Origin of the sequence: Streptomyces humi, assembly GCF_001005085.2 — a bacterium.
GTDB lineage: Bacteria > Actinomycetota > Actinomycetes > Streptomycetales > Streptomycetaceae > Streptomyces > Streptomyces humi.
Window position 1 is genome coordinate 112,595 of sequence record NZ_LBMU02000027.1, and the last position, 57,301, is coordinate 169,895.

General features: G+C 72.1%; 48 protein-coding genes (2 of these 48 cut by a window edge). 19 read left to right on the top strand and 29 right to left on the bottom strand.

The annotated features are described in order from the left end of the window. Positions 1-766 carry the 3' portion of a citrate synthase 2 gene (locus tag AAW13_RS12700; protein ID WP_046734039.1) on the top strand. It extends 335 nt beyond the left edge of the window, so the window shows 766 of its 1,101 coding nt (coding positions 336-1,101); its start codon lies beyond the left edge, outside the window; it ends in the stop codon at positions 764-766. Positions 767-832: 66 nt separating this feature from the next. On the opposite strand, the gene AAW13_RS12705 is transcribed toward AAW13_RS12700, so the two are convergent. From AAW13_RS12705 to AAW13_RS12740, 8 genes are all read right to left on the bottom strand, one after another. Further along, on the bottom strand, positions 833-1,468 hold the full coding sequence (locus tag AAW13_RS12705; protein WP_071659524.1) for a TetR/AcrR family transcriptional regulator: 636 nt from the start codon (positions 1,466-1,468) through the stop codon (positions 833-835). Continuing rightward, positions 1,456-2,190 (bottom strand): enoyl-CoA hydratase family protein, encoded by a 735-nt coding sequence (locus tag AAW13_RS12710; RefSeq protein ID WP_046734041.1) that lies wholly within the window; start codon positions 2,188-2,190, stop codon positions 1,456-1,458. Before AAW13_RS12710 ends, AAW13_RS12705 begins: the two co-directional genes overlap by 13 nt. After that, positions 2,187-3,782, bottom strand: a complete 1,596-nt coding sequence (locus AAW13_RS12715; RefSeq protein ID WP_046734042.1) for a 4-coumarate--CoA ligase family protein — start codon at positions 3,780-3,782, stop codon at positions 2,187-2,189. Before AAW13_RS12715 ends, AAW13_RS12710 begins: the two co-directional genes overlap by 4 nt. A 58-nt stretch (positions 3,783-3,840) precedes the next feature. Then, complete coding sequence (locus AAW13_RS12720) at positions 3,841-5,007, bottom strand: acyl-CoA dehydrogenase family protein (protein ID WP_046734043.1); 1,167 nt, start codon at positions 5,005-5,007, stop codon at positions 3,841-3,843. Positions 5,008-5,087: 80 nt separating this feature from the next. Then, positions 5,088-6,932, bottom strand: coding sequence for an acetyl/propionyl/methylcrotonyl-CoA carboxylase subunit alpha (locus AAW13_RS12725; RefSeq protein WP_046734044.1), 1,845 nt, complete (start codon positions 6,930-6,932; stop codon positions 5,088-5,090). 8 nt (positions 6,933-6,940) lie between these two features. Then, the gene (locus AAW13_RS12730) at positions 6,941-8,539 is read right to left on the bottom strand and encodes an acyl-CoA carboxylase subunit beta (protein WP_046734045.1); all 1,599 of its coding nucleotides are present in this window, start codon (positions 8,537-8,539) and stop codon (positions 6,941-6,943) included. After that, positions 8,536-10,224, bottom strand: coding sequence for an acyclic terpene utilization AtuA family protein (locus AAW13_RS12735; RefSeq protein WP_071659525.1), 1,689 nt, complete (start codon positions 10,222-10,224; stop codon positions 8,536-8,538). Before AAW13_RS12735 ends, AAW13_RS12730 begins: the two co-directional genes overlap by 4 nt. Then, positions 10,221-11,057, bottom strand: a complete 837-nt coding sequence (locus AAW13_RS12740) for a TIGR03084 family metal-binding protein (RefSeq protein WP_046734085.1) — start codon at positions 11,055-11,057, stop codon at positions 10,221-10,223. Before AAW13_RS12740 ends, AAW13_RS12735 begins: the two co-directional genes overlap by 4 nt. Before the next feature lie 152 nt (positions 11,058-11,209). Between AAW13_RS12740 and AAW13_RS12745 the strand changes: the two genes are divergently transcribed. Next, the gene (locus AAW13_RS12745) at positions 11,210-12,430 is read left to right on the top strand and encodes a permease (protein WP_079178792.1); all 1,221 of its coding nucleotides are present in this window, start codon (positions 11,210-11,212) and stop codon (positions 12,428-12,430) included. Next, positions 12,427-13,233 (top strand): TIGR03943 family putative permease subunit, encoded by an 807-nt coding sequence (locus AAW13_RS12750; protein WP_046734047.1) that lies wholly within the window; start codon positions 12,427-12,429, stop codon positions 13,231-13,233. The genes AAW13_RS12745 and AAW13_RS12750 overlap by 4 nt, the downstream gene beginning before the upstream one ends. Here AAW13_RS12750 and AAW13_RS12755 read toward each other — a convergent pair. The 5 genes from AAW13_RS12755 to AAW13_RS12770 form a co-directional block, all read right to left on the bottom strand. Continuing rightward, positions 13,203-14,288, bottom strand: coding sequence for an EamA family transporter (locus AAW13_RS12755; protein ID WP_420855456.1), 1,086 nt, complete (start codon positions 14,286-14,288; stop codon positions 13,203-13,205). The two genes, AAW13_RS12750 and AAW13_RS12755, sit on opposite strands and share 31 nt — an antisense overlap. Before the next feature lie 144 nt (positions 14,289-14,432). Then, complete coding sequence (locus AAW13_RS12760) at positions 14,433-16,679, bottom strand: ABC transporter ATP-binding protein (protein WP_240528608.1); 2,247 nt, start codon at positions 16,677-16,679, stop codon at positions 14,433-14,435. A gap of 94 nt (positions 16,680-16,773) precedes the next feature. Then, positions 16,774-16,905 (bottom strand): hypothetical protein, encoded by a 132-nt coding sequence (locus AAW13_RS47405; protein ID WP_276207590.1) that lies wholly within the window; start codon positions 16,903-16,905, stop codon positions 16,774-16,776. Positions 16,906-17,155: 250 nt separating this feature from the next. Further along, on the bottom strand, positions 17,156-18,322 hold the full coding sequence (locus AAW13_RS12765; RefSeq protein ID WP_046734048.1) for a lipid II:glycine glycyltransferase FemX: 1,167 nt from the start codon (positions 18,320-18,322) through the stop codon (positions 17,156-17,158). Positions 18,323-18,654: 332 nt separating this feature from the next. Continuing rightward, positions 18,655-21,711 carry an FAD-binding and (Fe-S)-binding domain-containing protein gene (locus AAW13_RS12770; RefSeq protein ID WP_046734049.1) on the bottom strand — a complete coding sequence of 1,019 codons (3,057 nt, stop codon included), beginning with the start codon at positions 21,709-21,711 and terminating at the stop codon, positions 18,655-18,657. 156 nt (positions 21,712-21,867) lie between these two features. Here AAW13_RS12770 and serC point away from each other — a divergent pair, with 156 nt between their 5' ends. Next, positions 21,868-22,986, top strand: a complete 1,119-nt coding sequence (gene serC, locus AAW13_RS12775) for a phosphoserine transaminase (protein ID WP_046734050.1) — start codon at positions 21,868-21,870, stop codon at positions 22,984-22,986. Positions 22,987-23,157: 171 nt separating this feature from the next. Further along, positions 23,158-23,640, top strand: coding sequence for a hypothetical protein (locus AAW13_RS12780; RefSeq protein WP_046734051.1), 483 nt, complete (start codon positions 23,158-23,160; stop codon positions 23,638-23,640). Between the two features lie 58 nt (positions 23,641-23,698). Here AAW13_RS12780 and gcvH read toward each other — a convergent pair whose 3' ends face one another. The 3 genes from gcvH to AAW13_RS12795 form a co-directional block, all read right to left on the bottom strand. Next, on the bottom strand, positions 23,699-24,082 hold the full coding sequence (gcvH, locus tag AAW13_RS12785) for a glycine cleavage system protein GcvH (RefSeq protein WP_046734052.1): 384 nt from the start codon (positions 24,080-24,082) through the stop codon (positions 23,699-23,701). 134 nt (positions 24,083-24,216) lie between these two features. Beyond that, positions 24,217-25,734, bottom strand: a complete 1,518-nt coding sequence (locus AAW13_RS12790; RefSeq protein ID WP_046734053.1) for a cellulase family glycosylhydrolase — start codon at positions 25,732-25,734, stop codon at positions 24,217-24,219. Positions 25,735-26,264: 530 nt separating this feature from the next. After that, the gene (locus tag AAW13_RS12795; protein ID WP_046734054.1) at positions 26,265-27,257 is read right to left on the bottom strand and encodes a TolB-like translocation protein; all 993 of its coding nucleotides are present in this window, start codon (positions 27,255-27,257) and stop codon (positions 26,265-26,267) included. A gap of 133 nt (positions 27,258-27,390) precedes the next feature. Here AAW13_RS12795 and AAW13_RS12800 point away from each other — a divergent pair, with 133 nt between their 5' ends. The 3 genes from AAW13_RS12800 (at position 27,391) to AAW13_RS12810 (ending at position 29,914) form a co-directional block, all read left to right on the top strand. Continuing rightward, on the top strand, positions 27,391-28,074 hold the full coding sequence (locus AAW13_RS12800) for a GDSL-type esterase/lipase family protein (RefSeq protein ID WP_046734055.1): 684 nt from the start codon (positions 27,391-27,393) through the stop codon (positions 28,072-28,074). Positions 28,075-28,162: 88 nt separating this feature from the next. Next, positions 28,163-28,750, top strand: a complete 588-nt coding sequence (locus AAW13_RS12805; protein WP_046734056.1) for a Uma2 family endonuclease — start codon at positions 28,163-28,165, stop codon at positions 28,748-28,750. Between the two features lie 171 nt (positions 28,751-28,921). Then, the gene (locus tag AAW13_RS12810; RefSeq protein ID WP_046734088.1) at positions 28,922-29,914 is read left to right on the top strand and encodes an aldo/keto reductase; all 993 of its coding nucleotides are present in this window, start codon (positions 28,922-28,924) and stop codon (positions 29,912-29,914) included. 202 nt (positions 29,915-30,116) lie between these two features. Here AAW13_RS12810 and thpR read toward each other — a convergent pair whose 3' ends face one another. Beyond that, a complete protein-coding gene (thpR, locus tag AAW13_RS12815) occupies positions 30,117-30,689 on the bottom strand; it encodes an RNA 2',3'-cyclic phosphodiesterase (RefSeq protein ID WP_046734057.1) in 573 nt (190 codons plus the stop codon). Between the two features lie 26 nt (positions 30,690-30,715). Here thpR and AAW13_RS12820 point away from each other — a divergent pair, with 26 nt between their 5' ends. After that, positions 30,716-31,234, top strand: coding sequence for a GNAT family N-acetyltransferase (locus AAW13_RS12820; RefSeq protein WP_046734058.1), 519 nt, complete (start codon positions 30,716-30,718; stop codon positions 31,232-31,234). 227 nt (positions 31,235-31,461) lie between these two features. Here AAW13_RS12820 and AAW13_RS12825 read toward each other — a convergent pair whose 3' ends face one another. Both AAW13_RS12825 and AAW13_RS12830 read right to left on the bottom strand, forming a co-directional pair. Further along, positions 31,462-32,826, bottom strand: a complete 1,365-nt coding sequence (locus AAW13_RS12825; protein WP_071659526.1) for an MFS transporter — start codon at positions 32,824-32,826, stop codon at positions 31,462-31,464. Positions 32,827-32,913: 87 nt separating this feature from the next. Next, complete coding sequence (locus AAW13_RS12830; RefSeq protein ID WP_046734060.1) at positions 32,914-33,351, bottom strand: MarR family winged helix-turn-helix transcriptional regulator; 438 nt, start codon at positions 33,349-33,351, stop codon at positions 32,914-32,916. A gap of 154 nt (positions 33,352-33,505) precedes the next feature. Between AAW13_RS12830 and AAW13_RS12835 the strand changes: the two genes are divergently transcribed. Beyond that, complete coding sequence (locus AAW13_RS12835; RefSeq protein ID WP_046734061.1) at positions 33,506-33,688, top strand: ribbon-helix-helix protein, CopG family; 183 nt, start codon at positions 33,506-33,508, stop codon at positions 33,686-33,688. A 10-nt stretch (positions 33,689-33,698) separates the two neighbouring features. On the opposite strand, the gene AAW13_RS12840 is transcribed toward AAW13_RS12835, so the two are convergent. Continuing rightward, positions 33,699-35,150 carry an NCS2 family permease gene (locus AAW13_RS12840; RefSeq protein ID WP_046734062.1) on the bottom strand — a complete coding sequence of 484 codons (1,452 nt, stop codon included), beginning with the start codon at positions 35,148-35,150 and terminating at the stop codon, positions 33,699-33,701. 112 nt (positions 35,151-35,262) lie between these two features. On the opposite strand from AAW13_RS12840, the gene AAW13_RS12845 reads away from it, so the two are divergent. Beyond that, positions 35,263-35,520 (top strand): DUF2530 domain-containing protein, encoded by a 258-nt coding sequence (locus tag AAW13_RS12845; RefSeq protein ID WP_046734063.1) that lies wholly within the window; start codon positions 35,263-35,265, stop codon positions 35,518-35,520. Between the two features lie 109 nt (positions 35,521-35,629). Further along, the gene (locus tag AAW13_RS12850) at positions 35,630-38,029 is read left to right on the top strand and encodes an HAD-IC family P-type ATPase (protein ID WP_046734064.1); all 2,400 of its coding nucleotides are present in this window, start codon (positions 35,630-35,632) and stop codon (positions 38,027-38,029) included. A gap of 87 nt (positions 38,030-38,116) precedes the next feature. On the opposite strand, the gene AAW13_RS12855 is transcribed toward AAW13_RS12850, so the two are convergent. The 4 genes from AAW13_RS12855 to AAW13_RS12870 form a co-directional block, all read right to left on the bottom strand. Continuing rightward, the gene (locus AAW13_RS12855; RefSeq protein ID WP_046734065.1) at positions 38,117-38,899 is read right to left on the bottom strand and encodes a hypothetical protein; all 783 of its coding nucleotides are present in this window, start codon (positions 38,897-38,899) and stop codon (positions 38,117-38,119) included. Positions 38,900-39,081: 182 nt separating this feature from the next. Further along, entirely contained in the window at positions 39,082-40,017 is a 936-nt protein-coding gene (locus AAW13_RS12860; protein ID WP_046734066.1) for a hypothetical protein, read from the bottom strand. 210 nt (positions 40,018-40,227) lie between these two features. Then, positions 40,228-43,404: a sacsin N-terminal ATP-binding-like domain-containing protein gene (locus tag AAW13_RS12865; protein ID WP_206306202.1), complete on the bottom strand. Its 3,177-nt coding sequence runs from the start codon at positions 43,402-43,404 to the stop codon at positions 40,228-40,230. A gap of 477 nt (positions 43,405-43,881) precedes the next feature. Then, positions 43,882-44,808 (bottom strand): DUF3027 domain-containing protein, encoded by a 927-nt coding sequence (locus AAW13_RS12870; protein WP_046734068.1) that lies wholly within the window; start codon positions 44,806-44,808, stop codon positions 43,882-43,884. 358 nt (positions 44,809-45,166) lie between these two features. Between AAW13_RS12870 and AAW13_RS12875 the strand changes: the two genes are divergently transcribed. The 4 genes from AAW13_RS12875 (at position 45,167) to AAW13_RS12890 (ending at position 48,723) form a co-directional block, all read left to right on the top strand. After that, positions 45,167-46,624, top strand: coding sequence for an MFS transporter (locus AAW13_RS12875; RefSeq protein WP_046734089.1), 1,458 nt, complete (start codon positions 45,167-45,169; stop codon positions 46,622-46,624). Positions 46,625-46,686: 62 nt separating this feature from the next. Then, entirely contained in the window at positions 46,687-47,160 is a 474-nt protein-coding gene (locus AAW13_RS12880) for a hypothetical protein (protein ID WP_046734069.1), read from the top strand. Beyond that, positions 47,130-47,882 carry a futalosine hydrolase gene (locus tag AAW13_RS12885; RefSeq protein ID WP_206306203.1) on the top strand — a complete coding sequence of 251 codons (753 nt, stop codon included), beginning with the start codon at positions 47,130-47,132 and terminating at the stop codon, positions 47,880-47,882. The genes AAW13_RS12880 and AAW13_RS12885 overlap by 31 nt, the downstream gene beginning before the upstream one ends. Next, positions 47,869-48,723 carry a 1,4-dihydroxy-6-naphtoate synthase gene (locus tag AAW13_RS12890; protein ID WP_046734070.1) on the top strand — a complete coding sequence of 285 codons (855 nt, stop codon included), beginning with the start codon at positions 47,869-47,871 and terminating at the stop codon, positions 48,721-48,723. The genes AAW13_RS12885 and AAW13_RS12890 overlap by 14 nt, the downstream gene beginning before the upstream one ends. A gap of 5 nt (positions 48,724-48,728) precedes the next feature. On the opposite strand, the gene AAW13_RS47410 is transcribed toward AAW13_RS12890, so the two are convergent. Continuing rightward, on the bottom strand, positions 48,729-49,112 hold the full coding sequence (locus AAW13_RS47410) for a cold-shock protein (RefSeq protein WP_046734071.1): 384 nt from the start codon (positions 49,110-49,112) through the stop codon (positions 48,729-48,731). Between the two features lie 188 nt (positions 49,113-49,300). Here AAW13_RS47410 and AAW13_RS12900 point away from each other — a divergent pair, with 188 nt between their 5' ends. Then, the gene (locus AAW13_RS12900; RefSeq protein ID WP_046734072.1) at positions 49,301-49,555 is read left to right on the top strand and encodes a hypothetical protein; all 255 of its coding nucleotides are present in this window, start codon (positions 49,301-49,303) and stop codon (positions 49,553-49,555) included. Here AAW13_RS12900 and AAW13_RS12905 read toward each other — a convergent pair. Next, positions 49,528-50,181, bottom strand: coding sequence for an HAD family hydrolase (locus AAW13_RS12905; protein ID WP_046734073.1), 654 nt, complete (start codon positions 50,179-50,181; stop codon positions 49,528-49,530). The genes AAW13_RS12900 and AAW13_RS12905 overlap by 28 nt on opposite strands. A gap of 430 nt (positions 50,182-50,611) precedes the next feature. Next, positions 50,612-51,607, bottom strand: coding sequence for a hypothetical protein (locus AAW13_RS12910; RefSeq protein ID WP_046734074.1), 996 nt, complete (start codon positions 51,605-51,607; stop codon positions 50,612-50,614). Positions 51,608-51,774: 167 nt separating this feature from the next. Here AAW13_RS12910 and AAW13_RS12915 point away from each other — a divergent pair, with 167 nt between their 5' ends. After that, positions 51,775-54,339, top strand: a complete 2,565-nt coding sequence (locus AAW13_RS12915; protein WP_046734075.1) for a helicase-associated domain-containing protein — start codon at positions 51,775-51,777, stop codon at positions 54,337-54,339. Between the two features lie 79 nt (positions 54,340-54,418). On the opposite strand, the gene AAW13_RS12920 is transcribed toward AAW13_RS12915, so the two are convergent. Continuing rightward, a complete protein-coding gene (locus tag AAW13_RS12920) occupies positions 54,419-54,958 on the bottom strand; it encodes a hypothetical protein (protein ID WP_046734076.1) in 540 nt (179 codons plus the stop codon). 237 nt (positions 54,959-55,195) lie between these two features. Here AAW13_RS12920 and AAW13_RS12925 point away from each other — a divergent pair, with 237 nt between their 5' ends. Beyond that, positions 55,196-56,839 (top strand): DNA repair helicase XPB, encoded by a 1,644-nt coding sequence (locus AAW13_RS12925; protein ID WP_046734077.1) that lies wholly within the window; start codon positions 55,196-55,198, stop codon positions 56,837-56,839. Here AAW13_RS12925 and AAW13_RS12930 read toward each other — a convergent pair. Next, a protein-coding gene (locus AAW13_RS12930; RefSeq protein ID WP_079178806.1) for a glycosyltransferase 87 family protein crosses the window boundary here: on the bottom strand, positions 56,797-57,301 show its 3' end. The gene runs 581 nt beyond the window's last position; the window shows 505 of its 1,086 coding nt (coding positions 582-1,086); its start codon lies beyond the right edge, outside the window — the gene reads right to left on this strand; it ends in the stop codon at positions 56,797-56,799. The genes AAW13_RS12925 and AAW13_RS12930 overlap by 43 nt on opposite strands.

Here is a 57,301-nt window from a genome sequence, read left to right on the forward strand (position 1 = left end):
CATGGCCCTGTCGTACGTCGCGCAGTCGGCGCGCGGGCAGGGGCTGCCGATGGTGCCGCAGCGGGAGATCGACAAGGCGCACTCGGTGGTCGAGCGGTTCATGATCCGGTGGCGGGGGGAGCCGGACCCGAAGCATGTCGCGGCCGTCGACGCGTACTGGACCTCCGCCGCCGAGCACGGCATGAACGCTTCGACGTTCACGGCCCGGGTGATCGCCTCGACCGGTGCGGATGTCGCCGCGGCACTGTCCGGTGCGGTGGGCGCCATGTCGGGGCCGCTGCACGGTGGTGCGCCGTCCCGGGTGCTCGGGATGATCGAGGAGATCGAGCGGACCGGGGACGCGGAGGCCTACGTCAAGCAGGCCCTGGACCGTGGTGAGCGGTTGATGGGGTTCGGGCACCGGGTGTACCGGGCGGAGGATCCGCGGGCGCGGGTGCTGCGGCGGACCGCGCGGGAGCTGGGGGCGCCGCGGTTCGAGATCGCGGAGGCGCTGGAGAAGGCGGCGCTGGAGGAACTCCACAACCGTCGGCCGGATCGTGTGCTGGCCACGAACGTGGAGTTCTGGGCGGCGATCATGCTGGACTTCGCGGAGGTGCCGGCGCACATGTTCACGTCGATGTTCACGTGTGCCCGTACCGCCGGGTGGTCGGCGCACATTCTTGAGCAGAAGCGGACGGGGCGGCTGGTGCGGCCGTCGGCGGAGTACGTGGGGCCGGGGGTTCGGAGGCCTCAGGACATCGAAGGGTTCGCGGACATCGCCCACTAGAGGGGGTGCGACGGTGCGTGGGCGGCTGCGGGTTGTGCGTGGCTGAGCGCGCAGTTCCCCGCACCCCTATGGGGCGCTGTCCAGCACCTCGTCGAGCAGTGCCGCCCATTGGGCCACCACCCGCTCCCGTCTCGCCCTGTCGTCCGTCAGGAGGTTTGCCAGGCCCAGGCCTCTCGCCATGTCCAGGAGGCCCTGGACCGTCTCGCGGGCGCCCGGGCGGGTCTCGTCGGCGTTGAGGAGGTCCACGGCGATGCGGTGGGTCTCGCGGCCGACCCGGGCTTCCAGTTCGGTGACCCGGGAGCGCAGCTGGTCCTCGTTGGAGGCGGCGACCCACAGGTGGAGGGCGGCGCGGAAGAGGGGGCCGGTGTAGAGGTCGACCAGGGCCGAGACGACGGCTCCGCGGTCGCCGGCCGTGCCCTGCGGGAACAGGGCGCGCAGGGCCGTGGAGCGTTCCTCGGCGACGTATTCGACGGCCGCCGTGAAAAGGTCCTCGCGGGTCGGGAAGTGGTGCTGGGCGGCGCCCCGGGAGACGCCGGCGCGTTCGGCGACGACGGCGACCGTGGAGCCCGCCCAGCCGTGTTCGGCGAGGCAGGCCACGGCGGCTTCCAGGAGCCGCTGCCGGGTGGCCCGGCTGCGGTCCTGTTTGGGGGCACGGTCCGGTTGGGGCCCGCGTGCGCGTTCCGTCGTACTCACACCACCCACGCCGCATCCCGTCGTTCGAGGAAGGCCGTCATCCCCTCGCGCGCGTCGTCGGAGGAGAACAGCCGGGCCGAGAGGGCGGTCAGGTGGGCCGCGTCCCGGTCGAATGTCTCCAGCACCCTAGCTGTGAGCAGCTGTTTCGTCTCGGCCAGGGCCTGGGGTGCGGAGCGGCGGATGCCGTCGAGGACGGGTTCGAGGGCGGTGTCCACGTCGTCGGCCGTGGTGGTGAGCAGGCCGAGGCGGACTGCTTCGGCGGGGGTGAAGCGTTCGCCGGTGAGGTAGTAGCGGGCGAGGGTCCTGGGGTCGGTGCGGGGCAGCAGGGGCAGGGAGATGACGGCGGGGGCGACTCCGATCCGCACCTCCGTGAAGGCGAAGGTGGACCCGGTGGAGGCGGCCGCGATGTCGCAGGCCGCGAGCAGGCCGATGCCACCCGCGCGGACGTGGCCGGTGACGCGGGCGACGACCGGCTTGGGCAGTTCGACGAGCCGGCGGAGGAGGCCGACCAGGGCGTCGGGGTGGGGTGGGTCGCGCAGGTCGGCGCCGGCGCTGAACGTCGTACCGGTGTGGGTGAGGACGACCGCGCGGACGTCGGGGTCCTTCGCGCAGTCGGTGAGGGCTTCGGCGAGTTCGGCGACGAGGGCGGCGGACAGGGCGTTGCGGGTGGTGGTGGAGTCGAGGCTGAGAGTGGTGACGGCGCGTGTGCGGGTCTGTCCGATCAACGTCACGGGCGCTCCTCGGGTTCCCGGGTCCTGGCGAGGTCGCGCAGTTCGCGGCGGAGGATCTTCCCGGAGGCCGCGCGGGGCACGCTGGTGATGAAGGTGACCTTGCGGACGCGTTTGTAGGGCGCGACGCGTTCGGCGACGTACAGCATGGTCTCGTTCTCGGTGAGGTCGCCGGCGGTGGGCTGGCGGACGACGAAGGCGTGCGGGATCTCGTTGCCGTCCTCGTTGTAGGCGCCGATGACGGCGGCGTCGGCGATGCCGGGGTGGGTGAGCAGGAGTGCCTCCAGTTCGGCGGGGGCCACCTGGAAGCCCTTGTACTTGATGAGTTCCTTGACCCGGTCGACGACGAACAGCCAGCCGTCGGTGTCGGCGTGGCCGACGTCCCCGGTGTGCAGCCAGCCGTCGCTGTCGATCATCGCGGCGGTGTCGTCGGGGCGGCCGAGGTAGCCCTTCATGACCTGCGGGCCGCGGATGAGGATCTCGCCGGGTTCGCCGGTGGCGACGTCCTTGTGCGGGTCGTCCAGGGACACGATCCGCATCTCGGTGCCGGCGATGAGCTTGCCGACCGTGCCGGGGGGTGCCTGGTGCATGGCGTCGAGGGGGACGACGTGGGTGCCGGGCGACAGCTCGGTCATGCCGTACGCCTGTCCGACCGGCGGCAGTCGGAGCCGTTTCGCGCAGGCCGCGGCGAGCTGCGCGTCCAGGGGCGCGGCGGCGCTCATGACGTACTTCAGGGACGACAGGTCGTACCGCTCGACCAGGGGGTGCTTGGCGAGGGCGAGGACGATCGGCGGGGCGACGTACAGGCCGGTGATGCGGTGGTTCTGGATGGCCGCGAGGAAGGTCTCCAGGTCGAAGCGGGGCAGGACGACGACCGTGGCGCCGTTGCGCAGGGGCGCGTTCATGAGCGCGGTGAGGCCGTAGATGTGGAAGAGCGGCAGGACGGCGAGGATGCGGTCGCCGGGGCCGGCCGGTACGGAGACGTCGAGCTGGGCGAGGTTGGTGGCGATCTGCCGGTGGGTGAGCATCACGCCCTTGGGGACGCCGGTGGTGCCGGAGGAGTACGGCAGTGCGGCGACGTCCTCGACGGGGTCGATGTCGACCTGCGGCTCGGGTGCGTCACCGGCGAGCATGTCGATCAGTGAGCGGTGGCCGGTGGCGCTGTCGCAGACGAATATCTCCTCGACGCCGCCCGCGAGTTCGGCTGCCCGGCGGGCGGTCTCCAGCAGTGGTGAGACGGTGACGATCCAGCGGGCCGCGCAGTCTGTGAGCTGTTTCGCGAACTCCTCGGGCGTGGCGAGCGGGTGCACGGTGGTGACGGCGGCACCCGCGCGCGTGGCCGCGTAGAACGCCGTCGGGAAGGCCACCGTGTTCGGGCTGTGCAGGGCGAGCACATCGCCCTTGCGGACGCCCGCGTCGGCGAACGCGGCGGCGATCCGCCGGTGGAACCGGTCCAGTTGTTCGTAGGTGAGGGTGGTGCCGTCGGTGCCGTCGATCAGGGCGGGCGCGGCGCCGAACTCGGCGGCCCGGCCCAGCACGGCCTCGTGGATGGGGAGTTCTACGGGCGGAACGTCTGCGTACTCGCTGCGGAACACGGTTCCTCCAAGGCGGCCTTGGGCCTCAGGGCGACGTCGGTGCGGCCTGGGTGCGACCTCAGTACGACTTGGGCAGGCCGAGGGTCTGGTGGGAGACGTAGTTGAGAATCATCTCCCTGCTCACCGGAGCAATACGAGCCACGCGCGCGGCCGTTATCAACGAGGCGAGCCCGAATTCCCGGGTCAGTCCGTTGCCGCCGAGGGTGTGCACGGCCTGGTCGACGGCCCGTACGCAGGCCTCTCCTGCCGCGTACTTCGCCATGTTGGCGGCCTCACCTGCGCCGACGTCGTCCCCGGCGTCGTAGAGGTGGGCGGCCTTCTGCATCATCAGGCGGGCGAGTTCGAGGTCGATGTGCGCCTGGGCGAGGGGGTGGGCGATGGCCTGGTGGGCGCCGATGGGGGCCTTCCAGACGGTGCGGTCGCGCGCGTACTCGATCGCCTTGGACAGCGCGTAGCGGCCCATGCCGATCGCGAACGCGGCCGTCATGACGCGTTCCGGGTTGAGGCCGGCGAAGAGCTGGAGGAGTCCGGCGTCCTCGTCGCCGACGAGCGCGTCCGCGGGCAGCCGTACGTCGTCCAGGGTGAGTTCGAACTGTTTTTCGGCCGCGTTGAGTTCCATGTCGATGGGGCGCTTCCGGAAGCCTTCGGCGTCCGTCGGGACGATGAACAGGCAGGGCTTGAGGCGTCCGGTGCGGGCGTCCTCGGTGCGGCCGACGATCAGGACGGCGTCGGCCAGGTCGACGCCGGAGATGAAGACCTTGCGGCCGGTGAGCAGCCAGTCGCCGCTCGCCGGGTCGCGGCGGGCGGTGGTGGTGATGCGGTGGGAGTTGGAGCCGGCGTCGGGTTCGGTGATGCCGAAGGCCATGAGGCGCGTGCCGTCGGAGAGTCCGGGGAGCCAGGCGCGCTTCTGCTCCTCGGTGCCGAAGCGGGAGATGACCGTGCCGCAGATGGCCGGTGAGACGACGAGCATGAGGAGCGGGGAGCCCGCCGCGCCGAGTTCTTCGAGGACGATGGAGAGTTCGGTGATGCCGCCGCCTCCGCCGCCGTGTTCCTCCGGGAGGTTGACGCCGAGGTAGCCCAGTTTTCCGGCCTCCTGCCAGAGTTCGGTCGGGGGGCGGCCTTCGGCGATCGTGCGGGTGATGTAGGTGCGGCCGTACTTGGCACCGAGGGCGGCCACCGCCGCGCGGAGTGCCTTGTGTTCGTCGGATTCGATCTGGGGGGTCACGGTGCTCCTTCGGGGGCGGGTCGTGTGTGGTCGCTCGCGCTCACGCGGCGGTAGCCGCATATCGATACAGCCCCGCGCCCCTAGAGGGGCGCTCGTACCACCGCCAGTAGGGAGCCTGGCTCGACCTGTTGGCCCACGGTCACCCTCAGCTCGCTCAGTGTCCCTGTCACCGGTGCCGTGATCTGGTGCTGCATCTTCATCGCCTCCAGCCAGAGGAGGGGCTGGCCGGCCTCCACCGTCGAGCCGGCCTCCAGGCCCTCCGCCACCCGTACGACCGTTCCGGGCATCGGCGCCAGGAGGGAGCCCGGGGCCAGCTGGGCCTTCGGGTCGGGGAAGCGGGGCAGGGCGGTGAGGGCCGTGTTGTTGACGTGGACCTGGTCGCCGTACCGGGCCACCCGGAACTTCCGGTGGACGCCGTCGATGTCGAGTACGACGAGATCCGCGCCGGCGTGCACGACGCGTACGCCGTCCGCCGTGCAGCCCTCGCGGGTGTGCCGGTAGCGGACCTCGTGCTCCTCGTCGGCCATCAGGTAGCGCTTGACCTGCGGTTGGGAGGGCACGTTGCGCCAGCCGCCGAGGCGTGAGCGGCCGTGGGCGTCGGCCAGGGCTGCGGCGAGGGGGGCGTGCGGGTCGGGGGCGGGCGCCGTCAGCTCGGCGAGATGGCGGTCGTAGAAGCCGGTGTCCATGCGGGCGGTCGTGAACTCCTGGTGGCGCAGGGAGCGGACCAGGAGGTCCCGGTTGGTGGTGGGGCCGTGCAGCGTGGTGCGGTCGAGCGCGTGCGCCAGCTTGCGCAGCGCCTCGGCGCGGGTGGGGGCGTGCGCGACGACTTTCGCGAGCATCGGGTCGTAGTGGACGCCGATCTCGTCGCCGTCGGTGTAGCCGGTGTCCAGGCGGACGCCGGCGGGCACGGCGAGACGGTGCAGGGTGCCGGTCTGGGGCGCCCAGTCGTGGGCGGGGTCCTCGGCGTAGAGGCGGGCCTCGACGGCGTGGCCGCGTGCGGACGGCGGGTCGAGGGGGAGGGCGTGGCCCTCGGCGACGCGCAGCTGTTCCGCGACCAGGTCGATGCCGAACACGGCCTCGGTGACGGGGTGTTCCACCTGGAGGCGGGTGTTCATCTCCAGGAAGTGCGGCTTTCCGTCGGCGACGAGGAACTCGACGGTGCCCGCGCCGACGTAGGCGACGGCGCGGGCGGCGCGTACGGCCAGCGCGTACAGCTCTTTCACGAGCCCGTCGGGGAGCCCGGGCGCCGGTGCCTCCTCGATGACCTTCTGGTGCCTGCGCTGGAGGGAGCAGTCGCGGGTGCCCAGCGGCCACACGGTGCCGTGGGTGTCCGCGAGGATCTGTACCTCCACATGGCGGCCCGACTCGAGGTACGGCTCGACGAACACCTCCCCGTCCCCGAAGGCGCTCGCGGCCTCGGCGCGGGCGCCCTCCAGGGCGGCGCCCAGGTCTTCGAGGCGGCGCACGACGCGCATGCCGCGCCCGCCGCCGCCCGCGGCCGCCTTCACCAGGACCGGCAGGTCGGACGCGGTGACCTCGCCGAGCGGCGCGATGCCCATCAGTTCCTTGGCACGGGTCTTGGACGCCATGGCCTCGATGGCCTCGGGCGGCGGCCCGATCCAGGCCAGGCCGGCGTCGAGGACGGCGCGCGCGAAGTCGGCGTTCTCGGAGAGGAAGCCGTACCCGGGATGCACGGCGTCCGCGCCCGCGTTCACGGCGGCCTTCACCACCAGGTCGCCGCGGAGATAGGTGTCGGCGGGCGTGGCGCCCGGCAGCCGTACCGCGGTGTCGGCCACGCGCGCGTGCAGGGCGTCCCGGTCGGCGTCGGAGTGCACGGCGACGGTGGCGATGCCGAGATCGGCACAGGTGCGGAAGATCCGGCAGGCGATCTCGCCGCGGTTGGCGACCAGCAGGGTCGAAATCACGTGATCCCTCACATCCGGAAGACGCCGAAGCCGCCCCGCGCGCCTTCGTAGGGGGCGGTGTGGATGGCGGACAGGGCAAGGCCGAGGACGGTCCGGGTGTCGCGCGGGTCGATGACGCCGTCGTCGTAGAGCCGCCCGGACAGGAACATCGGCAGCGACTCGGACTCGATCTGCTGCTCGACCATGGCACGCAGCGCCGCGTCGCCCTCCTCGTCGTACGGCAGGCCTTTCGCGGCGGCCGACTGGCGGGCGACGATCGACAGGACGCCCGCGAGCTGCTGCGGGCCCATGACGGCCGACTTGGCGCTGGGCCAGGCGAACAGGAACCGGGGGTCGTAGGCGCGTCCGCACATGCCGTAGTGCCCGGCGCCGTAGGAGGCGCCCATGAGGACGGAGATGTGCGGGACGCGGCTGTTGCTGACCGCGTTGATCATCATCGCGCCGTGCTTGATGATCCCGCCCTGCTCGTACTCCTTGCCGACCATGTAGCCGGTGGTGTTGTGGAGGAACAGCAGGGGGATGTCGCGCTGGTTGGCGAGCTGGATGAACTGGGCGGCCTTCTGCGACTCGGCGGAGAACAGGACGCCCTGGGCGTTGGCGAGGATGCCGACGGGGTAGCCGTGCAGGCTCGCCCAGCCGGTGGCGAGGCTCGTCCCGTACAGGGGCTTGAACTCGTCGAAGTCGGAGCCGTCGACGAGACGGGCGATCACCTCGCGCGGGTCGAAGGGGACCTTGAGGTCGCCGGGGACGACGCCGAGCAGTTCCTCGGGGTCGTACTTCGGCGGTTCGGCGGGGCCGGGGTCGGCGTGGGCCTTGCGGTGGTTGAGGCGGGCGACCACCCGCCGGGCCTGGCGCAGCGCGTCCGGTTCGTCGACGGCGAAGTAGTCGGCGAGACCCGACACGCGCGCGTGCATCTCGGCGCCGCCCAGGGACTCGTCGTCGCTCTCCTCGCCGGTCGCCATCTTCACGAGGGGCGGCCCGCCGAGGAAGACCTTGGCACGTTCCTTGACCATGATCACGTGGTCGGACATGCCGGGGATGTACGCGCCGCCCGCGGTCGAGTTGCCGAAGACGACGGCGACGGTGGGGATGCCGGCGGCCGAGAGCCGGGTCAGGTCCCGGAAGATGGCGCCGCCCGGGATGAAGATCTCCTTCTGCGAGGGCAGGTCGGCGCCGCCGGACTCGACCAGGCTGATGCAGGGCAGCCGGTTGGCGAGGGCGATGTCGTCGGCGCGCAGGGCCTTCTTCAGCGACCAGGGGTTGCTGGCGCCGCCGCGCACGGTCGGGTCGTTGGCCGTGATCAGGCACTCCACGCCCTCGACCACCCCGATCCCGGTGACGAGCGAGGCCCCCACGGCGTAATCGCTGCCCCAGGCGGCCAGTGGTGACAGCTCCAGGAAGGGCGTGTCCGGGTCGAGGAGCAGTTCGATGCGCTCCCGGGCGAGGAGCTTGCCGCGCTTGCGGTGCCGTGCCACATATTTCTCGCCGCCGCCCGCGAGGGCCTTGGCGTGCTCGGCCTCCAGGTCGGTGAGCCTGGCGAGCATGGCGTCGCGGTTGGCCCGGAAATCGGGCGTGTTCGTGTCGAGGGTGGTCTCGATGACCGTCACAGCAGGGCCTCCGGGATGTCCAGGTGGCGGGAGCGGAGCCATTCGCCGAGGGCCTTGGCCTGGGGGTCGAAACGGTGCTGGGCGGCCACCCCCTGGCCGAGGATGCCCGCGACGGTGAAGTTGACGGCGCGGAGGCCGGGAAGGACGTGCCGGGTGACGGTCAGTCCGCCGGTCTCGGGCAGCAGTCCTCGGAACGCGTCGACGGTCAGGGTGTGCGCGAGCCAGCGCCAGGCCTCCTCGGAGCGCGCCCAGACGCCGACGTTGGCGCTGCCGCCCTTGTCCCCGCTGCGGGCCCCGGCGACGAGTCCGAGCGGCGCCCGCCGTGTGGGTCCCGCCGGGTACGGCTCGGGCAGCGGCGGTTCCGGCAGGTCCCGGAGTACGAGGGTGTCCCGGGCCGGCGGCACTGGCGTCCGCCGGCCGTCGTGGAGGACGGCCACATGGGGCACCTCCTCCTGGGGGACGTACCCGTCCTCGAAGACCCCATAGGGCGCGCCCTTGCCAGGTGGCGCGAGCACATGGAAGCCGGGATAGCTGGCGAGAGCCAGTTCCACGGCGGCGCCGCTCAGCGCCCGGCCGACGGTGTCCTGGCCGGGGTCCCGCACGACGAGCCGGAGCAGGGCGCTGGCCGTCTCCTCGGTGTCCGCGTCGGGCCGGTCCGTGCGGACGAGTTCCCACCGGACCTCGTCGGGCGGCGACTTGGCGAGCGCCTCGGTCATCTGCTCCCGCACCAGCGTGGCCTTCGCCTCGATGTCGAGGCCGGTGAGCACGAAGACGACCTCGTTGCGGAAACCGCCGAGCCGGTTGCGGCCGACCTTGAGCGTGGGGGGCGGTGCCTCGCCCCGGACGCCCTCGATCCGTACCCGGTCGGGGCCGTCCTGACGCAGCCGGACCGTGTCGAGGCGGGCGGTGACGTCGGGTCCCGGATAGCGGGCGCCGCCGGTCTCGTAGAGGAGCTGGGCGGTCACCGTGCCGACGTCGACCAGGCCGCCGGTGCCGGGGTGTTTCGTGATGACACAGCTGCCGTCCTCGTGGACTTCGGCGAGCGGGAAGCCGGGCCGCCGCAGGTCCCGGCCCGCGTCGCCCGCCGCGGCGAAGAAGGCGTAGTTGCCGCCGGTGGCCTGGGTCCCGCACTCCAGGACGTGCCCGGCGACCACGGCGCCCGCGAGCCGGTCGTACGCGTCCGGCCCCCAGCCGAAGTGGGCGGCGGCGGGCCCGGTGACCAGGGCCGCGTCGGTCACCCGCCCGGTGACCACGATGTCGGCGCCGGCCCGCAGGCACTCGGCGATCCCGAAGCCGCCGAGGTAGGCGTGGGCGGCGAGGCTGCCGGGGTGGGCGGCGGTGAGGTCGTCGCCCTCCACATGTGCGACACGCACAGGGATGCCGAGCCGGTCGGCCAGCTTCCGTACGGCGTCGGCGAGTCCGGCGGGATTGAGCCCGCCCGCGTTCGTGACGATCCGTACGCCCCGCTCCCGGGCGAGACCCAGGCAGTCCTCCAGCTGGCGCAGGAAGGTGCGGGCGTATCCGGCACCGGGGTCCTTGAGGCGGTCGCGGCCCAGGATGAGCATGGTCAGCTCGGCGAGGTAGTCGCCGGTGAGGACGTCGAGTTCGCCTCCGGTCAGCATCTCGCGCATCGCGTCGAAACGGTCGCCGTAGAAACCGGAGGCGTTGCCTATGCGGAGGGTCACGCCGGGCCGCCCTTCGGACCGGCCTTCGAGCCGCCGGACTTCGAGCCGCCGGACTTCGGTGTGCGGCCGGGGCCGGGTGGGCCCGCGAAGGCCTGGGCGATGTCCAACCAGCGGTCGGCGTCCGGTCCGACGGAGTCCAGCGCGAGATCGGCACGGTGGGCGCGCTGGGTGACCAGGAGACAGAAGTCGAGGGCGGTACCGGTGACGCGGTCGTCGGCGTCCTCGGGCCCGTACGTCCACAGCTCGCCGGACGGCGCGGTCAGCTCGACGCGGAACTCCTCGAACGGCACGGGCAGTCCGTGCACGCCGAAGGCGAAGTCGCGGGTACGGACACCGAGGCGGGCGATGTGCCGGAGCCGGTCGGTCGGGGTGCGGGTGACACCCACCGTGTCCGCGATGTCCAGGCCGTGCGCCCAGGTCTCCATGAGCCGGGCGGTGGCCATGGAGGCGACCGCCATGGGCGGGCCGTACCAGGGGAAGCGTGCCCGCGGGGGCGCGGTGCGCAGCGCCTCCGCCAGGGCCTGGCGACCGGCCCGCCAGTCCGTCAGCAACTGCCCGGACGGCTTGGCCGCGCCCTCCTCCGCCCCGTTGTCCACGAAGTCCCCGGGCTGGGCGAGGGCCTTCTCGACCTCGCGCGCGAAGGCGTCCTGGTCGGTCACGGCCAGCAGGGAGGAGTGGTCGGTCCAGGCGAGATGGGCGATCTGGTGGGCGACGGTCCAGCGCGGCGCGGGGGTGGGCAGGGCCCACTGCTCGGTACCCAACCCGGCCACCAGCCGGTCGAGTTCCTCGCTCTCCGCACACAGGTCGTCGATGACGGGCGTCGGATCGGACATGGGGAGGAGCATGGCAGCGCCACCAGAAACAATCAAGCGTGCTTGCATTAATTCCGGACGGGGTCCGGGCCGGGTGGTCCTTGGTGACATCCGGGGTGATCCTGGGGCATCCCTTGGGTCGGCCCGGCGTGGCAACGGTGGCCCTATGCCCTATGTTCGATGCGAACATCCGGCGATGGAGTGATGTGTGGGGCGTACGGGGCGTGCGGAGCACTGATGAACCGGCCGTGGGGGCGCAGGCAACGGCCTTCGTAGCACCCACGGCGAGCGGTCACCCGACGGCCGCGGTGGCCGCGGACGCGGGGGCCCGGGACGGGCGGACCGCGAATGCGGGGGCCGAGGGCGCGGGGGCCGAGGCTGCGGGGGCCGAGGCTGCGGGGGCCGAGGCTGCGGGGGCCGAGGGTCGGGCTCCGCGGGAACTCCCGCGCTTCTGGCCCCTCTTCCTGGTGGCCGCCGCCGTGTTGCCCGGTACCGGCCTCTTCCTCCTCGGCCAGGGCGTGAGCAAGGCCGCGTTGCAGGCCTGGCAGACGGTGTGTCTCGCGGTGATCGTGCAGGCGACGCCGTTCCTGCTGCTCGGTACGGCACTGTCGGGGGCGATCAACGCGTTCGTGCCGGAGCGGGTGTTCACCCGGCTGCTGCCGAAGCGGCCCGCGCTGGCCGTGCCGGTCGCCGGGATCGCGGGCGTGGTGCTGCCGGGGTGCGAGTGCGCGTCGGTGCCGGTGGCGGGCAGTCTGATCGGGCGCGGGGTCACCCCGGCCGCCGCTTTCGCGTTCCTGCTCTCCGCGCCCGCCATCAACCCGGTGGTGCTGACCGCCACCGCCATCGCGTTCCCCGGCACCCCCCTCATGGTGCTGGCCCGGCTGGTCGCCTCGCTGGTGACCGCGGCCGTGATGGGCTGGCTGTGGCTGTGGCTGGGCCGGGAGGAGTGGCTGCGGCCCGCCGTCCGGCACACCGGGCACCAGCCGGGGCACCGCCGGTGGACGGAGTTCCGGCGCGCCTTCCAGCACGACTTCCTCCAGGCGGGCGGCTTCCTGGTGGTCGGTGCCATGGCCGCGGCCACCTTCAACGTCGCCGTACCGCGCTCGGTGCTCGACACCTTCTCCGGTTCGCCCTGGCTGTCGGTGCTGTTCCTGGCGGCGCTGGCGGTCATCCTCGCGGTGTGCTCGGAGGCGGACGCGTTCGTGGCGTCGTCACTCACCGGCTTCTCGCCCACCGCCCGGCTGGCCTTCATGGTCGTCGGACCCATGGTCGACCTGAAGTTGATCGCCCTCCAGGCGGGTACGTTCGGACGGGCCTTCGCGGCCCGTTTCTCGGCGGCCACGACGGTCGTCGCGGTCCTGTGCGCGGTGCTGGTCGGAGGGGTGCTGCTGTGAGACGTCCGCTCCAGGTGACCCTGCTGGTCCTCAGCGGTCTGGGCCTGCTGCACTCCGCCCTCTTCACCGACGTGTGCCTGCGCTACGTCAAGCCGGGCATGCGGCCGCTGCTGATCGTGTCCGGGTTCGTGCTGCTGGTGCTGGGCATCGCGGAGGCGGCGGCGCGGGAGGGCGGGACACGGGAGGGGAGGAAGGGACACGGACGACATGGGGGCCACGCACACGATGACGGCTCGGCACACGGTGACGGCTCGGCCCACGGTGACGGCTCGGCCCACGGGCACGACCACTCGGCCGTCCCCCGGGTCGCCTGGCTGCTTCTGCTGCCCGCGTTGAGCCTGCTCTTCTATGCCCCGCCGGCGCTCGGTGCCTACACCGCCTCCCGGCAGCCCGCGAAGGTGGTGGCGGCGCAGGACAGTTTCGATCCGCTGCCGAAGACCTCACCACTGCCCATCACGCTCACGGATTTCACCACCCGTGTGCAGCAGGACCGCACACTCGCCCTCAAGGGGCGGACGGTGCAGATGAGCGGTCTGGTCACGCCCGTCGCCGGGGGCGGCAGCTGGGATCTGACGCGGATCATCATCTCCTGCTGCGCCGCCGACGCGCAGTCCGTGAAGGTACGGATCTACAGCAACAGCGTGCCGCCCGCCAACACCTGGGTGTCGGTCACCGGGAACTGGCATCCCGGCGGGAAGCTGGGCACGAAGTCCGCGCCGGTCGCGCTGGACGCGGAGACCGTGAAGAAGATCCAGCGCCCGTCGAACGGCTATCAGGACGCGCTGCCGTTCCCCTCCGGCTGAGAGCCGGTCACCGGCACCGGCCACCCACCGGCCCCGTGCTCCTGCTCCTGCTCCTGCTCCTGCTGGGCGCCGACGACCTGCTCCGGCTGGGCGCCGATCACCGGCACGGGCTCCGCCTGCGGGCCGCCCGCCGGCCGGTTGCCACCGCGGCCCACCTGGCTGCGGACCGCGCCGATGCTCGCCGCGATGACGAGGGCGATGGCGGCGGCTTCGGTGGCCGTCAGCGCCTGGTCGAGGATGAGGAAGCCGGCCGTGGCGGCGATGGCCGGTTCCAGGCTCATGAGGACGGCGAAGGTGTGGGCGGGCAGCCGCCGCAGCGCGAGGAGTTCGAGGGTGTAGGGCAGCACGGAGGAGAGGATCGCGACCGACGAGCCGAGGGCGAGGGTGGTCGGATCGAGGAGCCTGGTGCCGGCGTCGGCGATGCCCAGCGGGAGGAACAGCAGGGCCGCGACCGCCATGGCCAGGGCGAGGCCGTCGGCCTGCGGGAAGCGGCGGCCCGTACGGGCACTGAAGATGATGTAGGTGGCCCACATGGCGCCGGCCGCCACGGCGAGGGCGACGCCTATGGGGTCGAGGCCGCCGAACCCTCCGCCGCCGAGCAGGAAGACACCGCCCAGCGCCAGTCCCGCCCAGAGCACGTTGATGAGGCGCCGGGAGACCAGCACGGAGAGGGCCAGCGGGCCCAGGACCTCGAGGGTGACGGCGGTGCCCAGCGGGATGCGGTCGACGGCCTCGTAGAACAGGCCGTTCATGGCACCCATGGTGACGCCGAAGACGACGACCGTCCCCCAGTCGGTGCGGGAGTGGCCGCGCAGCCGGGGCCGGCAGACGACGAGCAGCACCACGGCGGCGGCGAACAGCCGCAGCGCCACCACCCCGAGCGCGCCCGCCCTGGGCATCAGGGTCACCGCGATGGCGGCGCCGAACTGCACGGAGACCCCACCGGCCAGCACCAGCCCGACAGGACCGAGCGAGCCGAGCCGGCCCGGGCTCGCCGTGGCGGCGGACGTGGACACGGAGGTGGACGTCGACTGCGGGGTGCTGGGGGTGGTCACGGGCGTTCCAGAGGGCTCGTCGTTCATTGCGATGCACTGTCCAGTCCAGGGTAATAGACTTGGACAGGCGCGTGAACCCTTTATGGAACTGTCCGTGGAACCGTCCTGGATGCTGAGATGCGACGGCTTCGGCGGGGCGGCGGCTCAGATACCCGGCCAGGGTTCCTCGTCGCGGAACAGGGGGCGGCCGTCGGAGAGGGTGGTGGGCACGCTGGTCCCGTGGTCGGCCCCCGTGGGGGCCGCCTGCACGTAGCCCGCATCCATGTGCGGTGCACCCATGTGGGGCGCACCCGTGTGGGGCGCACCCGTGTGGGGCGCACCCATGTGGGCCTCGTACATGGGCTGGGGCCATAGGCCTGCGGCCGCGTACACGTCGTGGTCGTAGTCGTAGGGGTGCGCGTTCCCGTACGGCTGCTGCTGGTAGGCGTAGCCGTCGGCCCGCGCCCCCGCGTAGGAGACCTGCGGCGCGGGCTGCTGGACCGGCGGGGCGGTGTGTTCGGCGAACAGGGGCAGGCGCAGTTCGCCGGTGTCCATGATCGCGTTGTTCTGCGAGCGGTGCAGCCGGGAGTAGGCGCCGCCGCGGGCGAGGAGTTCGTCGTGGCGGCCGGTCTCGACGATGCGGCCCCGGTCCACGACGAGGATGCGGTCGGCGTCGGGGGCGAGGTTGAGGTCGTGCGTGATCATGATCGTGGTTCGGCCGGTCATCAGGCGGCGCAGCGGTTTGACGACGCGGCGCGCGGCCATCGAGTCCAGGCCGGTGGTCGGTTCGTCGAGGACCAGGACGGGGGCGTCGCGCAGGATGGCGCGCGCGATCGCCAGGCGCTGGAGCTGACCGCCGGAGAGCCGGGCCGAGTTGGGGTCCACCTTGGTGTCGTAGCCGTCGGGGAGCCGGACGATGAAGTCGTGCGCGTCGGCGGCCTTCGCCGCGTCCTCGATGGCCTGGTCACTGGCGCCGGGGCGGCCGCAGGCGATGTTGGCGCGCACGGTGTCGTGCAGGACCAGGGTCTCCTGGGGCAGGAGGGTGATGTACTCGCGCAGCCGGGCCAGCGGGAAGTCACGCAGGGGCACGCCGTCGAGGAGGACCTCGCCGCTGTCCGGGTCGTAGAAGCGGAGCAGCATCTTGGAGACGGTGGACTTGCCGGCGCCGCTGGGGCCGGTGATGATCACGAGTTCCCCGGGGCTGACGGCGAAGGAGAGACCCTCCAGGGCGGTCTTGTCGGCGCCGGGGTAGCGGAAGCCGACGTCCCGGACCTCGATGGCGCCGTCGGGCCGGCCGGAGTCGGTGCCGGTGCGCGGGTCGGTGACCGAGGGCCGCACGTCGAGGATCTCGATCAGCCGTTCCGCGCCCGCCGTGGCGGCGGTGATGGTGAGGCCGAGCTGGGCGAGGCCGCGCACCGGCGGGTAGAGGTAGCCGAGGAAGGCGGAGAAGGCGAGGAGCTGGCCGAGGGTCATACGGCCGGTGGAGATCTCCCAGGCGCCGATGCCGATCACCGCGAGGACGCAGACGGTCTCGATGACCTGGACGAGTTGTTCGTAGGCCTCGTTGAGGCGGGTGGAGCGGACGGAGGCACGGAACCAGGCGCTCGCCTCCTCGTTCAGCCGGCGGCGTTCGGCGTCCCGGCGGTCGTAGGCCTGGGTGAGCACGATGTTGCCGAGGGACTCCTCGACGACGGACGTGATCGCGCCGTCGGCGACCCGGCCCTCCCGGGACACGTCCTTGATGGAGCCGGAGAAACGGCGTGCGGCCAGCCAGAACAGCGGGGCGAGGACGAAGGTGGCGGCGGCCAGGTCCCAGCGCAGCCAGAACGCGGCGGCCGCGTAGAAGATGGCGCTGAACAGGGCGGACGCGGCACCGACCAGGCCGGACACGACCAGGGTCTCGATGGCGTCGACGTCGCTGGTCAGACGGGAGAGCAGGTCGCCCTGGCGGTGGCGCTGGAAGAAGTGCGGGGGCAGTTGCTGGACGTGGTCGAAGACGTGTTCCCGCAGCCGCATCACGAAGCGTTCGGTGGTCCAGGCGGCCAGGGAGTTGCCGGCGTACGCGACGATCGCGCCGACGACCGCGATGCCCAGCCATTTGGTCGCCGGGCTCCAGAAGGCGCTCAGCGAGCCCTCCTGTAGGGCGTGGTCGGTGAGGTCGCTGAAGAGGAGGATGGCCTCGGTCTCGGCGAGCGCGGCGATCACCGTGCACACCCAGACGATCACCAGCCAGCCGCGCAGACCCCTGGTCAGCGGCCAGAAGCGGCGGAAGGCGGTGCGGGACGGGATGGTGGGCGTGTACTCGTCGTCGTCCTCGTACTCGTCGTCCGCGTCGTCCGTATTGCCCGCGTATTCCGAGTCGTCGACTCCGTACTCGTATTCCTTGCCGTCACTCTCCTTCTTCAGGTGCATTTCACACTACCTCCGCTATCCGTCGCCGGAATTTCTGGAATTCAGGGATTGAAAAAGGACCGACGGCGAACCGTCGGTCCTTTCTACAGCTGCCTCAGTTGTCCTGACCCGGGCCCTGGATGGGCTTCGGGGCCGGCTTCGGGGCCCGCTTCTTGGGCTTCGGCGGCGGCGGGGGCAGCTGCTTCTTGGGCTTGGGGGGCAGCGGGGCGAGCTTCTTGAGGCTCATTCCGACTCCTTGAGAGTTCGAAGTGCAAGTGGTGCGGGATGGTACGAGAATTCTCTTGGGCAACGTACGGGGATTTCGGATCGTCATCCTCGGCAATCCCCGCCGCCCGACACCGATGAACTTACACGGCCCAGATCCCAAGCAACGGCAAAGTCGGCTCGCGAACGGCAAACAGGTGCTGTGAATACCTGGGTAACAGCTGTATAACGGCCCCGAACCTGAGAGTTCTCTTATGTAGCTGAGAGCCAGCTTATGAAGCGGCGCCGCGGCGGGCCATGTACAGGGCGAACGCCTGGTGGAGCAGCCTGTTGAGCGGGCGGTCCCACTCGCCCAGGTACTCGACGGCCTCCCCGCCCGCGCCCACCTTGAAGCGGAGCAGCCCCAGCAGGTGGTCGGTCTCGTCGAGGGTGTCGGTGATGCCCCGGAAGTCGTAGACGGCGGCGCCCAGTTCGTGGGCGTCGGACATCATCCGCCACTGCATGGCGTTGTTGGGCTGGACCTCGCGCCTGCGGTCGGTGGAGGCGCCGTAGGAGTACCAGACGTGCTCGCCGACGGTGAGCATGGTCGCGGCGGCGAGGATCTCGCCGTCGTGGTGGGCGAGGTACAGACGCATCCGGTCGGGGTGCTCCGAGGTCAGCGCGGTCCACATGCGCTGGAAGTAGGAGAGGGGGCGCGCGACGAAACGGTCGCGCTCGGCGGTCTCGGTGTAGAGGGTGTGGAAGGCGGGCAGGTCCTCGTACCCGCCGCGCACCACCTTGACCCCCGCCTTCTCGGCCTTCTTCACGTTGCGCCGCCACTGCTGGTTGAGGCCGCACCGGATGTCGTCCAACGACCGGCCGGCGAACGGCACCTGGAACACGTACCGGGGCTGGCCGGCGGCGAACCCCGCCGTCCCGTGCTCCTCCGGCTGCCGCCACCCCGTCCGGCGCAGCCGCTCGGCGAGATCGGCGGCGCCCGGTTCGTACGAGGTCGGCTCGGCGTCCCGCAGCCGCCGGACGGCGGGATCGGCGATGGCCTCCTTCACCGCCTCCGCGCTCCACCGCCGTACGACTACGGGCGGCCCCATCCTGACCGTGAACGCCCCGCGCCCCTTCAGGTACGCCAGCAGTGGATCGAGCCACCGCTCCAGCCTGGGGTCGCCCCAGTCGATCACGGGCCCCTCCGGCAGATACGCCAGGTACCGCCGCATCCTCGGCAACGCCCGCAGCAACACGAGTCCGGCCCCGACGATCCGCCCCTCGCCGTCGAACCACCCGAGGCTCTCCGCCTCCCAGTCCGGCTTCACGTCCCCCCAGGACGGCAGTTGCATATGGCTGACGGAGCGACGGGAACCGACGAAGGCGAGGTGCTCCGCACGGGAGACGGGCCGGAGACGGAGGGGGCCGACGGGGCTGGTGGCGACGGCTGCTGCTGTCATGCGCGGGGCTCCTCGGGGCTGCGGGACCGGTGACCCGATCAAGGACAACAGACACCCGCCGCTCGCGTTCCCCGTGACACGACGGCTCCTGCGACAGGAGGACCGCTGCCATCCCCATGGCTCCTTCGCCCCGCCGGCGCCGGGGCCGAGGCCTGGTCAGTTCTCCGGTCCGGCGGCCCGGTGCGTCCATCGGTTCATCGCCACGTAGGCGTCCCGGACGCGCGGATGGAGTGCGCCGAGGCCGCGGGCGCAGTCGTCGCCGAGAGAGCGGCAGAGGACCGCCACGCCTGGGGCGTCGCCGCCGCGGCAACAAGAACGCGTCGTCGGCGCCCTCAGCGTCCTGGACGCCCTCGGTCCTCCGGACCTGTGTCCTCCAGCGCCTCCGCGAGTACCTCCGCCAGGTGTCTTCCGCGTACGCCCGCCAGTTGCTCCAACTGGGTCCGGCAGGAGAAGCCGTCCGCCAGGATCACCGTGTCAGGGGCCGTCTGCCGGACCGCCGGCAGCAGTTGTTCCTCCGCGCACGCTCTGGACACCTCGAAGTGGCCCTTCTCGAAGCCGAAGTTGCCGGCCAGGCCGCAGCAGCCGCCCACCAGGTCGCCGGTGAGGGCGGCGGCCGCACGGAGGCGGCGGTCGGGGGCGTCGCCCAGGACCGCGTGCTGGTGGCAGTGGGTCTGGCCGGTGACCGGGCGGTCCAGGCGGGGCGGGGTCCAGCCGGGGGCGAGACGCTCCAGGGCCTCCGCGAAGGTGAGCACCCGCGCGGCGAGACGCGCGGCCCGGGGGTCGTCGGGAAGCAGTTCCGGCAGGTCACCGCGGAGAGCGGCGGCACAGCTGGGCTCCAGGACGACGAACGGCGGCGCCGGGAAATCACCCTCCACTTCCGACGGCAACGGCGACGACGGCGACTGCGACTGCTCAGACCCCGGCCCCGGCTCCAGCCCCGGCCCCGGCTCCAGCCCCGGCTCCGGCTCCGGTTGCAGGAACGGCTCCAGCAAGTCCAGTGTCCGGCGCAGCACCGTGCGGGCCTGGTCCAGTTGACCCGTCGAGAGGTAGGTGAGGCCGCAGCAGGCCTGGGTGCGGCGGGGGTTCAGTACGGACATGCCGTGGTCCTGCGGCGTGCCGTCGCCCGACGCTCGTGTGTACCGGCGCCGGGTCGGGAACGGGAGCACTCCGATACCCGCCGCCTCCAGTACCCGTACGGCCGCCCGGCCCACGGACGGGGACAGGTGCTCGGTGAAGGTGTCCGGCCAGAGGAAGGCCGCCCGGGCCGGGAGGTCCGGCCGGCGTCCCGCTCGTGCCTCCTCCCGCCAGTCCCGGGCCCGCCGGTGCCGGCGGCGCCGCTCCCACCGGCTGAACGTCTCCCGTGCGAGGCGCGGGATCGTCCGCTCCGGTGCGATGCCGCCCAGGCGTCCGGCCAGTGCCGCCAGCGGCCGTACCGACGCGAGCGCGTTGACGACCGCCGCCGTGCGGGTGCGGTCCACCAGGCGCAGCCACACCGGCAGCCGGCCCATGCTGTAGTGGGAGGCGGGCCGGCGCCGTCCCTCGTAGTGGTGGTGCAGGAACTCCGACTTGTAGGTCGCCATGTCCACCCCGACCGGACAGTCCGAGCGGCAGCCCTTGCAGGACAGGCAGAGGTCGAGGGCGTCCCTGACCTCCGTCGAGCGCCAGCCGTCCGTGACCAGTTCGCCCGCCAGCATCTCGTGCAGCAGCCGGGCCCGGCCGCGCGTCGAGTGCTCCTCCTCGCCCGTCGCCCGGAACGACGGGCACATGACGGACGGACCGGACACCGCGGTCGTACGGCACTTGGCCACGCCCACGCAGCGGCGGACCGCCGCCGTGAAGTCGCCGCCGTCGGACGGGTAGCCGAAGGCCACGGGCACCGGTTCGCGGGGCAGGACGGCGAAGCGGAGGTTCGTGTCCAGGGCGGCGGGGCGGACCAGCATGCCGGGGTTCAGCAGGTCGTCCGGGTCCCAGACGGCCTTCACCCGCTCGAACAGCGCCACCGTCTCCGCCCCGTACATCCTGGGGAGGAGTTCGGCCCGCGCCTGGCCGTCCCCGTGCTCCCCGGAGAGCGAGCCGCCATGTGCCACCACCAGGCCGGCGAGTTCCTCCGAGAAGCGGCGGAAACGGACCACACCGGGCTCGCTCAGCAGGTCGAAGTCGATACGGACGTGGATGCAGCCGTCGCCGAAGTGGCCGTAGGGGGTGCCGCGCAGCCCGTGGGCCGACAGCAGGCTCCTGAAGTCCCGCAGGTACGCGCCGAGGCGGGCGGGCGGTACCGCGCAGTCCTCCCAGCCGGGCCAGGCCTCGGTGCCGTCCGGCATCCGGGTCGCCGTGCCGGAGGCGTCCTCGCGGATGCGCCAGAGCGCGCGTTGCCCGGCCGGGTCGGTGACGACCCGCGCGTCGAGGACGTCCGCCGCCCGGACCACCGTCTCCGCACGCGTGCGTGCCTCCGCCGCCGTCTCACCGCCCGTCTCCACGAACAGCCAGGCCGCGCCCCGTGGCAGTCCGGCCGGGTCGGGCACCAGGTCGGCGGCCATGCCCTCCACCGTCAGCGGCGCGTGGGCGAGCAGCCCGGCCGCGGCCTCCGCGGCCGCGGTCTCGTCGGCGTACCCGAGGACGGCCAGGGCACGCGCGCGGGGTGACTCGACCAGGCGCACGGTCGCCTCGGTGAGGACGGCCAGGGTGCCTTCGCTGCCGCAGAAGGACCGGGCGACGTCGGCCCCCTTCTCGGGCAGCAGGGCGTCCAGCGCGTACCCGGAGATCCGGCGGGGCAGTTCCGGGAAGCCGGTGCGCAGCCGGGCCAGGTCGCCGGCCACCAGCTCCCGCAGTCCGTCCGGGGTCCCGGCCCAGTCCCGCCCGAGTCGCAGTCGCCGGCCCCGCGCGGTGATCACGTCCAGTTCGCGCACGTTGTCCGCGGTGGTGCCCCAGGCCACACTGTGCGAGCCGCAGGAGTTGTTGCCGATCATCCCGCCGAGCGTGCAGCGGCTGTGGGTGGAGGGGTCGGGTCCGAAGCGCAGCCCGTGCGGGGCTGCGGCCTCCTGGAGCCGGTCCAGGACCAGCCCCGGCTGGACGACGGCCGTACGGGTGGCCGGGTCCAGGCCGACCAGGCGGTTCATGTGCCGGGTGAGGTCGAGCACCACGCCGGTGCCGGTGGCCTGTCCGGCGATGGACGTGCCCCCGCCGCGCGCGACCACCGGCACCCCGTGGCCGCGGCACACCTCCAGTACGGCCGCCACGTCGTCCGCGTCCCGGGGTGCCACCACCCCGGCGGGGACCCGCCGGTAGTTGGACGCGTCCATGGTGACCAGCGCCCGGGCCGTGACGCCGAAGGCGACCTCACCCCGGACGGCGGCCCGCAGTTCCGTCTCTAGTCCCGCCAGATCCGTCATGCGTCCAGGATGCATCCGATCACTCACAGTCACGGTTGCTTTTCCACAACCACGCTAATATCGTCGTACAACCGCACAAGTCCAGGGCTTGGCGATCTCGTCTCATCGAACGGACACGGTTCCGTCCCGTTTCACCCAACGGCTACCCTCCGACTCGTGGCTGACATCCAGATTCCTGCTGACATCAAGCCCGCGGACGGTCGGTTCGGCGCGGGTCCCTCCAAGGTGCGGGTGGAGGCGCTGGACGCGCTGGCCGCCACCGGTACGTCCCTCCTCGGTACCTCCCACCGCCAGGCCCCGGTGAAGAACCTGGTCGGCCAGGTCCGCGAGGGCATCAGCGCCCTCTTCTCCCTCCCGGACGGCTACGAGGTCGTCCTCGGCAACGGCGGCTCCACCGCCTTCTGGGACGTCGCCACCCACGGACTGATCGACAACAAGTCGCAGCACCTGAACTTCGGCGAGTTCTCGTCCAAGTTCGCCAAGGCGGCCAAGCTCGCCCCCTGGCTGGCCGAGCCCACCGTGATCGCCTCCGACCCGGGCACCCACCCGGAGCCGCGGGCCGAGGCCGGCGTCGACGTCTACGCCTTCACCCACAACGAGACCTCGACCGGTGTCGCCATGCCGATCAAGCGGGTCGCGGGCGCCGACGAGGGCGCGCTGGTCCTCGTGGACGCGACGAGCGGCGCCGGCGGCCTCCCGGTCGACGTCGCCGAGACCGACGTCTACTACTTCGCCCCGCAGAAGTCCTTCGCCTCCGACGGCGGCCTGTGGATCGGCGTCTTCTCCCCGGCCGCCATCGAGCGCGCGGAGCGTGTCCACGCGTCGGGCCGCCACGTCCCGGAGTTCTTCTCGCTCCCCACGGCGATCGACAACTCCCGCAAGAACCAGACGTACAACACCCCGGCCCTGGCCACCCTCTTCCTGCTGAACCAGCAGCTGGAGTGGCTCAACGGGCAGGGCGGCCTGGCCTTCTCCACCGGCCGCACCAAGGACTCCTCGACCCGCCTGTACACCTGGGCGGAGGAGTCGAAGTACGCCACCCCGTTCGTCTCCGACCCGGCCAAGCGGTCCCAGGTCATCGGCACGATCGACTTCGCCGACGAGATCGACGCGGCCGCCGTCGCCAAGGCGCTGCGCGCCAACGGGATCGTCGACACCGAGCCCTACCGCAAGCTCGGCCGCAACCAGCTCCGCGTCGCGATGTTCCCGGCGATCGACCCGGCGGACGTCGAGGCGCTGACGAAGTGCGTCGACTACGTCATCGAGAAGCTGTAGCGGCAGCGCGCCGCACCGGCCGCAACTCCCGTAACAAGCTGCTGGTTTACCCGGAAGGCATCAGCAAGGCAAAGCCTTCCGGGTGCCGTTGAGTCCCCTTCGTCGCACACCGGACACTGTGTGCCCCATGCGCCCCCGCAGGGCCGTGCGACGAAGGAGATCCACGCGCACATGAACAGACCGATACCGGGCACCGTCGAGGTGGCGGTGCGCCACATCCTCAGCGACAAGGTCACCGGCTTCCTCGTCCGTACCCGCAGCATCACCTGGAAGGACAACGTCTTCCGGGTGCGCCGCCCGGGGACCGGCAAGCAGACCGTTGAGCTCACCTGCCCCGTCTGTGACGCGTCCCTGCTGGCCGAGGTCCGCACGGAGGCCCGCGCCCGCCGAACCAGGATCGTGCTGCGCGTCCTGGCCGCCCTCTGCCTGGTCGTCTTCTTCGCGGCCCTTGCCTACGCCGTCCACGAGGGCGGCAGGACCCTGCCCGAGGGCCAGTCGCTGCCGACCCTGTTCCCGATCAGCATCGTGGCGGTCTTCGTCACGTTCGCCGTGACTCCCGCGCTCTTCATCCACAGCCGTGTGTACAACGGCGTCAGCCTGCTGGACGCTCCCAAACCGCGCCGCAGGCACAGCCTCAGGCCGGTGAAGGGCTGACACCCGAGCAAGCACGGCGAGGGGCGCCCGGCGATCACCGCGGGCGCCCCCGGTGCCGTCACTCCTCGATGAGCTTCCGGTACGCCTTGGCGTCGAGCAGCCCGTTGGAGGACGCCCCGCCCTTGGTCCTGATCTTGATGAGCCACACCCCGTAGGGGTCGCCGTTGACGTCCTCGGGGCTGTCGACAGCATCCTGGTTGACCTCGACGACCTCGCCGGCGACCGGGCTGAACAGGTCGGAGGCCACCTTGACCGATTCCACCACGCCGAGGGGCTGCCCGGCCTCGGCCTTCCTGCCGACCTCGGGCAGCTCGAAGAAGACCAGGTCACCGAGGTTCTTCTGGGCGTGGTCGGTGATGCCGACGGTCGCGATGCCGTCGCCACCGGTGAGAACCCACTCGTGGTCCTCGGTGTAGCGGAGTTCGTCGGGTACGTAGGACATGTCTCAGGGCTCCTTCGGCGGTCGCGGTGCGATCGGGAACAGCCTGACCCCAGGAAACCGCACATCCCCGCATTTCGGGCGCCACGGTCCACCAAGCAGGTGACGGCCCGTCACACCGCGTCCCGGCATCCCTCTCAGGTCGCCGTGCAGCTCACGACCGGCACGGCACCGCCACCCGGCGCGCCCCCGAACCCGAGGCTCGCCGAGCCGCCGGCCGGGATCGCCCCGTTGTGCGCGGCGTTCACCGCGGTGACCGTCCCGCCGCTCTGCGTGTACGACGCGTTCCACATGTTCGTCACCTGCTGCGCTCCGCTCCACGTCCAGCTCACGCGCCACGAACCGATCGCCGTGGTACCGGTGTTGACGACCGTGACGGCGGCGTTGAAGCCGCTCCCCCAGTCGCTGGTGACGGCGTAGGAGGCCGCGCAGGAGGCCGACGTGCCCCCGCCGCCTCCGCCACCGCTCCCGCCGCCGGTGCCCGGGAACAGCGGCGCCTTGACGCTCGCCAGGTACCCGTCCTTCACCGTGTCCACGGTCGCCCAGTCGTCCTTCAGGATCCCGCCCGTGTCACCGGAGTTGGGGTTCCACGACCAGAAGGTCCACTGGAAGGAGTCGGCGCCGTACGTCGAGGTCGGACGCAGGTAACTCACCAGCGCGGCCAGCCACTTCTGGTCCACGGTCGAGGCGAGCGTGGTACCGAACTCGCCGACCCACACCGGGGCGATGTCCTGCTTGAAGATGTAGCCCCAGTACGAGTCCCACACGCCCGGCATGTTGGCGGGGAACGACGGGTCGCTGAACCAGCTCTGCTGGGCCACGCTGGTGGCGTAGTCGTGGGCCGAGTACACCACCCGGTTCGCCACGTCGAGCCGCACCGGATACTGCGCGACACCCATCAGGTTGCCGCCCCACCAGCCCGACACCCCGTTGAACGTCTGCACGCCCTCGACGAAGACCAGCAGCTCCGGGTTGACGGAGAGGACGGCGTTCCCGGCCCGCTGGGCGGCCAGCCGCCAGTCGACGGAGACGTCACCGCAGCCCCAGCAGGCCGGGTCGTGCGGCTCGTTGTGGAGGTCGATGCCGATGACGGTCGGGTCGGACGCGTACCGCGCCGCGAGTGCCTTCAGGTCGGCGATCCACGTCGACTCGGGGACCGCCGACGTGTACCAGAGCGCCGACTGGCCGCCGGCGTCCGGGCGGTGCCGGTCGAGGATGACCTTGAGGCCGTCCTGTCCGGCGTACGCCACGATCCTGTCCATGATCTGGAGCGAGTTCAGGCCCTGGAGGTCGGCGTTCTTGCCGTTGCTGAAGTCGATGCTGTTGGGGACGGTCGAGCTCTTGAAGATGTCGTCGCTGTAGGGCAGCCGGATGGTGTTGTACCCCAGCGACCTCATCTGGTCGATCATGCTCTTGTAGTCGCGCGACCAGAGGCCGTGCACCACGTAGTTGGCGGTCTCGAAGCCGAACCAGTTGATCCCGGCGATCCGGACCGGCTGCCCGGCCGCGTCCAGGATCTGCCGGCCGCTGGTGTGCCAGTACCCCGCCCCCGGAGTGGTCGCCGCGTGTGCGGAGGTCACCGCACCGGCCAGGGGCAGGAGGAGCGCGGCGGCTGCGGCGCACAGCGCCCTGCGCAGGCTGCGTAAGCGGAACATGGGCCCGTTCCTCTCGGAGTCTCACGGAGTCTCGCTCGGGAAAGCACGGCCCGGAACAGTATGGGAGCGCTCCCATACACCGCGCACCTCCCAGGAAACTGACACACCATCGTCACGTCAAGACGTACGACAGACCAGGGGCGTCAGTGCCGACGGGTCCGGGGGGGGAGCCGGGGTGGACGGGCCCGAAAGACAATCAGGGGCGGCGGGCCCGGGAGGCAGTGAGTATCGACCGACCCCGGGGACGCCCCGTCAGTGCCGGCGGGCCCGGGGGGAGGCCGTGTCAGTCGGGCCCGGGGACGCCCCGCCAGTGCCGGCGAGGCCGGGGGGAGGCCGTGTCAGGCGGGCCCGGGGACGCCCCGCCAGTGCCGGCGAGGCCGGGGGGAGGCCGTGTCAGGCGGGCCCGGGGGCGCCCGTCAGTGCCTGCGGGGCCGGAGGGATGCCGTGTCAGGCGGGACCTGGGGGGGAGAGGCCGTGTCAGGCGGGACCCGGGGGGGGAGAGGCCGTGTCAGGCGGGACCCGGGGGGCTGTCAGTGTCGGGGGTCCGAGGGGCGGCGCAGGCGTCGCAGGGCGAAGAAGGCGAGTGCGAGGGCGCCGACGGCCAGCGCTCCGAGCTTCACTTCGCCGGACGCCGGGCTGCCACTGTCGCCGCCGCTCGCCGAAGTCCCGTCGTCGGCGGACGACTTGCCGGACCCGCCGGGCGCGGCCTCGGCCTGCACCGGGCTGTCGGCACCCTCGCTGCCGTACATCAGCCTGGTCCCGTCGGGCGAGTAGGTGACCGACTCGCCCTGCTTCTGGAGCGGCACGTCCAGCCGCCCCTTCCGCTTGATCGCGCCGCCGTTCCAGTCGTAGTAGATCCCGCCGAAGTAGCCGCGTACGGCGAGCTGTTCGCCGTCGGGCGAGAAGGCGGCGTCGGTGGCCCAGAGGTCGACGGTGGCGACGGGCCTGAAGATGTTCGTGCCCGAGGCGGAGAGGGTGGCCGGACCCTCGTAGAGGTGCCCGCCGTCCTCCTTCTTGTCGATGATGTAGACGCGCCCGGTCCTGGGATGGACGACCAGCGACTCGGCGTTGCGGGCGCCGTTCGCGTACTTGACGACGTACTGCGTGGCCCGCACGGTCTGGTCGACGAGCTTCTTCGGCTCGGGCAGCCGGTAGATCCAGACGTACGGCCAGCTGCCGTCGAGGTTGTCGCCGATGTCGCCGACGTAGATCTGGTTGCCGGGGCCGATGGAGATGGCCTCGACGTCACGGGGCGTGCCGACACCCTTGAGCGTGATCCTCGCGACCGTCCTCCCGGTCGCGCTGTCGACGGCGTAGATGTACGGGCCGTCACCGCTGTCGTTGTGCGTCCAGTAGATGCCGGGGTGGAGACGGGAGGCGGCGAGACCGCTGGACTCGGTGACACGCGGGTCCTTGATCGTGAACCCCTGGTCGCCGGCCCCGTCGGCGGCGGAGGCGGGCGCGGAGGCGAGGGCACCCGTGAGCAGGAGCCCGGCGAGGAGGGCGAGCGGTCGTCGGCGCATGGGCCCAAGCCTGCCATCCCGCGGCGGATTCGATCACCGATCACCGGGGACGACGGGGACGCCCCGGGACACGTGGTGGGCCTCACACCCCGGCCCGGCCCCTCCCCTCCCCGTGATCGTCCATCATGAGCGGATGCTCAGGTTCATGCCCGTCGGGGACTCGATGACCATCGGCAGCGCGGGCGAACACACCTGGCGGTACCGGCTGTGGCGGCACCTGTGCGCGACGTACGGCGGCCCGTTCACGCTGGTCGGCCCGCGCGAGACGCTGTACGACAAGGCGGCCGAGGCCCCGACCTCGTACGCCTACGCCGATCCCGACTTCCCCCGGGCCCACCTGGCCGGCTGGGGCGAGGGCTGGCAGCACATGGTCCCGCTGATCGGGGACGCGGTGCGGGCCCACCGTGCCGACGTCCTGCTGGTCTCCCTCGGACTGATCGACCTGGGCTTCTACACGAACGCCGAGCAGACGGCCGCGAACGTGGAGTCCTTCGTGGCGGCGGCACGGGCGGCGGACCCGCGGATCCGCATGGTGATACTGCCGGTGATCCGGAACATCAGGGCCGCCTCCGACGAGGCGTTCGCCGCCCAGGTCGACCGGTTCAACGTGCTGCTCGCCAAGGCCGTCGCCGATCTGGACCAGCCCCGGTCGCCGCTCCTGCTGGCCTCGCCTCCGGAGTCGTACGACATCGACACGGACACCTACGACGGCACGCACCCGAACGCGAGCGGGGAGCACCGGATCGCGGGGGCGTTCGCGGAGGCGATGTGGCAGGGGTGGGGCGTGGCACAGCCGTACGAGGCGGGAACGGACTGACCGAAATCCGCCGTTGCCCGGTCACCGTGCGTATCGTCGAACCGCGCGGCCGCACTCGTGTGGAGGGCGGCCGGGGAGGAGCGCCAGGATGACCGTCCTCGAAGACAGGATCGCGATGGCCAAGAGCGACGACGAGATCACGCTCGACGAGCTGTTCGAGCAGATCGAGAAGATGCCCGCCCCCGAGGGATACAAGGTCGAGATCGTCGAGGGGACCGTCTTCATGTCGCCACAGCGGGACCCCCACTGGGAGGTCATCCTGGACATCGTCGAGCAGCTCCGGACCAAGTACCCCCGGAAGCGGGTCAAGTCCGACGTCCGTATCGACTACCCGGGGCATCTCAACGGGTTCGCGTCGGACGTGACGTTGATGGCCGAGGACGCCGCCAAGAGGGACAGCGGGCTCTGGCGGCACCAGGACGTCGAGTTCGTGGCCGAGGTCATCTCCAAGGGCACGGCGGCGAACGACTACGGCGCCAAGAAGGCCGCCTACGCCACGGCCGAGGTCCCGGTCTACCTGATCGCCGACCCCTACCAGCGCCGCTGCCACGTCTACACCCACCCCAAGGGCGAGGACTACACGACCGAGACGAGGGTCGCCTTCGGGTCCGACGTCGACCTCACGGGAACCGTCGTCGGCCTCACCCTGAGCACCGCCGAGTTCCCCGCCGACTAGCGCTCCCCACAACGGAGTCGAGCGGTCGACGGGGGCCCTTCGGCCGGGGTCGCGAGTGGCCCGGCGTCCGGCTGCCGCGGCTGCCGTCGACGCGTGTGAAGGCGGTAGCGGATGCTGGACTACGGTCAGGTTCTTGCCTAGAGCGCACTCCACGCCGTTGGCTGGGTGACCATGAAGTACACGCAGCTCGGACGTACCGGACTCAAGGTCAGCCGACTCGTCCTCGGCACCATGAACTTCGGCCCGCAGACCGACGAGGCCGACAGCCACGCGATCATGGACGCGGCGCTGGACGCGGGCATCAACTTCTTCGACACCGCCAACGTGTACGGCTGGGGTGAGAACAAGGGCCGTACCGAGTCCATCATCGGCAACTGGTTCGCCAAGAACCCCGCGCACCGCGACAAGGTGGTGCTCGCCACCAAGGTGTACGGCAACATGGCCGCCGACGGCGACGCCTGGCCCAACCACGACAAGCTCTCCGCGCTGAACATCCGGCGCGCCGTGGACGCCAGCCTCAAGCGGCTACAGACCGACCACATCGACGTCTACCAGTTCCACCACGTCGACCGCCGGACCCCCTTCGAGGAGATCTGGCAGGCCGTCGACGTGCTGGTGCAGCAGGGCAAGATCCTGTACGTGGGGTCGTCCAACTTCCCCGGGTACAAGATCGCCCAGGCCAACGAGATCGCCGCCCGGCGCGGCGGGACCATCGGTCTGGTCAGCGAGCAGTGCCTCTACAACCTCGCCGAGCGGCGCGCCGAGATGGAGGTCGTCCCGGCCGCGCAGGACTACGGCCTCGGAGTGATCCCGTGGTCGCCGCTGCACGGCGGACTGCTCGGCGGTGTGATCAAGAAGGAGGTGGAGGGCGGGCGCCGGGCCGGTGGCCGGGCCGCCGACTCCCTCGCCAACACCTCCCTGCGGGCCCAGGTGCAGGCCTACGAGGACCTGCTCGACAAGCACGGGGTGGAGCCGGGCGAGGCCGCGCTGGCGTGGCTGCTGACCCGCCCGGGAGTGACCGGCCCGATCGTCGGCCCGCGCACCGCCGAACAGCTCGCGTCCGCACTGCGGGCCGTGGAGCTCGAACTCAGCGAGGAACTGCTGACCGGTCTGGACGAGATCTTCCCGGGCCCGGGCCCGTCACCGGAGGCCTTCGCCTGGTAGTCCCGCGTAAGGGTGAGCCCCTCCAGGGGCGCGGGGAACTGCGCGAGCGGCCACGGACGGCCCGCGGCCGACGACGAACGGCCGGCCGCAGTTCCCCGTCCGGCCCTCACCTCATCGCAGAGGCCAGGGCAACCACGACGAACAACAGCACGAGCGCACCGGCCATGATCCGGTTCCGGGTCTTCGGGTCCACCCTCCGAGCCTAACCGCCCGCCCCGAGCCCCCACCCGTCGACCACCTCGTACCGCGGCTGTTCCCCCGGCACCCCCGACGTCGGCAGGTTGCTGCGCACCAGCGCCAGCTCCCCCACCGTCCAGGTCCGGCTCGCGAACTCGGCGAGCAGCGCGACGTACGGCCGCACGTCCACCGCCTCCCGGCTCCTGGCCACCGTCAGGTGGGCCCGGTAGCGGCGGTGCTCCCCCATCGGCAGGCCCGCCTTCCGCGCCGCCGCCTCCGTCCGGTCGGCCAGCAGGCGCAGGGTGGCCAGGTCGCCGTCCGCCCCGGCCCACAGGGCCCTGCCGTGCCCGAACTGTCCGCCGCCCGCGACGGCCAGCTCGAAGGGCGCGGTGCGGTGGGCCGCGCGGGCCAGCCGCTCCGACAGGTCCGGTACGACGCCGTCCTCGACCTCGCCGTAGAAGGCGAGCGTGTAGTGCCAGCCGGGCCGCCCGGTCCAGCGCAGCGCGTCCGCGCCCGGCAGCCGCCGCAACCGGTCGACCTCGGCGGCGAGTTCGGCGGCCACGTCGGCCGGGGGCAGCACGGCGGCGAAGAGTCTCATGCGGGCCAGCCTGCCATCATGACCGGATGCGGATCACCATCAGAGAAGGCGGCCCCGACGACATACCGGCGATCCTCGCCATGCTCGACAGCTCCGTGGCGTGGCTGGTGGGCGAGGGGCGGACCGAACAGTGGGGGACGGCGCCGCTGTCGGAGAACCGGAAGACGGTGGAGTCGGTCGCCCGGTACATGGACGAGGGTGTGACCTACCTCGCCGAGGCCGACGGCGTCCCGGCCGCCACCCTGACCGTCACCGGCGCCCCCGGGGCCTATCTGTCGCACCTGCCGCCGCCCGGGGAGCCCGAGCGGTACATCCACTGGCTCGCCTCCGACCGCCGTTTCAAGGGCAACGGCGTCGGCAGCGCCCTGCTGGCGCACGCGGCGGAGGAGACCGGGCGGGCCGGGATCTCGCTGCTGCGGGTGGACTGCTACGCGGGCGCCGACGGCAAGCTGGTCCGGTACTACGAGGGCAACGGGTTCACCCGCACCGAGGCATACACGCTCGCGAACGGCTGGCGCGGTCAGGTGCTGGCCCGGAGGGTGTGATCTCCGGGCCGGCAAAGCGCCTCGTGCCGGGGTGCCGGGCCGGGGTGCCGGGCCGGGGTGCCGGGCCGGGCTCAGGCCGGGGCCGCCGGGCCGGCTCAAGCCGGGGCGCCGGACCGACTCAAGCCGGGGCGCCGGACCGACTCAAGCCGGGGCGCCAAGCCGGCTCAAGCCGAGGCGCCAGGCCCGGGGTGCCAGGCCGGCTCAAGCCGGGGTGCCAGGCCGGAGTGTCACGCCGCAGGTGCCAGTTGTTCCTGGGGCTCCTGCTCTCCGGCCCCTCTCGGGACGAAGCGGACGCGGGGGTGGCCGCCGTGCCAGCCGACCGACAGCCGCAGGTTGCCGACACGGGCCAGGACGAGGCCGATGACGAGCGCCGCGGCGCCGGCGATCGCGCCGCCGACGGCCAGGCCCGCACGGACGCCGTACGCGTCCGTGATCCAGCCGGCGATGGGTGCGCCGATGGGCGAGCCGCCCATGAAGACCATCATGTAGAGGGACATCACCCGGCCGCGCATGGCCGGGTCGGTGCCCATCTGGACGGTGGTGTTGCCGGTGACGTTGACCGTCATCCCGAACATGCCGATCGGCACCATGAGCAGCGTGAACAGCCACAGGGACGGTGCCGTGGCGGCCACCACCTCCAGGGCGCCGAAGGCGACCGCGGCCGCGATCATCACGCGCATCCTGGCCGTGCCGCGTCTGGCCGCGAGCAGGGCGCCGACCAGGGAACCGACCGCCATCAGCGTGTTGAAGAGGCTGTAGGAGCCGGCGCCCGCGTGGAAGACGTCGTCGGCGAAGGCGGACAGGTAGACCGGGAAGTTGAAGCCGAAGGTGCCGACGAAGCCGATGAGGACGATGGTCCAGATGAGGTCGGGGCGGCCGGCGACGTAGTGCAGGCCCTCCCGGAGCTGTCCCTTGCCTCTCGGCGCCCGCTCCACGACGTACAGGTCACGCCCGCGCATCAGCACCAGGCCGACGACCGGGGCGACGAAGGACAGGCCGTTGAAGAGGAACGCCCAGCCGGTGCCCACACCGGTGATCATCAGACCGGCGACGGCGGGCCCGACCAGGCGGGCGGACTGGAAGTTCGCGGAGTTCAGGCTGACCGCGTTCTGCAACTGGGCGGGGCCGACCATCTCGGAGACGAAGGACTGGCGGGCCGGGTTGTCGACGACCGTGGCGAGACCGACGGCGAAGGCGGCGAGGTAGACGTGCCAGACGTGGACGTGCCCGGAGAGGGTGAGCAGCGCGAGCGCGATGCCGGTGAGGCCCATGGCGGTCTGGGTGAAGAGGAGGGCGCGCCGCTTGTTCAGCCGGTCGACCAGGACGCCGCCGTAGAGGCCGAAGAGCAGCATCGGCAGGAACTGGAGGGCGGTGGTGACGCCGACGGCCGTGGCGGAGCCGGTGAGGCTGAGGACCAGCCAGTCCTGGGCGATGCGCTGCATCCAGGTGCCGATGTTCGAGACGACCTGGCCCGCGAAGAACAGGCGGTAGTTCCTGACCTTCAGCGAGCTGAACATCGACGACTTGCGGGATGCGGGGGTAGTAGGGGCGGTCGGTGCGGGGGCGGAAGGTGCTCCGGATCCCGTACTCAAAGTGGGTTCGCCTCCTCTTTCGTGGCTCGTTCGCCTGCGGGGCGCCCCCGGCGCGCCCCTTCGGCTCACTCACGGTCGTAGAGCGTCTTACAGATGCGCGAGCTTCTCCAGCACGGGGGCGGCGGCGCGGAGTTTCGCCCACTCGTCCTCGTCGAGACCGTCGACCAAGCCGGCCAGGAACGCGTTGCGCTTGCGGCGGCTCTCCTCGAGCATCGCCTCGGCCTGTTCGGTCCTGGTGACGACCTTCTGGCGCCGGTCCTCGGGGTGGGGCTCCAGCCGGACCAGGCCCTTGGCCTCCAGCAGTGCCACGATGCGGGTCATCGAGGGCGGCTGGACGTGCTCCTTGCGGGCGAGCTCACCGGGGGTGGCCCGGCCGCAGCGGGAGAGGGTGCCCAGCACCGACATCTCGGTGGGGCTCAGTGACTCGTCGACCCGCTGGTGCTTGAGCCGTCGCGAGAGTCGCATCACGGCGGAGCGGAGGTCGTTCACAGCGGCTGCGTCGTCGCCATGGCTAAGGTCCGGCATGTTCTTTAGAGTAACTCATTACTCTAACTAAGGACCACTCGGGACACGCCAGGATGCCCGTGACCTCGGCCACTGAATCCGATCGTCACCCATACGAGTGAGACAAGTCCGGAAAGTGACGCACCGGACGCACGGATGTGGCGCCCTCATAGGCATGGGGACCAGTGTGCTCAGCCTGCGGATAGACAAAGAGCTGCTCGACCGGCTCCGGCACCACGCGGCCAAAAGGGGAATGAGCGTCCAGGACTACGTGGTCCGGACGCTCATTCGCGACGACTTCGACGAGCGGTTCTCGGCCGCCGTCGAGGAGACGGAGAGGTTCTACGGGGTCACCTGACCCCCGGGGCTCAGGTGAGGCCGAGAGCCGGCATCAGGTAGTAGAAGGCGAAGACCGCCGAGACCACGTACATCGCGGCCGGGATCTCCCTGGCCCGGCCGGCGGCCAGCCGCAGCACCACGAAGGTGATGAAGCCCATGCCGATGCCGTTCGTGATCGAGTAGGTGAACGGCATCATCACCATCGTCACGAAGGCCGGCATCGCGAGGGTGTAGTCCGACCAGTCGATCTCCTTGATCGAGCCGGCCAGGATCAGGAAGCCGACCGCGAGCAGCGCCGGTGTGGCGGCCTGGGACGGGACCATGGTGGCGACGGGCGTGAGGAACAGCGCCACGGCGAAGAGGCCGCCGGTGACGACGTTGGCGAAGCCGGTACGGGCGCCCTCGCCGACGCCGGCCGTCGACTCGACGAAGCAGGTGGTGGCCGAGGAGGAGCTGGCACCGCCGGCGGCGACCGCGACACCGTCGATGAACAGGACCTTGTTGATGCCCGGCATGTAGCCCTGGGCGTCGGTCAGCTTGGCCTCGTCGCTGATGCCCATGATCGTGCCCATGGCGTCGAAGAAGCAGGACAGCAGCACGGTGAAGACGAAGAGGATGCCGGTCAGCAGGCCGACCTTGTCGAAGCCGCCGAAGAGGCTGACCTTGCCGAGCAGGCCGAAGTCCGGGGTGGCGACCGGGTTGCCGGGCCAGGTCGGGACGGTCAGGCCCCAGGTGGTCACGTGCCCGACGGCGTTGATGACCAGCGCGAGCACGGTCATCGCGACGATCGAGATGAGGATCGCGCCGGAGACCTTGCGGACGATCAGCGCGAGGGTGAGCAGCGTGCCGAGGACGAAGATCAGGACCGGCCACCCGTTGAGGTGACCGTCGCCGCCGAGCTGGAGCGGGACGGTGGTCTGGGCGGCGTCCGGGATACGGCTGACGAAGCCGGAGTCCACCAGGCCGATCAGCATGATGAACAGGCCGATACCGATCGAGATGGCCTTGCGCAGGCTGTACGGCACGGCGTTCATGACCCGCTCGCGCAGCCCGCTGGCGACCAGCAGCATCACGACGATGCCGGCCAGTACGACCATGCCCATGGCGTCCGGCCAGGACATCCGGGGCGCCAGCTGGAGCGCCACGACCGAGTTCACCCCGAGGCCGGCGGCGAGCGCGATCGGGACGTTGCCGATGACACCCATGAGCAGCGTCGTGAAGGCGGCGGTGATCACGGTGGCGGTGACCAGCTGACCGTGGTCGAGCTGGTGGCCGTACATGTCCTTCGCGCTGCCGAGGATGATCGGGTTCAGCACGATGATGTAGGCCATCGCGAAGAACGTGGCGAAGCCGCCGCGCACCTCGCGGGCGAGGGTGCTGCCCCGCTCGGAGATCTTGAAGTAACGGTCGAGTGCGCCGTACGCGGGAGTCGCACCCGGCTGTTCGGGAGCGGGGGCCTGAGTGGAAGCCGGGGTCGACATTGGAGGTTCCTACGAGCAGAAGTGGCCAGAGACAAACGGTTTCAGTATGAACGTATGATTACTAGATCGCTATCTCCGCGCGTAGATCCGCGAGGTGCGTAAGCTGAGCGTCATGGCGAAGTGGACCCCCCGGCACGAGGCACCCGAGCCCCTTGAGGGCCCCGTCGTCCCGACGATCATCGGCGGCACGATCGTCTGGTTCGTCCTCTTCCTGGCCCAGCTCCCCTTCTACGGCTGGTACTCCGACCACGGCCACACCTGGTGGGTGTGGACCTGCCTGGCCGGCGCCGGGCTGGGCCTGATCGGCATCTGGTACGTGAAGAAGCGGGACGCGGCCATCAAGCGGGCCGAAGCGGCACGCTCCCTGTAGGACCTCCGCGGCGCCGGCTACGACCTGGGCACGACTTCGCTCCTCCCCCGGTCGGATCTTTGGCGCACTCCGCATGTGAACGCGCAAAACCGCACGTACCGTCGAATGCATGCAGCACATCGACGCGGGCGCGGAACTCGACCCCGTGCATCCGGTCCCCCTCCCGGCGCCGGCCAGGACCGGCGGCCTGACGTCCGCCGACGTCGCGCAGCGCGTCGCACGCGGCGAGGTGAACGACGTACCGCTGCGCAGCAGCCGCTCGCTCGGCGAGATCGTGCGGGCGAACGTGTTCACCCGGTTCAACGCGATCATCGGCGTGCTGTGGCTGGTCATGCTGTTCGTGGCACCGATCCAGGACAGCCTGTTCGGCTTCGTGATCCTCGCCAACACCGGGATCGGCATCGTGCAGGAGTGGCGGGCGAAGCAGACCCTGGACTCGCTCGCGGTGATCGGCGAGGCGCGGCCGACCGTGCGCCGGGACGGGGTCGCCGTCGAAGTGGGCACCGGCGAGATCGTGCTGGACGACCTGATCGAGATCGGGCCCGGAGACAAGATCGTCGTGGACGGGGTGTGCGCCGAGACCGACGGGCTGGAGATCGACGAGTCGCTGCTCACCGGCGAGGCCGACCCGGTCGTCAAACACCCCGGCGACCCGGTGATGTCGGGTTCCTTCGTGGTGGCGGGCGGTGGCGCCTTCACGGCGACGAAGGTCGGCCGGGAGGCCTACGCGGCCCAGCTCGCCGAGGAGGCCTCCCGCTTCACCCTGGTCCACTCCGAACTGCGCACCGGCATCTCGACGATCCTCAAGTACGTGACCTGGATGATGGTCCCGGCCGCGATCGGCCTGGTCGTCACCCAGCTGGTGGTGAAGAACAACGGTTTCAAGGACGCCGTCGCCCGCACGGTCGGCGGCATCGTCCCGATGGTCCCCGAGGGGCTCGTGCTCCTGACCTCCGTCGCCTTCGCGATCGGCGTGATCCGGCTGGGCCGGCAGCAGTGCCTGGTCCAGGAACTCCCCGCGATCGAGGGCCTGGCCCGCATCGACACCGTCTGCCTCGACAAGACCGGCACCCTCACCGAGGGCGGCATGGACGTCACCGAGCTGCGGGCGCTGAACGGAGCCGACGAGACGTACGTCCGTACCGTGCTGGGCTCGCTCGGCGAGTCCGACCCGCGCCCCAACGCCTCCCTCCAGGCGATCATCGACGCCTACCCCGACAGCGAGGACTGGCGGTGCGTGGAGTCGCTGCCGTTCTCCTCCGCCCGCAAGTACAGCGGCGCGACCTTCAGCGAGGGCGACGGGGAGACCAGCACCTGGCTGCTGGGGGCACCGGACGTGCTGCTCGGCGCCGACGACCCGGCACTGGCCGAGACCGTACGCCTCAACGAGGAGGGGCTGCGGGTGCTGCTGCTGGCCCGCGCCACCCGGGACCTCGACCACGCGCGGGTGGCCGACGGCGCCCGCCCCACCGCCCTGGTGGTTCTGGAACAGCGGCTGCGCCCGGACGCGGGCGACACCCTCCGCTACTTCGCCGACCAGGACGTCCGGGCGAAGGTCATCTCCGGCGACAACGCGGTCTCGGTCGGCGCCGTGGCCGCGAAGCTCGGCCTGAGCGGTACGACGGTGGACGCGCGCCGGCTGCCCGCCGAGCCCGGCGCGATGGCCGAGGCGCTGGACGAGGGCACGGTGTTCGGGCGGGTCACCCCGCAGCAGAAGCGGGACATGGTGGGGGCGCTCCAGTCACGCGGGCACACGGTCGCGATGACCGGCGACGGCGTGAACGACGTGCTCGCCCTCAAGGACGCCGACATCGGCGTCGCGATGGGCTCGGGATCCGAGGCGACCCGCGCGGTCGCCCAGATCGTCCTGCTGGACAACAGCTTCGCCACGCTGCCCTCGGTGGTGGCCGAGGGGCGCCGGGTGATCGGCAACATCACCCGGGTGGCGACCCTCTTCCTGGTCAAGACGGTCTACTCGGTGCTGCTCGCGGTGCTGGTGGTGTGCTGGCAGGTCGAGTACCCCTTCCTGCCCAGGCACCTGACCCTGCTGTCCACCCTGACCATCGGCATCCCGGCCTTCTTCCTGGCCCTGGCCCCCAACAAGGAGCGGGCCAGACCGCACTTCGTCCGCCGGGTGATGCGCTACTCGATCCCGGGCGGGGTGGTGGCGGGGGTCGCGACCTTCGTGACGTACCTGGTCGCCCGGCACCACTACACCGGCACCGGCTCGCTGGACGCGGAGACCAGCGCCGCGACCCTGACCCTGTTCCTGGTCTCGATGTGGATCCTGGCGATCATCGCCCGCCCCTACACCTGGTGGCGGATCTGCCTGGTCGCGTCGATGGGCGTGGCCTTCGTCCTCGTGCTGGCCGTGCCCGCGCTACAGAGCTTCTTCGCGCTGAAGCTGGTGGGGGTGGCGATGCCGTGGACCGCCGTCGGCGTGGCCGTGGTGGCGTCGGTGGTGCTGGAGTTCCTGTGGAAGTGGGTGGAGCGGAAGTATCCGGTGTGACGCGGCGGGGGGAACCGCGCGGGCCCGGTGGGGGCTGGTCGCGCGGTTCCCCGCGTCCCTTACGGGGCGCTGCGCCTATGGGCGCTGCTACTGCACGTCGACGTAGTCGCCGGTGGCGTTGGCCGCTCCGGACGTCGTGGTGGCGGCGAAGGAGTAGCGGTAGTAGCCGTCGACCGTCGCCGTGGTCGTCGTCTTCAGGGCGCCCGTGGAGGACGACTTGATGGTCTTCAGCGTGGTGTAGGTGCCGGCGCTCTTCTTGCGGAACTGGAGCTTCACCGACTGGCTGCCGAAGGCGCCGTACTTGTGGGTGTCCCAGTTGGCGCGGGTCAGGGAACCGGTGACCGTGACGGTCTTGCCCTTCTTGACCGGCTCGGGGGTGGCGTTGACGGTGAGCTTCGTGGCGCGCAGGACCTTGGTGGTGCCCAGGCCGCCCACCCACTTCGAACCGCCCTCACCGACGGCGACGGCGCCGACGTTCCAGGATCCGGCCTCGGAGTTGGTCAGGTCCCAATCACCGTTGACCGTGAAGACCAGGGATGCCTTGCAGTTCAGGACGGTGCTGGAGGCGGCGGTGCAGGTGCCCGGGTCGTCGGAGACGAACAGGTCGCTCGGCTTGGTCACCGAGGTGCCGCGGTAGATGGCCGGACCGGTGGCGAAGTCGCTCGCCTTCAGGGTCGACGGGTGGGTCACGGTGTAGGTGACCGAGAAGGACGCCTTGGTCGTACCGACGACCATGCTGCTGCCCTTGTTGACCTTCACGTTGGAGAAGGTGACGTTCGGCGCGGTGCCGGCGGCGTGGGCGGCCGGGGCGACGAACGCGGAGATGGCCAGGGCGCCGGAGACGGCGGCCACAGTGGCACGAATACGCATGGATTCCCCAGGTGGAGAACAGTGGGCGTGAGGCCCAAGTGATCTAGGGAGTCTGTTGACTCGGATGATCAGATCCATGAGCAGGGAGACTGGTTGTACGGGTGAGACGTAATCCGGTCAGATTTTGATTCTTTTGCGACCGGATTACGTCTCCTTGGGACTGCCGCTGCCCGCGGGAGCCGCTACTTCACGTCGACGTAGTCACCCGTGGCGTTGACCGCCGGGGTCGTGGACGTGCCGACGAAGGAGAAGCGGTAGTAGCCGTCCACCGTCGCCTTGGTGGTGGTCTTCAGCGTGCCGGTCGAGGACGACTTGATGCCCTTGACGTTGGTGTAGGTGCTGGAGTTCTTCTTGCGGAACTGAAGCCGCACCGACTGGTTGGCGTAGCCGTGGTACTTGCCGTCGTCCCAGTTGGCCCGGGAGAGCTTGCCGGTGACCGTGATGGTCTTGCCCTTCTTCACCGGCTCCGGGGCGGCGTTGACCGTCAGCTTGGACAGGCGCTGGAGCTTGGTGGTGGCCAGGGCGTCCTGGTCGACATAGCCGATCTTGGTCCAGTCGACGTCCTCGGCGAGCGGGTCCTGGCCGTTGAGGGCGATGGCGTAGCCGATCGCCTTCCAGCTGGTGGCGTCCGCGTTCGAGAGGTCCTCGTTCGCGTAGACGTCGATGGTGCCCTTGCAGCTGGCGGTGGTCGCCGAGGTGTCCGTGCAGGACGGCCAGTCGTCACCGGCGAGGATGTTGACCGGGTTGCTGTAGGAGCCGCGGTAGATCTCGACGTCCATCAGGAAGTCGTCCGCGTGGATGTCGACGTCGGCGGCGTGCGTCACGGTGTAGGTGACCGGCGCCTTCACGTGGGTGGTGGTGCCCGCGACGATCGGCTTGCCCTTGTTGACCTTCACGTTGGAGAAGGACAGGTCCAGGGTGTACGGCTCACCGGTGTCGTCGGCGGTCGACGCGGTGTACGCAGCCCGGCCGGAGGCGGCCTGCTGGGCCGCGGCCGCGACCTTCGCCAGGTCGGCGGGGCTGTAGGAAGAACCGCCGGAGGCCTGCGCGGCCGGCACGGCGAGAGCGGAGAGGGCCAGGGCGCCGGAGACGGCGGCCACAGTGGCACGTATGCGCATGCGTTCCCCTGCATGTAAGTGATCGGGGAGTCAGTCGACTCGCCCGATCAGATCCGCCAGGGGCGACAAAGGTTGTACGGAATTTGAAAGTTGAGGACAACCTGTGAAACGGGTGGTGCCCGTCCGGATCGGGGATTGCTCGTCCGGATCGGGGATGCCGGTCCGGATCGGGGATGCCGGTCCGGATCGGGGGCGCTCCGCCGCCCCGGCTCAGTCGAACCAGCGGTCCCGGGCCAGCTCCTCCGTTCGGGACGGGTCCTCCAGAAGGGCCGCGACCTCGAAGCGGCGTGGCCACTGGCCCGCCGCCCAGGCGAGGCCGGCCGCGACGCCCTCCAGGGTCGCCGCGTGCAGGACGCCGTCCCCGGTGAGGCGCCAGTCGATCTCGACGCCGTCGACCACCAGTTCCTCGTGCTCGACGTAGGTCTCGGGAGTACGCGGGCCGAGCAGGACGCGGACGGACTCGGGGACCTCGTGTTCCGTGCCCTGCGAGTCGACCGAGCCCGTCACCGACTCGCTCAGCCGCCGTACCTGGAACAGCTCCGCCAACTCCGCCGCGCGCGCGGGACGTACCGGCAGCAGCGGCACGCCGTCCGTGAACGGGAGCAGGTCCGGGGAGTCGACGACCACCGCGTCCGCCGCGTCCACCACCTCCACCCGGCCGTCGATCACCGCGCGCAACTCGTCGGGCAGGGTCACCTGTTCGGGATCCAGGTCCGCCAGCGCACCGTACAGGGCGTGCAGTTGGCCGGGGGTCACCCGACGGTCGGGGTCCGCCAGGCGGTCCAGGAGTTCGGCGGCACCGCCGGGCTCGTCCAGGAGCGCGGCCACCGACGTCCGTACGCCCAGCGCCCGCAGCACCTGCTCGTCCTCGAAGCCGGTGGCGTCCGCCTCCTCGTAGAGACCGCGCAGCAGCGGGTCGCCGCCGGCCGCCAGCAGTCCGGCGGGGCGGCGGCCGTCCAGCACCGGCTGGCCGCGCAGCCACCAGGCCGTGTACGGCCGTACGACCTCGTGGGTGCCGTCCGGCAGCAGGACGCGGACCGGCTGGGTGAGGGCGTCACGCAGGGGCGGCCGGGCGAGCAGCGCGAGGGCCTCCGGCCAGTGGTCCTCGTCGACGAGGTCCAGGTCGCGGACGGCGATCAGCTCGGTGGCCACCGGCGGCACCGGGGTGTCGGGGAAGCGGTCGAGGACGTCCTCGCTCCAGACGTCGACGGCGTCCAGCAGACCCGCGTCGTCGGGCTCGGCGAAGTCGCCCTCCCGTGGCTCCAGTTCGTCCGGGTCCAGGACCACGTCGGTGGCGCGGACGAGTGCGAAGTTGGCGAGGACCCCGCAGGCGGTCAGCGGCTGTTCGCCCCACTTCTCGGCCAGTTCGGCGTCCACGGCGGCCAGTTCGCCCTCGCGGATGATCCGCGCGAACGGGCTGCCGGGCAGCACCAGTTCACCTGCCGGGGCCGGCTCGCCGTCCTCGTCGGGCAGGGCGAGCGCGCCCAGCCAGGGCTCGTCGCCGGGTTCCAGACCGGCGTCCCGCACCAGCGCCAGCACCGTGTCCGCCAACTCCTCGGCGTCCAGGGCGTCCTCCTCCCACAGCGCGCCGCCCTCGTCGTCGAGGGAGGCGGCGACCGCGGCCCGCACCTGCGGGGTGGTGAGCACCGCGCGCGGCGACGCGGGCAGCGCGCCGAGCTTCTCCAGCAGCGGGTGGACGGCGTCCTGGTGGGCGACCTTGAGGCCGAGCCGGGCGAGCACCTCGGGGTCGATGGCGGTCGCGTCGGGAGTGGGCAGCAGCACCTGACGGGGGCCGATCGTCGTCCGCCCTCCGCCAGAGCCAAAAGCCTGGGAGGTACCCCCGGCCAACGGCACGGGCAGGCCGGACAGCCGCTCCGGGTCGACGCCCGCGAGGCTGTCGTAGAGCCGCCACCACCAGTCCGGGTCCTTCTCCAGGCCGGCCAGCCGGTCGACGGCGTCGGCGAGCGGGAGCCGGGCCACGGACAACGTGCGCAGTTCCACGCGGCGTTCCAGGCCGGCGGGCAGAAGGGTGGGCAGCACCTCGGCGAGGACGCGGACGGTCTCCGCACCCGCCCCCTCCACGATCTCGGCGTCCCGCGGCCGCAGCGCCTCGGGCAGGTCGCCGTCCTCGCCGTCCTCGCCGCACTTGACGGCGGGCGGCAGGAAGGCGGTGCGCGGCAGCCGGTCCAGGATCGCCTGGCGCAGCGCGCCGTCCAGCTCGCCCTTGCCGAGCGGGCCGGGGACGAGGTGGATGATTCCCTCGCCCACCGGCCGCCAGCCGGCGAGGAGTTCGGCGTACGCGTCGGCCGCGCGCCGCACCAGGAAGTCGGTGAGCGGGCCGGGGGCGGTGTGCCGGCGGGTGGTGTCGAGCGGGAAGGACGCGATGAGCAGGGCGGGCACGCCGAGCGGCTCGTCACTGGGGGTGGGCGCGTGCACGACGGCGGCGGTGCGCGGCCGGTCCGGGGCGCCCTGCCCGTCCGTGGGTACGGCCCAGGTCAGTGACCAGTGCGGCCGCAGCCGCTCCTCGACCGGCCGGTCGGCGAGCAGGTCGGGGGTGAGCGTGCCGTGCGCGGAGACGGTACGCCAGCGGGTCGTGCCGTGCCGCGAGTCGGACACGACCGTGTGGGCGCCGTCGGTGTCGCGGCGCAGGGTGCGGGACGGCTGGTCGCCGTTCTCGATCACGACCTCCGCCAGCCCCGGCAGGGCGAGCAGCAGGGCGTCGTCGACGGCGTCGAGGAGGCGCTCGGCGAGATCGGTGGCCGCGGTGTCCCGCAGCGGCAGGATCACGACCGTGTCGTACGGGTCCGGGGCGGTGCCCTCGGCGGCGAACGGGAGCCGGAGCAGCGGGACATGGCCGTCGCGGCGGCGGATCTCGTCGCCGAGTCCGGAGGTCTGGGCGGCGGTCTCCTCGGCCAGTTCCCGGGCCTCGGCGAGGGACCAGCGGACCCCGCCGTGCCGGCCGACGACCGCGGGCTCGTCCGTGACCGCGAGCACGGCGGCGAAGCCGACGCCGAACCGGCCGACGGCCCCCTCGGTCTCCTCCCGCTTCGCGGAGGCGCGCAGGGTGGAGAGGGACTCGGCGCCGGCCGCGTCCAGCGGGGCGCCGGTGTTGGCGGCGAACAGGACGCCGTCGCGGAGGGTGAGCCGGAAGCGGCCGGGGACGCCGGCGCGGGCCGCCGCGTCGGCCGCGTTCTGCGCGAGCTCCACGACGAGCCGGTCCCGGTAGCCGCCGAGGACCAGGTCCTCCTCGGCGTTGGCGTCCTCACGGAACCGGGCGGGGCTGGTGGCCCAGGCGTCGAGGACGCCTCGCCGGAGACGGGCGGTCCCGAACGGGTCGGCACCCTCGGCTGCGGGCCGCACGAACTTGCTCACGTTCACTCTCCTCATCGGCGTGAGCACGAAGGTACCGCCTCGGCCGAGGCTCTTCGCCTGGAGGCCACCGACCTCGCCGGGGAGCGTTCGGAGCGTCGCGACCGCACCGCCGGACCGCTTCCGGCCGGACGGCTGAGGGGTGCTCCACAGCCGCCGGAGGGCAGCCGTCACGAGGCCTGCCGACGGTCACGGGTGAAGGGAGCAGGTCAGCGGTGAAGGCAGCCGGTCAGCGGTGAAGGCAGCCGGTCACGGGTGAGGGGAGCCGGTCACGGGTGAGGGGAGCCGGTCACGGGTGGAGGGAGCCGGTCACGGGTGGAGGGAGCAGGCCAGCGGTGAAGGCAGCCGGTCACAGGTGAGGGGAGCCGGTCACGAGTAAGGGGAGCACCCGCGCGTTCTCGCGTTCTCGACCCTGAACGGGAACGCGTGGGGCTGCCCGAGCGCGTGCTCAGGACCACGCCGGCGCGGTCGCCGGAGCGGGCGGCTCGTACGGGGTCACGAGTGGCCCAGTTCCGCTGTGGTCTCGTCCTCCGTCGCCGGTACCGAGCCGGAGTCGGCGGACGGGCGGAGGGGGAAGGGGTCGATCCTCGTCTCGTCGATCACCGGCGGGGCCGGCTGCGGGGTCTTCGGCATGACCGCGGCCTCCGAGTGGCCGCCGCAGCCGTAGGCGAAGGAGACCACGCGGCCGTCGGCCGGGGAGAACTCGTTGGCGCAGACGCCGAAGGCCTGCCCGAGGGAGCCGCCGATGGGGCTGAGGAAGCCGCAGCTGACGCAGGTCGCGGGGGCCGCCTGCGCCATCGGGGTCTTGGCGCCGAACGCCTCCTCCCAGCGGTCGGCGGCCACGTGCAGGCCGTAACGGGAGAGCACCCGGGCCCGGCGCATGCCCAGTTCCTCGGCGACCGAGGCGATCGTGCCCCGGGTGGGGACCGTGGGGAGGTTCGCGGGGGTGCCCGCGGTGACGTCGGCGTCCTCCGCCTCCGCCAGTTCCTCCATCTCCTCGGAGACCGGGGAGTTCGGCTCCGGCTCGTCCTCGCCGGTGTAGCCGGGTTCCAGACGGAGATCCTCTGCCTCGGTGGGCAGCAGGTCGCCCGGCCCCATGTCACCGGGGCGCAGCCGCTCGCTCCACGGCACCCACTCCGGGGCCAGCAGGGCGTCGGGACCGGGGAGCAGGACCACCTCGTCCAGGGTGACGACCTTGGCGCGGGAGGCACGGGCGACGGTCACCGCCCAGCGCCAGCCGCGGTACCCGAGTTCCTTGCACTCGAAGAAGTGCGTGACGACGCGATCGCCCTCCGCCACCGCTCCGGCGTGCTCTCCCACCACCCCGGGTGCCGCGGCCTCCTCGGCGGCGGCACGGGCGAGGTCGACGGCCTCGGCGCACAGACGGTCGGGGGTGCGGCTTCGCGTTGTCGCTGCGCTCACAGGTATCGCTTCTCTCCTACGCCGTCTCACGGGTGCGGTCGCCTCCGGCGGTGGGGCGGACGGAGCGGACCTGTGGGCCGCATCGACGTCCGCGTCCGATCGCGCTCGGGCGCACCTATGCCATCCATTCTGCGCTATGGCTGAGATACGCACGCTACCCCGTCGCCGGTGGTGGGGGACAGTCCGGCGGGGCCGACGGCGGTGGGGGCGCGCCCCGGTCGTGGGGCGGCTGCCGGCCGGTACGGGCCGGTCGCGCGGTTCCGCGTGCCCTCGCGGGGCGCTCCGCGGCCGCTGCCCGTCCGCGTCGCTTGGCGACAAAGTGCACTAGGAACAGCGGTCTCAGGGCACTATGAAGCACGTGGCAACCGCGAAGTCCCCCCAACGGTCCGTCGGGGTCGGCGGCGGCGGTGCGGGCCGGGTGCGCGGTACCGTCCGCTCGGTCGGCCGTGCCCTGCACCTCCCGGTGACCGGTACCGCCCGGGGCATCCGCAAGGCCACCCACGCGCACGGCGCCGGCGAGTCCGGCCTCGGGAAACTGATCGAACTGCACGCGGTGAACGGCGCGGGTGACGTGATGATCACCGTCGCGCTCGCCTCGACCGTGTTCTTCTCGGTGCCGACGGACGAGGCCCGCGGGCGCGTCGCGCTCTACCTCGCCATCACCATGGCGCCCTTCACGGTCCTCGCCCCCGTCATCGGCCCCCTGCTCGACCGGCTGCCGCACGGCCGCCGGGCCGCGATGGCCGCCGCGATGCTGGCCCGCGCGCTGCTCGCGCTGATCATCTCCGGGGCGGTGGCGAGCGGCGGTCTGGAGCTGTATCCGGCGGCGCTCGGGGTGCTGGTCGCGTCGAAGGCGTACGGCGTGGTGCGCAGCGCGGTCGTGCCGCGGCTGCTGCCGCCCCGGTTCTCGCTGGTGAAGGCCAACTCCCGGGTCACCCTCGCGGGGCTGCTAGCCACCGGTGTGGCCGCCCCGGTCGGTGCGGGGCTGCACGCCGTCGGCGACCCCTGGCCGCTGTACGGGGCCTTCGTGATCTTCGTCGCCGGGACGTTCCTCTCCTTCACCCTCCCCCCGAAGGTCGACTCGGCCAAGGGCGAGGACGTGGCGCTGCTCGCCGCCGACGAGGAGCACCTGCACGGCCCGCTGCGCCGGGAGGCCAGGGAAGCCAAGGAGGCCAGGGCGGCCAGGGACGCGAAGAACGCCAGGGAGCCGAAGCGGCCGGGACTGCGGACCGTCGGGCCGGCCGTCACGCACGCGCTCGGCGCCAACGCGGCCCTGCGCTGTCTCTCCGGCTTCCTGATCTTCTTCCTGGCGTTCCTGCTCCGCGAGCACCCGCTGACCGGCGAGAGCGCGGCGGTGTCGCTGGGGATCGTGGGCGTCGCCGCGGGCACGGGCAACGCGCTCGGCACGGCGGTGGGGTCCTGGCTGCGCTCCCGGGCGCCGGAGATCATCATCGTGACGGTGGTGGCCGTGGTGCTGGGCACGGCGGTCGTGGCGGCCCTGTTCTTCGGCGCCTTCCTGGTGGCCGTCCTCGCCGCGGTGGCCGGGTTCGCGCAGGCGCTGGCCAAGCTGTGCCTGGACGCGCTGATCCAGCGGGACGTGCCGGAGCAGGTCCGCAGCTCGGCGTTCGCGCGCTCGGAGACGCTGTTGCAGATGGGGTGGGTGTTCGGTGGCGCGGTGGGCATCGTGATGCCGCTCAACGGCACCCTGGGGCTGCTGGTGGCCGCCGCGATCGTGGCCGTCGGCTGGCTGACCACCCTGCGCGGTCTGCTGGCCTCCGCCCGGCACGGCACCCGCGCCCGCCCGCGAGTGGCGTAACGAACCGGGCACGCCGCACCCCACGTGGGGAGCGGGCCGGGAGCGCCCGATAGCCTTCGGCCATGACCACGCTGCACTCCCGCTCGCGACGCCGCCGCGTCGTCGCCGCCGCCGGCGCCGTTTCCGCCGGACTGCTCGTCCTGTCTGCCTGTGACAAGCCGACCCCGATCGCCACGATCACCGTCGGCACGAACTCGGTCAACTCCGAGGCGACCTGCTACAACGACGGCAAGGCCCTGGACACCGCCGCCCTCACGAAGTGCCTGAAGGACACCGGGATCAAGTCCATCTCGGTGGACCCGGACGACACCGTCCGCTTCGGCGTCGACCCGAAGATCGCGGACAACGGCTGGACCATCCTGATGAACGGTCAGGCGCTCACCGACTCCAGCAGCAAGACGTACCGCACCATCCCGGGCAGCGTGTTCTTCAACGCCCAGTACGGCGCCTCCGGCAACTCGACGCTCGTCTCCATCAAGGAGGGCGACAAGTCGGTGCTGGGTCTGTGGTCCTTCAAGCTCAAGAAGGACGCCTGACCACGTCCGCCGTACGCGTCCTCGTGACCACCGCGGTCCCCGCCGAGCGGGACGCGGTGGCGGGGGCGTTCACCGACGGTACGACCGAGGTGCGGCTGCCGGCCGGGACACTGCTGCGCACCGCGGGCGGGTACGACCTGCTGGCCGCCGGGGTCGGCCCGGCCCTGGCCGCCGCGGGCACCGCGACCGCCCTCACCGCCGCCGCCCTCGAAGGCCGCCCCTACGCGCTGGTCGTCTCCGCCGGGATCGCCGGCGGTTTCCAGCCGGAGGCCCCCCTGGGTTCACTGGTCGTCGCCGACCAGATCACCGTGGCCGACCTGGGCGCCGAGACCGCCGACGGATTCGTGCCGGTCACCGGGCTGGGTTTCGGCACCGTCAGCCACCGTCCACCAAATTCACTCGTACGAGTTATCGCCGCGGCGACCGGGGCACGTCCCGGCACGGTGCTCACCGTGTCCACCGTGACCGGAACCGCCCCCCGTGCCGCCGCCCTGCGCGCCCGGCACCCGCAGGCCCTCGCGGAGGCCATGGAGGGCTTCGGGGTCGCCGAGGCGGCCGCCGCGCACGGGGTGCCCGTGCTGGAGATACGCGCGGTCTCCAACGCCGTCGGCCCCCGCGACCGCGCCGCCTGGCGCATCGGCGACGCGCTGGCCGCCCTGACGGCGGCCTTCGGGAAGCTCGCGCCCGCCCTGGAGAGTTGGAACCCACATGACCACCGGTGACCTGCTGAAGATCGCTTACTCGCCCTGCCCGAACGACACCTTCGTCTTCGACGCCCTCGCCCACGGCCGGGTGCCGGGCGCGCCCGCCCTGGACGTGACCTTCGCGGACATCGACATCACCAACGGCATGGCCGAGCGCGGCGAGTGGGACGCGCTGAAGGTGTCGTACGCCGTGCTGCCGTACGTCCTCGACGAGTACGCGCTGCTGCCCTGCGGGGGTGCGCTGGGGCGGGGCTGCGGGCCGCTGGTGCTGACCCGGGAGGCCGGGGTGGACCTCACCGGCCGTACCGTCGCCGTACCGAGCGAGCGGTCGACGGCGTACCTGCTGTTCCGGCTGTGGGCGGCCGACACCCTGACGGACGGCGGGGTGGGCGAGATCGTGGTGATGCCGTTCCACGAGATCATGCCGGCGGTCCGGGACGGGAAGGTCGACGCGGGGCTCGTCATCCACGAGGCGCGGTTCACGTACCAGAACTACGGGCTGCACAAGCTCGCCGACATGGGCGAGCACTGGGAGGACACCACGGGCCTGCCGATCCCGCTCGGCGCGATCATCGCGAAGCGCTCGCTGGGCGCGGAACGGCTCACGCGGCTCGCCGAGTCGATCCGTACGTCCGTCCACGCGGCCTGGGACGATCCCGAGGTCTCCCGGCCCTATGTCATGGCCCACGCCCAGGAGATGGACCCGGCCGTCGCCGACCAGCACATCGGGCTCTACGTCAACGAGTTCACCTCGGAACTCGGTGAGGACGGCTACGCGGCGGTCCGCGGGCTGCTCACCCGCGCGGCGGCCGAGGGACTCGTACCGCCCCTCGGTCCGCACGCACTCGATTTCCCGTAATTGGTTCAGACGTCCAGCTGGTCCGCGACCGCGCGCAGAAGACCCGCAATCTTCTTACCGGCGGTCTTCTCCGGGTAGCGGCCGCGCTCCAGCATCGGCGTGATGTTTTCGAGCAGGGTCGTCAGGTCCTGCACGATCGAGGCCAGTTCGTCCGGCTTCTTGCGCTGGGCGGCGGCGACCGACGGGGTAGGGTCGAGAAGGACCACCGACAGTGCCTGGTCACCGCGTTGACCGGCCACGACGCCGAACTCCACGCGCTGACCGGGCTTGAGGGCGTCGACCCCGTCGGGGAGAACCGAGGAATGGACGAAGACGTCACCGCCATCGTCGCGGGAGAGAAAGCCGAAGCCCTTCTCACTGTTGAACCACTTGACCTTGCCGGTAGGCACGTCTGTCCTCGTCCTCGTATCTCGTCGGAAACTGCTCGGAAAACTTCTGAATGCAACAGCTCTGGAACGGGCCTTGATAGCACTCGGGCGGGTCGACCATGACCCGCCGGTACCAAGGCTAATGGTCTTCGGGCGCGTGACAAGACGTCGCCCGGTTGTTCCTTCGGGCAGGGAACTACCCTGGTCGAGTGCGTGACAAAACCCAAGCGAATTCCACCGGGCCCGGTGACCGACTGATCCGCGCCGGTGCCGTGGTCTTCTTCATCGGTACGGTGGCCACACTCGTCACCGTGATACCGCTGTTCCTCGGTGCGAAGCCTTTTCCGACCTACATGTACCTGCTGAGCATGCTCATGGGCGTCGGCTTCCTGGTCGCGGGCGCCGGAGTGCTCCAGTCGGTCGCGGCCGGCCGCCGTCAGGCGCGGGAGGCGTCCTCGCGGTAGCCGCCCTCGCGGTAGCCGGCCAGCCAGGCGGGCAGTTCGGTGAGGTCGGCGAGCACCACGTCGGCGCCGGCCGCGCGCAGCTCCTCGGCGTCGCAGGGCCCGGTGGCCACCGCCACCGCCAGGGCTCCCGCCTTGCGGGCCCCGCGTACGTCCCCGACGTGGTCGCCGACGTACGCGCCCGCGTCGTGCTCGCGCAGCGCCACCGCCTTCTGTTCGGCCCACAGGTCGCCGACGACGGCGTCCGGGACTATGCCGAGGTGGCCGAGGTGCAGTTTCGCGTTGGGCTCGTACTTCGCGGTGACCACCACGCTCTTCCCGCCGGCGTCCCGCACCGCGGCGATCGCCTCCCGCGCACCCGGCATGGCGGGCGTCGCGGTGATCGCGATCTCCGGGTACATGGCCCGGTAGAGCTCGCTCATCTCCGCGATCCGCTCGGCCGGGAACCAGTGGATCAGCTCCTCGGCGAGCGGCGGCCCCAGCCGGGTGACCGCCAGATCGGCGTCGATGTACGTCCCGGTCCGCTCGGCGAGCGCCACATAGGTGGCGTGGATGCCGGGCCGGGAGTCGATGAGCGTCATGTCGAGGTCAAAACCGACGGTGAGGGCGCGAGAAGTCATATGGGTCATTGTGCAGGTCCCTGCGGGGCGGGGGCCGGGGCCGGATGCCGGTTGCCGGTTGCCGGTCGGTTGCCGGTTGCCGGTTGCCGGTCGGCTGCCGGTTGCCGGTTGCCGGTCGGCTGCCGGCCGGTGGGGGCTTGTCGCGCAGTTCCCCGCGCCCCTTTCAGGGGCGTATCCGCAGCGCCCCTTTCAGGGGGGATGTGCAGCGCCCCGGCAGGGGCGGGTGGGCAGCGACCCGGCAGGGGCGGGTGGGCAGCGCTCACCCGGCGGGGGCGGGTGGGCAGCGCTCACCCGGCAGGGGGAGGTGCAGCGACCCGGCAGGGGCGGGTGGGCAGCGACCCGGTAGGGGCGGGTGTGGAGCGACCCGGTAGGGGCGCGGGGAACTGCGCGAACGGCCCCCACTCACCCGCGGCCGCCCGCCGACCGGATTTGGCAACCCCTACCGCGTCCTCTGCGACCGCCACACCAGATAGAGCGCCGACGCCACCGCCGCCCCCCGCACCACCCACGGCCAGGTCTCCGCGACCGCCCCGCTCATGTGCCCCTGGGCTATCGGCTCGCCCCAGCGCCCCGCGCTGCGGCCCCACAGCCAGACCAGGCCGGCCGTCACCGAAAGACCCGGCACCCACATCACCGCCAGCTTCGTCTCCGCCGGGGTGAGGCGCTTCGAGCCGTAGGCGATCAGCCAGCCGAGGATCAGCGCGAACCAGTTGCCGAGCAGCGCGCCGACCACGAGCGCGGCGGCGGCGAGCAGGAGCAGCGGGTTGGACCAGCCCGCGGCGGGGCGGGGCACCATCCGGATGCCCCGCCGCGGTGCCGGCACGACCTCGGCCTCCGGGACCGGTTCCTCCGGCGCGGCCTCGGCCGATCCGTCCCCGGGCTCCTCCTTCCGGAAATCCGGCCTGCGGAGCATCTCCGGGATCTCCACACCGCCCACGAACCCGGGCACCCCGTCGGCGTCCCCGAACGGACTGCTGTCCACCCGCCACCAGTCGGTCCGGCCGGCACCGTACCCGGGCCCGTCCGGCCCACCCGGCCCACCCGGCCCGTCCGGCTCGTCCGGCCGGGGCCGGGGCACGACCCGGCGGGGCCGCTCAGCCGAAGACCCCGGCGTGCCCGACGCCTTGGACGTCCGCGTCGGCGCCGACGGCCCGGTGTCCCGCTGGACGGGGACCGCGGGGGACGGGGGCTGCGGCGCGCCGTCCGCCGTACCGCCCGCCGCCTCGACCACCTCGTCGGGGGTGCCCAGCCGGTCCAGGATGCGCCGGACGGCGGCCGGGCTGTCCACGGTCGCCTTCGACCGGTGCCGGTCGATCTCGTTGCGCAGCCCGGACACCAGCCGCATGCGTTCGGCCGACGACAACTGGCGCTGGTGCGCGATGTCCCCGACGCGGCTCAGATACTCGTAGACGACCTGATCGCTCTCGATACCCACGAAGTCCCCTCCGGGGCCTATGCGTTGAATGACCCGCGACGACGGTAGCGCAGGCCACGGCTCATGTCGGCCGGGACACCGGCGGGCAGCGCGTCCGCGAGCAGCACGGTCGCCGGTCGCGCACGGATGATCCCGGTCCCGACCCCGCACCCGCTACCGTGGGTCGGATGAGCAACCCGGCCACACCGCCGCGCTCCCTCGCGGAGGCGCTTCGCGCCAGGGACGACGCCTCCCTGGCGCTGCTGCTGCGCGCCCGCCCCGATCTCATCACCCCCGTCCCCACCGACCTCACGCAACTGGCCACCCGGGCCGGCACCCGGGCCTCGGTGCTGCGCGCCCTGGAACGGCTGGACCGCTTCACCCTGCAAACCGCGGAGGCGCTGGCGGTGGCCGGCGACCCCGCGTCGTACGGGGAGCTGCAACGGCTGATGGCCGGCGACGCCGGGGACCCGGCCGTGGCCGCCGCCCTGCCGCACGCCCTCGGGGCGCTCCGGGACCAGGCACTGGTGTGGGGGGACGACGAGCGGCTGCGGCTGGTGCGGACCGCGCGGGAGGTGCTGGCGCCGTCCCCGCAGCATCCCTCCCCGACCGGTCTCGGCCCGACCGTGCGGGAAGCCACCACGGGCATGTCGCCGGGCCGGATCCAGGAGATCCTCACCGCCGCCGGGCTGCCCTCCACGCACGACCCGGTCTCCGCCGTGGACAAGCTCACCGCCCTCTTCGGCCACCGGAAGAAGATGGCCAGGCTGCTCGCGGCCGGGCCCGCCGAGTCCCTGGAGGTCCTGGGCCGGCTGGTCTGGGGGCCGCCGTACGGCCAGGTCACCCCCGAACCGGCGGCCCATCTGCGCTGGCTCCTGGACCGCGGCCTGCTGCTGCCGACCGCGCCGGGCACGGTGGTCCTGCCCCGCGAGGTCGCCCTGCACCTGCGCGAGGGCCGCGCGCACCGCGAGCCGGAGCCGGTGCCGCCCGCCGTGGAGCCGGCCGCCACGCACCGCCCACCGGTCGTGGACGCCACCGCGGCCGGGCAGGCGTACACCGCGCTCGCCACCGTCGAGGAGCTGCTGAAGGACTGGGACGAGGGCGGACCCGCCGTACTGCGGGCCGGCGGCCTCAGCGTCCGTGACCTGAAGCGGACGGCGGTGGCCCTGGACGTGCCCGAGCCGGTCGCCGCGTTCTGGGTCGAGCTGGCCTACGCGGCCGGACTGCTCGCCTCCGACGGCGAGGCCGACGAACGCTACGCGGCCACCCCCGCCTACGACGAGTGGCTGGACCGCCCGCCCGCCGAACGCTGGTCCCGGCTGGCCGAGGCCTGGCTCACCGCGACCCGCAGCTCCGGTCTGGTCGGCGGCCGGGACGCCAAGGACCGCGCCCTGTCGGCACTCGGGCCGGGCCTGGACCGGTCCGCCGCCCCGGAGGTACGGCACCGGGTGCTGGCCCTGCTGGCCGGGCTCCCGGAGGGCGCCGCCCCGGCCGCCGGGTCGGTACTGGCCCGGCTGCGCTGGGAACGCCCGCTGCGCGGCCCGCAGCAGCAGGGCGAGGACCTGCGGACCCGGCTGGCCCGCTGGGCCCTGTCCGAGGCCGAGATGCTCGGGGTGACCGGGCGCGGGGCGCTGTCGGCGCACGGCCGGGCCCTGCTCGGCGCACCGCCCGTCCCGAGGACGGCCGAACCGGCGGCGGAGGGCCCCGGCGACAAACTCCCCGTGCGCCACCACCACGGCGTCCCCTCCCTCACCGCCCTCACCGCCCTCACCGCCCTCGCGACGCTCGAACCGCTCTCCCCGCCCGAGCAGGCCGTGGCCACCGCGAACGCCGGCCGGCTGCTCACCCCGCTCCTTCCCGAACCCCTCGACCACGTGCTGCTCCAGGCCGACCTGACGGCGGTCGCCCCGGGTCCGCTGCGCCGCCCGCTCGCCGACGCGCTGGGTGTCCTCGCCGACGTCGAGTCGAAGGGCGGCGCCACGGTCTACCGGTTCACGCCGGCCTCCGTCCGCCGCGCCCTCGACGCCGGCCGCACCGCCACCGACCTGCACGCCTTCCTGGCCACCCACTCCCGCACACCGGTCCCGCAGCCGCTCTCGTACCTGGTCGACGACGTGGCCCGCAGGCACGGCCACCTGCGGGTCGGCGCGGCCTCGGCGTACGTCCGCTGCGACGACGACACGGTCCTGGGCGAGATCCTGGCCGACAAGCGCGCCGCCGCCCTCCGGCTGCGCCGCCTGGCGCCGACCGTCCTCGCCACCCAGGCCGACCCCGCGACCCTCCTGGAGGGCCTGCGCGCCATGGGCTACGCGCCCGCCGCCGAGTCCGCGGAGGGCGACGTCCTGATCACCCGTGCCGACGCCCACCGCACCCCGCCGCGCACCGCCCCGGAGCCGGTGCCGGACGGCCCGCCGCCGCCGGACCCCACGCTCCTCGCCGCCGCGATCCGCGCGATCCGGGCCGGCGACCTGGCCGCCACCACCCCGCGCAAGAGCTCCGGCACGAGCGTGCAGGGCGGCGAACTCCCGCGCACCACCGCCGCCGAGACCCTCGCCACCATGCAGGCGGCCGTCCTCACCGGCGGAACGCTCTGGATCGGCTACGTCAACGCCGAGGGGACCGCCAGCCAGCGCGTCGTCGCCCCGATCCGCGTGGAGGGCGGCTTCGTCACGGCGTACGACCACACCGCCGACGAGGTCCGCACCTATCCCCTGCACCGGGTGACCGGGGTGGCGGAACTGGCGGAGGAGTAGCCGTCGACCGTCCGCGGCACCTGTCGTGGCTGGTCGCGCGGTTCCTCGGGCCCCTTCGAGGCGCTGCCGGACCGCGGGCTCAGCAGTCCCGGACCGGCGCGTCCGGCGGCAGGCCGAAGTGGCTCCGGGCCGCCGACCGCAGCGCCCCGGAGCCCATCCCCCGGTCGAGGCGGGACACCGCGTAGGGGCTGAAGTGGCTCGCGTTCCACCCGGCGTCCGCGTCCTCCGGCTGCTCCTCCTGGGAGACCACGCGGTAGCCGCCGTCCGGCCCGTCCCGCTCCAGCCGGATCACCTGCGGTGTCTCCGCGCCGCTACAGAACACCAGGGCGCCCGCGTGCACGCCGTACTCCTCGCACAGGCTGTCGACGCCGGCCCGCACCCGGTCCCCGTTCTGCTCCAGGTCCAGGGCCTCGGCCCGGCAGAACCACCGTGTCCTCAGGGCGGGCTCGCTCTCCCCCGCGCCGGTCCCGGCGGACTGCGCCACGAGCCGGGCCTCGACCGCGGGCCGCACCCGGGCCCACAGGCCGGGGTCCACCGCACTCGACCCGCGCGCCCACGCCCCGGCCGCCACCAGCACCACCAGGGCCCCGGCACCGGTCCCCCAGATACGTACGGACATCACCCCGCGCTCCTCCCCGAGCCGCACGCGCCGCGCGGCTCCCCCCGGACATGACACCCGAAACGGTCGCAAGGTTGCACAGGACGATCGGACACCCACGCCGGCCGGGCACCGAGGGCACGTGTTCCGTCCGACGGCGAAGGTGATCGTTCGCGCATCAGGCACACTGGGAGTTTGGTCCATGACGATGGCCGCCACGGCGATGGCCGCATGGACCGAAGGGAAAGGGTGCCGCGCGTGAATGGTCCGTTGATCGTCCAGTCCGACAAGACCCTGCTCCTCGAAGTGGACCACGAGCGGGCGGACGACTGCCGTCGGGCCATCGCGCCCTTCGCCGAGCTGGAGCGGGCACCGGAGCACATCCACACCTACCGCGTGACCCCGCTGGGCCTGTGGAACGCGCGGGCGGCCGGGCACGACGCCGAGCAGGTCGTGGACGCCCTGGTGGAGTACAGCCGCTACCCCGTGCCGCACGCGCTGCTGGTCGACATCGCCGAGACGATGGACCGGTACGGGCGGCTGACGCTCTCCAAGCACCCGGCGCACGGGCTGGTGCTGACGACCACCGACCGGCCGGTCCTGGAGGAGATCCTGCGCTCCAAGCGGATCATCCCGCTGGTCGGCTCCCGGATCGACCCGGACACCGTCGCCGTGCACCCCTCCGAACGCGGGCAGATCAAGCAGACCCTGCTGAAGCTGGGCTGGCCCGCCGAGGACCTCGCCGGGTACGTGGACGGCGAGGCGCACCCGATCGAGCTCGCGGAGGACGGCTGGGCGCTGCGGCCGTACCAGAAGCAGGCCGTGGAGAACTTCTGGCACGGCGGGTCCGGTGTCGTCGTGCTGCCCTGTGGCGCGGGGAAGACGCTGGTCGGCGCCGGGTCCATGGCACAGGCCAAGTCGACGACCCTGATCCTCGTCACCAACACCGTCTCCGCGCGGCAGTGGAAGCACGAGCTGGTCAAGCGGACCAGCCTCACCGAGGACGAGATCGGCGAGTACAGCGGCACCCGCAAGGAGATCCGGCCGGTCACCATCGCCACGTACCAGGTGCTCACGACGAAGCGGAAGGGTGTCTACCCGCACCTCGAACTCTTCGACTCCCGCGACTGGGGTCTGATCGTCTACGACGAGGTCCATCTGCTGCCGGCTCCGGTCTTCAAGTTCACCGCCGACCTTCAGGCGCGCCGGCGGCTGGGGCTGACGGCCACCCTCGTGCGCGAGGACGGCCGGGAATCGGACGTGTTCTCCCTCATCGGGCCCAAGCGTTTCGACGCCCCCTGGAAGGAGATCGAGGCGCAGGGCTACATCGCGCCCGCCGACTGCGTCGAGGTGCGGGTCAACCTCACCGACTCCGAGCGGCTCGCCTACGCCACCGCCGAGACCGAGGAGAAGTACCGCTTCTGTGCGACCACCGCGACCAAGCGGAAGGTCACGGAGGCGATCGTGAAGCGTTTCGCGGGTCAGCAGATCCTGGTCATCGGCCAGTACATCGACCAGCTCGACGAACTGGGCGAGCACCTGAACGCGCCCGTCATCAAGGGCGAGACCTCCAACGCCCAGCGCGAGAAGCTCTTCGACGCCTTCCGTGAGGGCGAGATCAGCGTGCTGGTCGTCTCCAAGGTCGCCAACTTCTCCATCGACCTGCCGGAGGCGACGGTCGCCATCCAGGTGTCGGGCACCTTCGGCTCCCGTCAGGAGGAGGCCCAGCGTCTCGGCCGGGTCCTGCGCCCCAAGGCCGACGGCCACCAGGCCCACTTCTACTCCGTCGTCGCCCGCGACACGATCGACCAGGACTTCGCCGCCCACCGGCAGCGCTTCCTGGCGGAGCAGGGGTACGCCTACCGGATCGTGGACGCGGACGAACTGCTCGCGGAGGGCTGAGCCCGGCCGGCCCGCCGCAGGGCCACGGCCGCGGCCGTCAGCAGCGCCAGCCCGAACAGCGGGTACGGCGCCGCGAGCGGCTGTTGCCACCACGGGAGGCGCAGGTCCAGATCGCCCTCGTGGGGCAGCAGCCACATCGAGCGGGCGGTGAACAGGGCCGCGGCCGTCAGGGCCGGTCGCGGACGTCCCGTCGCGAGCAGCACCGCCAGGAGCGGGACGCACCACACCCAGTGGTGGGACCAGCTGATCGGGCTGATCAGCAGCGCCGTGAACGCGGTGACGAGGATGCCCCAGCGGTCCCGCGGGTCATGGTCGACGCGGTGGGTGCGGGACGCCAGCCACAGGCCCGTCGCCGCCACCGCGGCCGTCGGGACCGCCCAGGTCAGGCCGGGTGTGGCCGTGTGCAGGGCCCTGGCGGTCAGCCCCTGGAGCGACTGGTTGTCGACGATCCAGGCCTTGCCC

Excerpts from the sequence above, each read along its gene's own strand:
- AAW13_RS12740 (WP_046734085.1), bottom strand. The coding sequence starts at position 11,057 with ATGTCCGATCCGACGCCCGTCATCGACGACCTGTGTGCGGAGAGCGAG.
- AAW13_RS12745 (WP_079178792.1), top strand. The coding sequence starts at position 11,210 with ATGTTCGATGCGAACATCCGGCGATGGAGTGATGTGTGGGGCGTACGG.
- AAW13_RS12760 (WP_240528608.1), bottom strand. The coding sequence starts at position 16,679 with ATGCACCTGAAGAAGGAGAGTGACGGCAAGGAATACGAGTACGGAGTC.
- AAW13_RS47405 (WP_276207590.1), bottom strand. The coding sequence starts at position 16,905 with ATGAGCCTCAAGAAGCTCGCCCCGCTGCCCCCCAAGCCCAAGAAGCAG.
- AAW13_RS12765 (WP_046734048.1), bottom strand. The coding sequence starts at position 18,322 with ATGACAGCAGCAGCCGTCGCCACCAGCCCCGTCGGCCCCCTCCGTCTC.
- AAW13_RS12770 (WP_046734049.1), bottom strand. The coding sequence starts at position 21,711 with ATGACGGATCTGGCGGGACTAGAGACGGAACTGCGGGCCGCCGTCCGG.
- AAW13_RS12780 (WP_046734051.1), top strand. The coding sequence starts at position 23,158 with ATGAACAGACCGATACCGGGCACCGTCGAGGTGGCGGTGCGCCACATC.
- gcvH (WP_046734052.1), bottom strand. The coding sequence starts at position 24,082 with ATGTCCTACGTACCCGACGAACTCCGCTACACCGAGGACCACGAGTGG.
- AAW13_RS12790 (WP_046734053.1), bottom strand. The coding sequence starts at position 25,734 with ATGTTCCGCTTACGCAGCCTGCGCAGGGCGCTGTGCGCCGCAGCCGCC.
- AAW13_RS12795 (WP_046734054.1), bottom strand. The coding sequence starts at position 27,257 with ATGCGCCGACGACCGCTCGCCCTCCTCGCCGGGCTCCTGCTCACGGGT.
- AAW13_RS12800 (WP_046734055.1), top strand. The coding sequence starts at position 27,391 with ATGCTCAGGTTCATGCCCGTCGGGGACTCGATGACCATCGGCAGCGCG.
- AAW13_RS12805 (WP_046734056.1), top strand. The coding sequence starts at position 28,163 with ATGACCGTCCTCGAAGACAGGATCGCGATGGCCAAGAGCGACGACGAG.
- AAW13_RS12810 (WP_046734088.1), top strand. The coding sequence starts at position 28,922 with ATGAAGTACACGCAGCTCGGACGTACCGGACTCAAGGTCAGCCGACTC.
- thpR (WP_046734057.1), bottom strand. The coding sequence starts at position 30,689 with ATGAGACTCTTCGCCGCCGTGCTGCCCCCGGCCGACGTGGCCGCCGAA.
- AAW13_RS12820 (WP_046734058.1), top strand. The coding sequence starts at position 30,716 with ATGCGGATCACCATCAGAGAAGGCGGCCCCGACGACATACCGGCGATC.
- AAW13_RS12830 (WP_046734060.1), bottom strand. The coding sequence starts at position 33,351 with ATGCCGGACCTTAGCCATGGCGACGACGCAGCCGCTGTGAACGACCTC.
- AAW13_RS12835 (WP_046734061.1), top strand. The coding sequence starts at position 33,506 with ATGGGGACCAGTGTGCTCAGCCTGCGGATAGACAAAGAGCTGCTCGAC.
- AAW13_RS12840 (WP_046734062.1), bottom strand. The coding sequence starts at position 35,150 with ATGTCGACCCCGGCTTCCACTCAGGCCCCCGCTCCCGAACAGCCGGGT.
- AAW13_RS12845 (WP_046734063.1), top strand. The coding sequence starts at position 35,263 with ATGGCGAAGTGGACCCCCCGGCACGAGGCACCCGAGCCCCTTGAGGGC.
- AAW13_RS12850 (WP_046734064.1), top strand. The coding sequence starts at position 35,630 with ATGCAGCACATCGACGCGGGCGCGGAACTCGACCCCGTGCATCCGGTC.
- AAW13_RS12855 (WP_046734065.1), bottom strand. The coding sequence starts at position 38,899 with ATGCGTATTCGTGCCACTGTGGCCGCCGTCTCCGGCGCCCTGGCCATC.
- AAW13_RS12860 (WP_046734066.1), bottom strand. The coding sequence starts at position 40,017 with ATGCGCATACGTGCCACTGTGGCCGCCGTCTCCGGCGCCCTGGCCCTC.
- AAW13_RS12865 (WP_206306202.1), bottom strand. The coding sequence starts at position 43,404 with ATGAGGAGAGTGAACGTGAGCAAGTTCGTGCGGCCCGCAGCCGAGGGT.
- AAW13_RS12880 (WP_046734069.1), top strand. The coding sequence starts at position 46,687 with ATGACCACGCTGCACTCCCGCTCGCGACGCCGCCGCGTCGTCGCCGCC.
- AAW13_RS12890 (WP_046734070.1), top strand. The coding sequence starts at position 47,869 with ATGACCACCGGTGACCTGCTGAAGATCGCTTACTCGCCCTGCCCGAAC.
- AAW13_RS12905 (WP_046734073.1), bottom strand. The coding sequence starts at position 50,181 with ATGACCCATATGACTTCTCGCGCCCTCACCGTCGGTTTTGACCTCGAC.
- AAW13_RS12915 (WP_046734075.1), top strand. The coding sequence starts at position 51,775 with ATGAGCAACCCGGCCACACCGCCGCGCTCCCTCGCGGAGGCGCTTCGC.
- AAW13_RS12920 (WP_046734076.1), bottom strand. The coding sequence starts at position 54,958 with ATGTCCGTACGTATCTGGGGGACCGGTGCCGGGGCCCTGGTGGTGCTG.